The organism is Micromonospora sp. PRAS1 (assembly GCF_059553435.1).
The window spans coordinates 1-57671 of the sequence record NZ_JCANNB010000018.1; the positions used below are offsets into that span (position 1 = coordinate 1).

Below are 57671 nucleotides of genomic sequence, written 5' to 3' on the forward strand. Positions count from 1 at the left end.
CAGTTGCCGGGGCGCACTCTCCGCGCTGGCACAACCGCTGGGACGGCCGCTCAGGTCATCCGAAAAGCGGACAGATCTTCCTTCTCATCTCACCCGGGAGTACACGGACCGTGGCCGACCGTCTGATCATCCGTGGCGCACGCGAGCACAACCTGCGTGACGTCAGCCTCGACCTGCCCCGGGACGCCCTGATCGTGTTCACCGGGCTCTCCGGGTCGGGCAAGTCGAGCCTGGCCTTCGACACGATCTTCGCCGAGGGGCAGCGCCGCTACGTCGAGTCGCTCTCCTCGTACGCCCGGCAGTTCCTCGGCCAGATGGACAAGCCGGACGTGGACTTCATCGAGGGGCTGAGCCCGGCGGTGTCGATCGACCAGAAGTCGACCTCGCGCAACCCGCGTTCCACCGTGGGCACCATCACCGAGGTCTACGACTACCTGCGGCTGCTCTTCGCCCGGGTGGGTGAGCCGCACTGCCCGGTCTGCGGCGAGCGGATCTCCAAGCAGAGCCCGCAGCAGATCGTCGACCGGGTCCTGGCGATGTCCGAGGGGACCCGGTTCATGGTGCTCGCCCCGGTGGTCCGGGGCCGCAAGGGCGAGTACGTCGACCTCTTCGCCGAACTTCAGGCCAAGGGGTACGCGCGGGCCCGGGTCGACGGCGTGGTGCACCAGCTCACCGACCCGCCGAAGCTGAAGAAGCAGGAGAAGCACACGATCGAGGTGGTGATCGACCGGCTGAGCGTCAAGCCGAGCGCCAAGCAGCGGCTCACCGACTCGGTCGAGGCGGCGCTCGGCCTCTCCGGCGGCCTGGTCCTGCTCGACTTCGTCGACCTGCCCGAGGACGACCCGGGTCGCGAGCGCCGCTACTCCGAGCACCTGGCCTGTCCCAACGACCACCCGCTGGCGATCGAGGACCTGGAACCCCGGGTCTTCTCCTTCAACGCGCCCTACGGCGCCTGCCCGGAGTGCACCGGCCTGGGCACCAAGAAGGAGGTCGACCCGGAACTGGTGATCCCCGACCCGGAGCGCACCCTGCGCGAGGGCGCCATCCAGCCCTGGTCGACCGGGCACAACCTGGAATACTTCCTGCGCCTGCTGGAGGCGCTCGGCGAGGCGGAGCACTTCGACATCGACACGCCGTGGCGGGCGCTGCCGTCGCGGGCGCAGAAGACGATCCTGCACGGCTCCGACGACCAGGTGCACGTGCGCTACCGCAACAAGTACGGCCGGGAGCGCTCGTACTACACCGGCTTCGAGGGCGTGGTGCAGTGGATCGAGCGCCGGCACTCCGACACCGAGAGCGAGTGGTCCCGGGAGAAGTACGAGGGCTACATGCGCGACGTGCCCTGCGCGGCCTGCGGTGGCGCCCGGCTCAAGCCCGAGGTGCTCGCGGTCACCCTGGCCGGGCACAGCATCGCCGAGGTCTGCAACCTGTCGGTCGGGGAGTGCGCCGATCTGCTGGCCGGCATCGAGCTGACCGACCGGCAGAAGCTGATCGCCGAGCGGGTGCTCAAGGAGATCAATGCCCGGCTGCGGTTCCTGCTCGACGTCGGCCTGGACTACCTCTCCCTGGACCGGCCGGCCGGTACCCTCTCCGGCGGCGAGGCGCAGCGCATCCGGCTGGCCACCCAGATCGGCTCCGGCCTGGTCGGCGTGCTCTACGTGCTGGATGAGCCCTCCATCGGCCTGCACCAGCGCGACAACCACCGGCTGATCGAGACGTTGGTCCGGCTGCGTGGGCTGGGCAACACGCTGATCGTGGTGGAGCACGACGAGGACACCATCCGCACCGCCGACTGGATCGTCGACATCGGCCCCGGCGCCGGCGAGCACGGTGGCCGGATCGTGCACAGCGGTTCGGTGCCGGCGCTGCTGTCGAACCCGGAGTCGCTGACCGGGGCGTACCTGGCCGGGCGCCGGGAGATCCCGACGCCGCAGGGCCGCCGGCCGCAGACCCCGGGGCGGGAGCTGGTGGTGCACGGGGCGCGCGAGCACAACCTGCGCAACCTGACCGTGAGCTTCCCGCTGGGCCAGTTGATCGCCGTCACCGGGGTCAGCGGCTCGGGCAAGTCGACACTGGTCAACGACATCCTGTACGCGGTGCTGGCCAACCAGATCAACGGTGCGCGGCTGGTGCCCGGCCGGCACACCCGGGTATCCGGGCTGGAGAACGTCGACAAGGTGGTCGGCGTCGACCAGTCGCCGATCGGCCGTACGCCGCGTTCCAACCCGGCCACCTACACCGGCGTCTGGGACCACGTCCGCAAGCTGTTCGCCGAGACCACCGAGGCCAAGGTCCGGGGGTACGGCCCGGGCCGGTTCTCGTTCAACGTCAAGGGTGGTCGCTGTGAGGCGTGTTCCGGCGACGGCACCATCAAGATCGAGATGAACTTCCTACCCGACGTGTACGTCCCGTGCGAGGTCTGCAAGGGTGCCCGTTACAACCGGGAGACCCTGGAGGTGCACTACAAGGGCAAGACCGTCGCCGACGTGCTGGACATGCCGATCGACGAGGCGGCCGAGTTCTTCTCCGCCATCCCCGCCGTCCACCGGCACCTCAGGACGCTTGTCGACGTGGGCCTCGGCTACGTACGCCTGGGTCAGCCGGCGCCGACCCTCTCCGGCGGTGAGGCGCAGCGAGTCAAGCTCGCCTCCGAGTTGCAGAAGCGCTCCACCGGGCGGACCGTCTACGTGCTCGACGAGCCCACCACCGGCCTGCACTTCGAGGACATCCGCAAGCTGCTGCTGGTGCTGGAGGGGCTGGTCGACAAGGGCAACACGGTGATCACGATCGAGCACAACCTCGACGTGATCAAGAGCGCCGACTGGCTGATCGACATGGGGCCCGAGGGCGGCCACCGGGGCGGCACGGTGCTCGCCGCCGGCACGCCCGAGGAGGTCGCCGAGGTCAGCGAGAGCCACACCGGGCAGTTCCTGCGTACCGTGCTCAAGCTCGACGGCGCGGCGAAGGGTGCGGCGGCGGCCACCGCCCGGGCGACCAAGGCGAACGGCATCAAGGCCAACGGCGGCAAGGCGAACGGCACCAGGGCAACCGGCAGCAAGGCGCGCGGTGGCCGCAAGGCCGCCGCCGCCCGTTGAGGGCAGGTCGCCGCAGCGCCTGCGGTGGTCGATCGGGTGAACCGCCGGGCAGAGTGGTCCGTGTTGAGAAAAGGTAACCACGGAGCAGGCACGGTGGTAGCCGAGAAAGGGTGTGCGGATGACTGACGACCAGTTGGTGACCGGAGGAGCGGGCCGGAGCCGCCGCGTGCTGCTGGCTGGCGCGGGTGCCGCCGGTGCGGCGGCGGTGCTGGCCGCCTGCGGCGGCGGGGAGGACGACGGCGCGGCCCCGACCAGCCCGGGTCCGGCCGTGACGGGCACCGGCGACGCCGGCGGTGGCGACCGGCAGGGCAGCCAGTCCCTGGCCCGGACCGCCGACATCCCGGTCGGTGGGGGTGCCGTGCTCGCCGCCCAGGGGATCGTGATCACCCAGCCCTCGGCGGGGGAGTTCCGGGGCTTCGACCCGAAGTGTCCGCACCAGGGATGCAACGTGTCGAACGTCGACGGCGGCACCATCAACTGCGTCTGCCACAACAGCAGGTTCTCGATCGCGGACGGTTCGGTGCAGTCGGGGCCGTCCCCCGCGCCGCTCGCGGCGAAGGACGTCAAGGTCGAAGGCGACCAGATCTCGCTCGCCTGACCAGGAGAGACGCCTGACGGTGGTGGTCGGGATCAACGGATCCCGGCCACCACCTGTCGACCTCAGTGGGCGTGGACGGACATCTCCCAGAGGGAGAAGCCGTAGGAGGTGGCCCGGGTCAGGCCGGTCATCCGCACGTAGCGGGCCTGCTGGGGAGCGAAGGCGAGCACGTCGGTGCCGCCGTCACCCGCCGTGGTCGACCAGACCTGGCGCCAGGTCGTCCCGTCGGTGGAGACCTCGATCCGGTACGACCGCGCGTACGCCGCCTCCCAGGCCAGGACCACCCGGCCGACCTGCCGGACGCTGCCCAGGTCCACCCGGATCCACTGGTTGTCGGACCAGGAACTGGCCCACCGGGTGCCCAGGTCACCATCGACGGCCCGGGCGGCACCGTTGCCGAGCTGGTTGCTGGAGGCGGCCACCGGCCGCCCGGCGGCCAGGTTCGTCAGGTCGGCGCCGCGCCGGGCCGGGAACGAGACCACCTGCTGGTAGGTGGGGCGGTTCTGCCAGGCGATGGTGGCGTGCTTGATGCCGCCCAGCGGGGACTGGATGATCGCGTCGGCGCACCACTGGTCACCGGCGGCGCAGCTGTCGTCGCCGGGGTAGGTGGTGGCGGCCGGCGTGTTCGCCGCCGTGCGCAGGGTGTCGAGCAGGACCTGCCGGCAGGAGCCGAGGTTGCCGCCGCCACAGAAGGTACGCCCCGGACCGCCGGCGACCGGGTCACCCAGGACCGCCCGCAGGTCCTTGTCGACGTAGCCCCACCAGCCGTACTGGAACGCCGAACCCTTGTGGGTCTGTGCGCCGTTCGCCGAGGAGGGCAGGTTCGACACGTCGCCCTGCTGGAGCCCGGAGGGGGACTCGTTGACCTGAAGGGTGTTGATCAGGGACTGGTAGAGGTCCGGGCCGAGCGGGTCGCGGAACATGCCCCTGACCAGCAGCGGCCACCAGGCGTCGAAGGTGCGGATCGCCTCGGCATGCTGGTACACCTTGCTGCCCTTGGTGGTCTCCACCCGCAGCGCGCCGGCCTGCCGCCAGGCCTTCAACCGGTTGATTTCGGCGGTCAGCGCGCTGTCGGTGACCGGCTGGCTCTCCAGCACCCGGATCAGCTCGCCGAGCACCTCGGCGCCGCGCAGGTCGGTCAGGCCGGCCCGCTGCACCAGTTCGGTGAGCGTGGCCCGGTCGAACTTGCGGCCCGCCGTGATGGCCGCCTTCACCGGCTTGTCCAGCAGGTCACCCCGGTGTACGGCGCCGAAGCTGAAGTTGCCGTCGGCGGCACCGAAGTCCTTGGCCTGCTTGTTGTTCCAGCTGATGTAGTAGTCCTGGTCGATCGACTGGGGGTGGGCGGAGCGTGGGGCGTACCGGGCGGTGCGGGCCTCCGGGTCGAAGTCCTGCCACTCGTAGGCGCGCTCGGCCCGCATCGGCAGGTTCGGGTTGCTGCCGGCGGCGCGTACCGGGTTGAGTCCGGAGTTGAAGTACGCCGACTGGGTGGAGTTGACGTAGAACCAGTTGAAGGCGTACTCGACGTTGTGGGCCGAGGTGAGGAACGCCTCTGCGGTGCCCATCTGGGTCGGGTCGTTGAACATCTGGAAGCCGATCGCCGAGTCGGCCTCCCGCCCGTAGGTGGAGCGCAGCTGGGTGAAGGCGTGCGGCCGGCCGCCGACGGTGCCGCGCCAGGCCACCAGGCCCAGCTTGGTCCGCCAGGCGACCAGCTTGTACGACCCGGCCGGGGTGCTGTCGGCGACGGTAGGTGACCACCTGTTGACGTGCGACAGCTCCTCCATCGCCAGGCACTGGCCGCGGAACAGGTAGTGGTTGCTGGCAAGCGTCGGCGTGCCGCCCCCGGGCGCACAGAGCGGCACCGCGTACGTGTCGGTGATGTCGTGGATGGACGAGGTGGCGCTCCACGCGTAGTCCTGGCCCCGGCCGAGCAGCACGTAGAGGTTGAGCCCGGCGAAGGCGGCGCCCCGGGCGCTGATGCCCGGCCCCTGCAACTCCTGCACCATCAGCAGTTGCGGGGAGAAGTAGCCGGTCTGCGGCCCGAACACCGCGATCGGGTGGCCGGACGCCGAGTGCTCGGCGGAGATCACCGCCGCGTTGGACATGCCCCGGTGCGCGGGGTCGATGGTCAGCCCGGAGAGCGCGGCGGCCAACTCCGAGGCGCGGTTCGAGGTCGAGGTGGCGGTGGCGGAGCCGGTCGGGTCGGTGACGATCGGCTCGACTCGGGCCGAGCCGGCGTCCGGCAGCACCACGCTGAGGGCGTCGGGGGAGGCGTCGCCGTGGGGGAAGCTCTGCCCGTCGTGCAGGGTCAGCACGGTCTCCGGGTCGTTCTGGCCCCGGAAGCCGTTCCACACCCGGTCGCCCTCGACCGGACCGTACTTGGCCCGGGCGGCGATGCGGACCAGCGCGGACTGCATCTCGGTGCCGCCTCCGCCGCCGAAGAGGCCGCCGACCACGCCGGCGATCGCGATCAGGTCGGTCATGGTGAACGGCTTCGGGCCACCGGCGTTGGTGATCGCGTCGAGGTGACCGGTCAGCACGTACTCGCCTGGGCAGTTGCGGTTGGCCATGCAGGTGCGGATGTACGCGTTGACCCCGGCGATGTACTCCTGCACGTCGGCGTAGAGCTGCTCGCCGCGCGCTCCACCCTTGCGCCGCAGCGCCTCGACCTGGGCCGCCAGGTCCGCCTCGGTGTACGGCGAGGTACGCCAGACGCTCTGTTCCAGGGCCCGGTTGCCGGGCGCGCCACCGGCGAAGGAGGTGAGTGTGCCCCGGCCGACGTGGCGCAGCAGGTCCATGGTGAAGAGGCGGTCCTCGGCTCCGGCGTAGCCGGCGCCGTACATGGTGCCGCCCCGGGTGGTGCCGGTGATGTGCGGGATGCCGGCCACCCGGTCCCGCACGATCCGCACGTCGGAGCGCGGGGAGTAGTCGCGTTCGACCTGGTTGGGGGCGACGCCGAAGGAGGCGTCGTGGAAGAAGGTACCGATCTGCTCCTCGCGCAGGCCGGCGTAGCCGTAGACCAGGTTGGCGTACTTGTCGAGCTGGTCGGCGGAGTGCCGGGGCAGCGTGCCGAGTGCCTGGTTGCCCAGGATCTCGACCAGGGTGGCGTTGCCGTTCTGGCCGGGCGGCAGGATCTCCGAGCATTCCCCGAGGCAGTAGTCGTTGCCGGCGAAGGCGCTTGCGACGTCGACGGCGAGGGCGTTCTCGGCCGGTGCGGTGGTGGTCGTGGTGGCGGTGGCGGTGGTCGGTACGGCGACGAGCAGGGCGGCGACGGCGATGGCGCCGGTCGCCCCGGCGAGCAGCCGGCGGGCGGCGGTATGACCAGGCATGGCGATCCTCTGTGGACGGGGGATCAACGGGCGGATCATTACATGAAGAACATTCAGTTACTGGATGGTAAGCTTCCCCGCCCGGTATTGGAAGACATCAATCGGCCTGCCCGTCGACCGCCTCGTCGAGAAGGGACGCTCCCCGATGATCGACATCCGCCTGCTCACCGCCACGGCGCTGCTCGCCGCGGTGCTGCCCGCAGCCAACCCCGCCCCGACCGACCCCGCCACGGTGGCTGCGGGTGCGCCGGCCGCCACCGTTTCGGGCGCGTTCTCGGTGCTCACCTACAACATCGCCGGCCTGCCCGAACCGCTCTCCGGTGGCCGGCCGTCGGTGAACACCCGTCCGATCGGCGAGCGGGTCAACGCGTACGACATCGTGCACGTGCAGGAGGACTTCAACTACCACGCCGACCTGTACGCCACCGACCGGCATCCGCACCGCACCCCGACCAGCGGCGGCGTGCCCTTCGGCGACGGTCTCAACACGATGTCGAACGTGCCGTACTCGGCCTTCACCCGGGTGAAGTGGAACCGCTGCAACGGCACCGACTGCCTGACGCCGAAGGGCTTCAGCTACTCGCGGATCCGGCTGGCCGAAGGGGTCTTCGTCGACTTCTACAACGTGCACGCCAACGCCGGCAGCACCGAGGCCGACCTGGCCGCCCGCCGGGCCAACATCACCCAGCTCTCGAACTACATCGCGACCAACTCCGCCGGCAACGCGGTGGTGGTGATGGGCGATCTCAACGTGCGCTACACCCGGACCGGGGACAACATCCGCGAACTGGTCAGCGCCAACGGGCTCACCGACGCCTGGGTCGAGCAGGAGCGCGGCGGGCAGCCCCCGGCCGCCGGCAGCCCGGCGTTGACCTGCGATCCGGACAATCTGACGAACGCCTGCGAGGTGGTCGACAAGATCCTGTATCGGGGCAGCCGCCTGGTCCGGCTGGACCTGACCCGCTACCACAACGAGTACGCCCGGTTCCTCGACCCGGCCGGCGACCACCTCTCCGACCACTATCCGCACGCCGCCTGGTTCGACTGGAGCCTGGCCACCGGGCTGCGGCAGAGCGACACCTGGGGTGGCCCGCACGGCACCCCCTTCACCGACCTGGCCGCCGTCGGTCCCCGGGTCACCGCAATCGCCCTGCGCGGCGGCGCCCGCCTCGACCGGATCGGCCTGACCCTGGCCGACGGCACCACCCTCGGTCACGGCGGCACCGGCGGCAGCCCGGTCGGCCTCACCCTGCACCCCGGCGAGCGGATCACCGAGGTCACCCTGACCCAGGGCCAGCGCGACGGCCGGACCCGGATCTTCTCCGCCCGCTTCACCACAAGCCTCGGCCGTACGCTGGCCGCCGGCACCCCGACCTCGGCGGCGGTCACCTTCACCGCGCCGCCCGGCGGGGAACTCGCCGGCTTCTTCGGGCGCAGCGGTGTCGAGATCGACCAACTCGGGGTGATCTGGGCTGTCGGGGGCGGCGACTAGTCTCGGAGTGTGGCTGATCCGTCGACCTACCGTCCCGCCGCCGGCACCATCCCCGAGTCACCGGGGGTCTACCGCTTCTATGACGGCACCGGTCGGGTGATCTACGTCGGCAAGGCCCGCAACCTGCGCAGCCGGCTCAACTCGTACTTCGCCGATCTGCTGGGTCTGCACGAGCGGACCCGGCAGATGGTCACCACGGCCGAGGCGGTCGACTGGGTCACCGTGGGCACCGAGGTCGAGGCGCTCCAGCTCGAATACACCTGGATCAAGCAGTACGACCCGCGGTTCAACGTCCGCTACCGCGACGACAAGTCCTACCCCTACCTCGCGGTCACCCTGGACGAGGAATACCCACGGTTGCAGGTGATGCGCGGAGCCAAGCGCAAGGGGGTGCGCTACTTCGGGCCGTACTCACACGCCTGGGCGATCCGCGAGACGCTCGACCTGCTGCTGCGGGTCTTTCCCGCGCGGACCTGCTCGGCCGGGGTGTTCAAGCGGGCCGGCCAGGTCGGCCGGCCCTGCCTGCTCGGCTACATCGGCAAGTGCTCGGCGCCCTGCGTCGGCAGCGTCACCGCGCAGCGGCACCGGGAGATCGTCGACGGTTTCTGCGACTTCATGGCCGGGCGCACCGACACCATGGTGCGCCGGCTGGAACGCGAGATGGCCGAGGCCAGTGCCGAGTTGGAGTTCGAGCGGGCGGCCCGGCTGCGCGACGACGTCGCCGCGCTGCGACGGGCGATGGAGAAGCAGACGGTGGTGCTCGGCGACGGCACCGACGCCGACGTGGTCGCCTTCGCCGACGACCCGCTCGAAGCCGCGGTGCAGGTCTTCCACGTCCGGGGCGGCCGGGTACGCGGCCAGCGCGGCTGGGTGGTGGAGAAGACCGAGGACCTCACCCTGGGCGACCTGGTGCACCACTTCTGTACCCAGGTCTACGGCGGTGAGCAGGGCGAGACCGACGTGCCGCGCGAGCTGCTGGTGCCGGAGTTGCCCGCCGACGCCGACGCCCTGGCCGACTGGCTCTCCGCCCACCGGGGCAGCCGGGTGAGCCTGCGGGTGCCGCAGCGCGGCGACAAGCGCGCCCTGCTGGAGACCGTCGAGCGCAACGCGAAGGACGCGCTGGCCCGGCACAAGCTCAAGCGGGCCGGCGACCTGACCACCCGGAGCAAGGCCCTCGACGAGATCAGCGAGGCGCTCGGCATGCGGACGGCGCCGCTGCGCATCGAGTGCTTCGACGTCTCGCAGATCCAGGGCACCGACGTGGTGGCGAGCATGGTCGTCTTCGAGGACGGGCTGCCCCGCAAGAGCGAGTACCGCCGGTTCATCGTCCGGGGTGCCACCGACGACCTATCCGCGATGTCCGAGGTGCTGCGCCGCCGCTTCGCCCGCTATCTCGACGCCCGCGCCGAGACCGGCGAGATCGGCGAGGAGACCGCCTCGGATCCGGACCGTCCCGGGGTCGACCCGACCACCGGGCGCCCGCGCAGGTTCGCGTACCCACCGCAGTTGGTGGTGGTCGACGGCGGCGCGCCGCAGGTGGCCGCCGCCGCGCAGGCCCTCGCCGAGCTGGGCATCGACGACGTGGCGCTCTGCGGGCTGGCCAAGCGGCTGGAGGAGGTCTGGCTGCCCGACGACGACTTCCCGGTCATCCTGCCGCGCACCTCGGAGGGGCTCTACCTGCTGCAACGGGTACGCGACGAGGCGCACCGCTTCGCCATCACCTTTCACCGCCAGCGCCGCTCCAAGCGGATGACCACCTCGGCCCTGGACAACATCCCCGGTCTGGGCGAGACCCGCCGCAAGGCCCTCCTACGCCATTTCGGCTCCCTCAAGCGCCTGTCGGCGGCGACGGTCGACGAGATCACCGAGGTTCCCGGCATCGGCCCCCGCACCGCCCAGACCATCCTCACCGCCCTCAACCCTCCACCCGCAGACGCCGGTTGATCATGAAGTTGTTGCCACACTGCCCGGCGTGTCGCGGCAACAACTTCATGGTCAATCCGAGAGGACGGTGAGGAGCTGGTCGCCGTACTTGGCGAGTTTGTTCTCGCCTACGCCGTTGATCTGGGCGAGGGCGGCCAGGGTGGTGGGGTTGTCGGTGGCGATCTGGCGCAGCGTGGCGTCGTGGAAGATGACGTACGCCGGGACGCCCTGTTCCTTGGCGGTCGCCGCGCGCCAGGCGCGCAGCCGCTCGAAGGTGCCGGCCGCCTCCGGCGGCAGCTCGGCGACCACCGTGGCCGCGCCCCGGGGCTTTGCGGCGCGCGCCGGGCGGGCCGGCTCGCGGCGCATCATCACGGTACGCCGCTTGCCGAGCACCTCGGCGCTGGCGTCGGTGAGCGCCAGCGTGCCGTAGTCGCCCTCGACCGCGAGCAGCCCCTCGGCGAGCAACTGCCGCACCACGCCGCGCCACTCCGCCTCGCTCAGCTCCTCGCCGATGCCGAAGACGGTGAGCGAATCGTGCCGATGCTGAACGATCTTGTCGGTGCTGCGGCCGAGCAGGATGTCGATGCAGTGCCCGGCACCGAAGCGCTGATTGCGTTCCCGGTCCAGCCGGTACACCGTGGAGAGCAGCTTCTGGGCGGCAACCGTGCCGTCCCACGACTCGGGCGGCTCCAGGCAGGTGTCGCAGTTGCCGCAGCCGCCGCCGGCCGGCTCGCCGAAGTACTCCAGCAACTGCGCGCGGCGGCAGCGGACCGTCTCGCAGAGCGCCAGCATCGCGTCCAGGTGGGCGGCGAGGTTACGCCGATGGGCCAGGTCGCCCTCGGACGTGTCGATCATCTTGCGCTGCTGCACGACGTCCTGGAGCCCGTACGCCAGCCAGGCCGTCGACGGCAGTCCGTCCCGGCCCGCCCGGCCGGTCTCCTGGTAGTAGCCTTCGACCGACTTCGGCAGGTCAAGGTGGGCGACGAAGCGTACGTCCGGCTTGTCGATGCCCATGCCGAACGCGATCGTCGCCACCATCACCACCCCGTCGGCGCGCAGGAAACGCTGCTGGTTGGCGGCGCGGGTCGCCGGATCCAGGCCGGCGTGGTACGGCAACGCGTCGATGCCGTTGGCGACCAGGAAATCGGCGGTCTTCTCCACCGAGGCCCGGGACAGGCAGTAGACGATCCCGGCGTCGCCGGGGTGCTCGTCGCGCAGCAGGGCCAGCAGTTGCTTGCGCGGCTCCCGCTTCGGCACGATCCGGTACTGGATGTTGGGCCGGTCGAAGCTGGCCACGAAGTGCCGGGCCTCGGCCAGTTGGAGCCGGGTGGCGATCTCGGTCCGGGTGGCGCTTGTCGCGGTGGCGGTCAGCGCGATCCGGGGCACGCCCGGCCAGCGCTCGTGCAGCATCGACAGATTCAGGTAGTCCGGGCGGAAGTCGTGCCCCCACTGCGACACGCAGTGCGCCTCGTCGATGGCGAACAGGCTGATCCGGCCCCGGTCCAGCAGGCTGAGCGTGGCCGGGCTGGCCAGTGCCTCCGGCGCGAGGTAGAGCAGGTCGATCTCGCCGGCCACGAACTCCGCCTCGACCAGCCGGCGGGTGTCCAGGTCGAGCGTGGAGTTGAGGAAGCCGGCTTTCACACCGACCGCGGTCAGCGCGTCCACCTGGTCCTGCATCAGCGCGATAAGTGGCGAGATGACCACCGCGACACCGTCGCGTACCAGCGCCGGGATCTGATAGCACAGCGACTTGCCGCCGCCGGTCGGCATCAGCACCAGCGCGTCGCCGCCGGCCACCACGTGGTCGATCACCTCGCGCTGGAAACCACGGAAGGCGTCGTACCCGAAGATCCTTTGCAGTACGTCGAGCGCCGCCGTCACCTTCTCCCCGGTGGGCGCGTCGCCGCTGGTCACCTCAGCGATGCTCAGGTCGGCGCTGGTCAGGTCGGTGCTGCTGCTCACGTCGGCGGGAGAGGCCATCCGAAGATTCTACGAGCCCCCCAACCCGCGCTCCACGACATGCACCGCGTCGTGTCCAGCCGTCACGAGCAGAGACGTAACGCGTACCGACAGGCACTCGTCGATGAGGAACCTCACGCGGCCATCCGGAGGGGAAGCTCGCGTTCGTCGACTGCTGCTGCGGCGAACCGTAGCGCGGCGACGATGTCCTCGTGGCTCAGCGTCGGGTAGTCCTCAAGGATGTCGTCACTGGTGCCGCGGCCCCGAGTTCGTTGACGCTGCATCGAGCAGATCAGCACTCCAGCAGGCTGGAGTATCAGCCGGGCGGCGACGGACACTGCAGGACTGCGATCGAGTTTCCGGCGAATAGTGTCAGGTGCGGGTGCCCGGAGAAGATTTGCACTGCCTCGTCGTGCGAATCCGCCTCCACGATGGCATAGCCCGTCATGGAGTCGGTGAACTCTTCGACCTCCTGCGCGGTGACCAGCTTTTTCGCGTTCAGTGGGGCGCCGGGGTCGATGAGCGCTTTCTCGTTGGCCTGCGCCCATGACGCCCAGTCCTGGATGAACTCGGTCTGCTGCTATTCGGTGATCTTGGTTTTGCTGACCTCGTCAGCAGCGCCGTTGAAAATCGCAATGAATTTGCCCACAACGGCAGGCTACCGGCGGCCCACCGGTCCCGCCAACGCCGTGATCACGATGGCCCGAATTCTCGTCTGCTAATGGTCAACCAAGGCTCCCTTCGCGAGAAAAATTCGTCGAAGACGAACCGCACGAGGTCTCGGTCACGTTGGAGGGCGAGTGGCGGGAAGCCGCCCTCCGAAGAGGAGCCTGGTCTGACCAACCCCGGGTGGACGTGATCACTTGTCGCCGTCGCCCCAGCTGAGGCCGCCGACGCCAGCGGCGTGGTGGAAGCTGGGGTGGCCGGTGACGTCCACGCAGACTTCTTCGTCCGGGCCCACCCGACCGCAGAACACCGGCTCGACGTGGTTCCATGCGTCAGCCCCATCGAGTACGGCGGACAGCTCCTCCTGGAAGACGTTGGGCCGCCCGCCCCTTCGCGACGACTGATTGTCAGCCATGACGCTCCTCTCGTGGAGTAGTCGAGTGATTAACGGCGACGTGCTGCCGGACGATTACATCGGCTTCGAGGCCGAGGCGGCTTCGATCAGCACCTTCGAGAGTCTCTACATTCCCGGTCTGTTGCAGACGGAGGAGTATGTCCGTGCCATCGTCAGAGCCGGTCGTAGCACCGCCGACCAGGATGAGATTGATCGGCGGGTGGCGGCTCGCCTCGGTCGTAAGGTGCTGCTCTCCAGGGACCGGCCGCCGAAGTTGTGGATCGTCATCGACGAGGCGGCGTCCGTCGGTTGGTCGGCGGACCGAGGGTGATGCGCGCTCAGGTCACTCGTTTGATCGAAGCGTGTGAGTTGCCGAGCGTCGAGGTGCAGATCCTGCCCTTCTCGGCCGGTGCCCACGCGGCAATGGGTGGCCCTTTCGCTCTGCTTGACTACGCCGATGCGTCGCTGGACCCGACGATCGTCTACGTCGACAACGACTCCAGCACCCTTTTGCTTGAGGAAGAGAGGCACGTAGCCCGATATAGACTCATGTTCGACCACCTCATAGCCAAAGCGCTCGATCCCGATGAGTCGGTTGCCTTCCTGAGTCGAGTGGTTGCCGAGTACCCGGATTGACCTGCACTAACAAGGGGCCGACCGATGACCGCTGACGACCTGAAGTGGCGCAGGAGTAGCCGAAGCAGCGCGAGCGGCTCGAACTGTGTTGAGGTGGCTGAGGTGGCTGAGGTGTTGGCGGTGCGGGACTCCAAGGATCCGGTGGGGCCGGTGCTGCGCTTCGAGCGGCGTGCCTGGTCGGCGTTCGTAACCGGATTGCGGGATTGATCCCGGCGTGAATTTCGGGAGCAGGGCAGCGGAAGTTGACCCGGTAAGCCTGCCCTACCATGGCTGCACGGCTCTGCGCTGGCCCTCGTCGGGGTCGGGCCAGGCGATGTCGTCAACTGCCAGCCATGGTTGACCGATTGCGGCCGCCGGGGTCGATCCGGTGAACGCCACGACGTCGCGATGCAGGTGAGACTGGTCGGAGTAGCCGCAATCGGCGGCGACTCGGGCTGCGTGTTCACCCGCGACCATGCGGTGGATGGCGTGGTCGAAGCGGACCAGCTTCGCGGCGCGCTTGGGCGCCGCGCCGATCTGCGACTGGAACCGGTACCAGAATCGCTTACGACTCCAGCCGACCTCGGTCGCCAGTGAGTCGATTCGGGCTTGGCCACGACTGACGAAAATTCGCTGCCAGGCCCAGGCCACTTCCGGATCCACTGATGATCGTGCAGCCTGCCACTTGTCGGCGAGCAAGGCGTCGACCAACGCGAACCGGTCCTTCCACGACGGAGCGTTGCGCAGCTGCTCACGCACCTGCGACGACTGTCGCCCCCACACGTCGTCCAAGGGCACCACGGCACCGTTCAGGGCGCCCGGCGACACGCCCAGAATGGCGCGAGCGATGACCGGGGAGAGGCGTACCTGCACGGCCTCGAGATTCTCGCCGCGAACCCAGAGCGTGTCGGATCCGATTCCGAGCCCGGCGACGAGACTTCCCCGTTGTTGCCGCCCGGCGGCATCGTCCACGATGAGCGAGCCGGAGCCGAACTCCAGGGCCAGCGTCACGGCGGGGTGGGGGATCACCCGCTGGCTGACTGCGGTCACGCCGCGATCACGAAACCCGGCCATTCTGACACCGGGCACTCGGCTGGGCCGCGCCGGGCGGGTGACCTCCCAGGGGGTCGCACCGCCAGGTCCGTGAACGGTGGAACGCATCCTTGGATGCTATGTGGGCCGGTCGAAACATTTGTTCAAGCCAGCGGTGCCATAGGGCAACGACAGTGGGTTCATGACGACATCGCCAGCCTTCGGCAACCAGCTCGACAAGGCTGACCCGCGCTCGTCCGACCAGCAGTCGCGTGGCAGTCGCGCCCGCCGGCGGCGCCGCATCATCGCCTCGACATCCCTGCTCACGGTCGTCGGGTTGCTCCTGGCGAACGCCGCGATGGTGCACTGGCAGACGGCTCCTGCCATCGGAGACTCGATCCTGCATCTCGACGGCGGCGACATCAACGTCAGTCAGGAGGGGCCCCGCGATGCCCCGGCACTGGTGCTGATCCACGGGCTCGGTGCCTCGACCGAGTGGTGGAGTCCGATAGCCCCGGCGCTGGCGACGTCCTATCGTGTCGTCCGCATCGACCTGCTCGGACACGGCCGGTCCGCCAAACCGGCCGGCGGCGGCTATGCGATCCCACAGCAGGGGCGCCGCGTCGGGGAGGCACTGGACCAACTCGGCATCGAACGCGCAATGGTGATCGGCCACTCCACCGGCGGCTACGTCGCCACCGCGCTCGCCGAGCACCGCAGCGACCTGGTGACCGCGCTCGCGCTCATCGACACCGGACCTCGCCTGGACGCCTTCATCTCGGACGGGCCGGTAGGCAAGCTCGTCTTCGTCCCGGTGCTGGGTCATCTCCTGTGGCGACTCCGGACCGATGGGATTCTGCGCCGGGGCTTGAGCACCGCGTTCGCGCCCGGCTTCCACATCCCGCAGCAGCTCGTCGACGACACGCGCAGCATGACCTACCACGCGCTCACGGCAACATCACGGGCGTCCGACGACTATCTGACCGAGCGACCACTTCCGGATCGGCTCACGAACCTCGGCAAACCACTGCTGGTTATCTTCGGCGAGCTCGACCAGAGGTGGCGACCCTCATCAGCGGCAAGCTACCGCTCCGTGGCAGGTGCGAAAGTCGAGTTGGTGCCGGGTGTCGGCCACTCACCCATGATCGAAGATCCTGCGCACACAACCGAACTTCTTCTCAGCTTCATCAGCTCCGGGCCGGGCGGCCAGTGAAGCGCGATCGGCGGCCACATGCGGCTCCCACCGGGTTACCAGCACGCCGATGAGCCGATCAATTCGCGCCTGCCACAAAATCTGCGATCCCTTGCAGAAGATCCGCCATCTCCCGATAGCCGCCCGCATGCCATTCCGCCATTACTAGATTTATAGTCTCGTCGGGCGATTGCGCCTCGATCCAGGATATCGGGCCATACTTTCGTGGATAGACCCACTTGCTCTTGTATTCGAACTTGAATTCGCTCATCCGGGCGTAGGGCAGCGTGATCGACTCGATATCCTCGCCGGCGTGGTATCGGGTTCCGTTGTGCAAGTGTCCCTGATAGTAGAGTGCAGTGTCGGTGAACAGGTAGAATTTGTGTGGCTTCGTGCCGATCAACCACCTGCTCATACTTCCTAAAGAGCAGTCGATCAGGCCCAGAATCTCCTCTCCGGGGGCCAATGGGGGCGTATAGAAGCGACCTGCCGCGGCTTTCGCAGCCGGACCTATATGGCTTCTTCGACGATTCCCGAAGTGCTGGCGAAGTAGTTCATCAACATGCTTTCTGATGTGGGATGACTTCGGTGGCGCGGCGGCCCGCGGCGGGTCGGATGGGGTCCAGGCACCCAGGTCTGGCCGTTGTCCGAGTGGAACGTCATGCACCTCGGGTTGATTCAGTAGTAGTCGCAGCAGCTTTTTCGCGCCTTCGACGGTGAAGTCGTCAACGTAGTACACGGTGGTGGTCGAAGGCGCCAGGAAGTCCGGCACACCTTCGATCGTCTGGCCTGGCAAGACGACGGGAACGAACTTCTGCAGGTCCTGCTGGCTGGCGTGGAAGGCGTCGCGGATCAGTCGAGCCTCCCACTGTAAGCCCTTGCCGATGTCTGGTGCGGTTCGGCCTTCCGCCCGCTCTCTGTAGAGATCGGAGGCGACGCACAGCACGACATCGGCTTCACGAATTTGTTCACTCATCCACAACGCCCAGTCTTGACGCTGCGCAGCGGCGAGCTGATCAAGCCGTGCGTCGATGTCATTCCGTCGGAGGAATGCCCAGAACTCGCGCACCACATCGCTGTGCCCGTCGTGTTGGGCGTAGGAGATGAACACTCGCGGAGCCACTCGTCACTCCGATCTCGTCCGCTGATCAACGTCATGTGTCATTACACACGACTGTTCAAGGGGCGGGTAGAGGCACGGCAGCAGAACTGTCCTCTCTCCTCAGACGGTGGCGAGGAAGGCGGCGAGCTCCTGCATGTCGATCAGGTCGACGTCGGCGGGGTGGATCACGATGGTCAGTTGGCGAGTCACGGGCCTGACGCGGGAGCGGGCGATGAACGACAACACGACCAGACGGATCAGACTACCTCGGTCGAGCGAGTCCACTTTGGCAAGTTGGCTGCCGATAACGGCGATGGAGACCGGTTCTCGGTGGGCATTGGTGTGTACGGCGTCCCAGAGTCGGGCGAGGCTGTGCCAGATGTCGTCGGCGCTGGCCTGGGCCACTAGATGATCATCCATCGTCGCGTAGGCGAGGCAGAAGGCTAATCGGCCAGCGGCAGGCAGGACAGCGACCGTGCCCAAGGGGAAGCGGCGGGTCTTGCCCATGATCTTGTCTGGCGCCGGTGTTGAGGTGACGTTCGCCAATGCCGTGGACAGGGCGGTATCGAGGACACCGGTATCTGGGTAGTGCCGGCGCTGGAACTGCGCCTGCAGGCTGCCGGGGTGAATGATTCTATGGTCGGCTATGTCCGTGTCGAAGGTGTCGGTGAAGCCGATCACCACATGGCTGTCCTGGTCCAACAGATCCCCGACCGCGACCCTGACGGTGACATCGGGTCGACCCAGTTGTCGGTTCAATGTCTGGCGCGGCCATGCTCGGTACAGCCCAACCCCGACCGGCAATAACCCGAGCAGGGCGACCATCACCACCGGGTGATACACCGCGTGCGGGGTCAGAATGTCGTAGACCTGCAGCGACCCGCCGACGACGCCGAAGGTCGCCAGCGAGTCCCGCACTCCGATCACCACACCACGCCGCGACGCCGCCGCACGCAGCCTACGCCGAAATCGCATCAGAGTTGACCTGCCGTGACGGGCCACGATCTCTCCCATTCGTCGTGCCCAGTGGCCGCCAGCGGCGATCGGCGGCCAAAAAGGGCCCGTCCTCGAGATGCCGGTCAGAAGGTGGGCCCGCAGCCCATGGCAGCAAATCAACGCCCTGAGAGGTTGCGCAAGTAGGTGATTGCCATGGTCACCGCGCACCCTGGCAGCAACTTCGGGGAAGATGCTGCCCCGGGTCGCTTCGCGGCAGCGGCAGAAAGCTGAAGCGTCGACGATCAAGGCTGGTGCCGGCCCCGGCGTCGACGACGATCATGCGGGTTCGGGTGGGCTGCTGCTGGCGTCGTATGCGTTCTTGGCTGCGACCACGGCCGGCTGGATGTGCTCGGGGTCGACGCCGTGCACGTTGAGCGGCGGATGTAGGCGCCGGACGAGCTCGGCTTCGGTTGTCGTCGGCTCCGCGTCTTGCGCCCAGGTCAGGCGCAGGTGCGTGGACATCCACGCGGTCAGTCGCGCCTCGTCCTCACCGACCAGGACCACCCGATCGGTCCAGGTCGTCCGGTATCCCTCGGATTCCAGCAGCCCGGCCAAGGTACGGCGCAACGTGGAGCTGCCGGAGCGCCTCAGATGGTTGCGCAGGATGCGGCCTCGCAGGCTGGTTGCCCGGCCCAGATACAGCAGTCGGAGCGCCGGGACGCTGTCGTTCGGCGGCCCGGGAAGGTCGGGAAGGACCGACGGATCAGCCCACCAGGCGTAGACGCCGCTGCCTCGGCTGAGCCGCTTGACGGCGACATCAAGCTCGACCGGCGGGCCGGAGAGCATCCTCAGGGCCTCTTCGACCCGGGCTTCGTCGGTGGGATCGTCGTCGGGTCGTGCTCCGAAAATGGTCATCGGGGCCATCGTAGGCGCCCCCCGGCGGACCGTGGCCGGGGCAGGCAAGGAGCGTGCCGGCGTCAAGGGACTGCCGCTCAGTGGCATGAGGCAGCGGGTGCTCCGCACTCGGCGAGCACCGGTCCATGGCGATTGCAGGTGCTCAAGGAAATTGAGTACGGGTACTCATCTACGTGTTGCCGGTGGTGGCAAGATGACCGGTATGCGAAGGACATTGATTGTGGTGATCGTCGCGTTCCTGGCAGTGGCATCGGCGAGCGGACCGGCGGCGGCGCAGAATCGGCCACGGACCATTCCTGACCGGGTCATGCTGCAGCCGGCAGATCTCGGTGGTGCCGTAACGGGACCCGTGGAGGCCGGACTGGCGTGGCCGTTGCTGCCCCAGCCGTGTGCGGACATGCCGGTGCCGCAGCCGGCTGTGAACCGCACCCAGGCCGCTGATCTCAGCACCCGCTTTCGGGTCTACGAGAACGTCGCCCGGTACCGCGGCGGCGGCGCACGGGCGTACGTCACCGAACTGAAGGCGCAACTGGCCCGATGCGGAGTCGGCGGCGGTGAGGAAGGCTTCACCCCGGTCGCCGAGGATCATCTGGGACCCGACACGGTGTTGTTCCTGGGCACCTACGACGAGGGTGACCGCTACGTCGGTTACGTCGCCGCCGCGGTCGGCCACTATGTGGTGGTCGTGATGATGTCGGATTCGTACCTGGGTGCGGCCGACCTGACCACGTTGAACGGGGTGGCCAGCGCCGCGATGAGCCGGGCAGCGGCCTGACGTGTCGGGCGCGCACCACCTCACGATGTCGCACCCGGCCGACCCCGATCGCCGACGAACGCTCTTCGGCACGACCGAAGCGGCGAATATGTTTGGCGCTTTGCCGGCGAATCGGGAAAGGTCCATCGGCGAGGGAGGTGACTCGCGTGAGAATTCGCCTGCGGCACTTACGAGTCGACGCGCAAACCTTCGTGTGGCGCGCGGAGATCAATCACGTGCAGGGCAGCGGCGATTGCCACCGGTGCATCCGTGTTCGCGCCTGGGGTGCCGGCAAGACCAGCCAGGCGCTCCAGGCGGATCTGCTCTCCGTCACCTGGCCGGCATCATGGGGAGCATGCGCGAGTGACGGTGCCTATCCCACATCAGCCGACGTACGGGCGATCATCAGCTACGCCCTGGAGGTCGGGTGGCAGCCAGAGGTGCGGGGCGGATCGTTCGTGTTGTCCGAGCGCGAGCATGCGGACCGGTTCTCCCTGCCCGGCTTCCTGCTCACCGATCGGCTCCGTACGCCGACGGACGGCGCGGACCCCACTGCCCGAGTGATCAAGAGGTATGAGGATCAGCAGCGAGCCGGCACGGCGTCCGTCAGCGACCAGGGATGGTGATGCGGGCCAGGGTGCCGTTCTCGAGTGCCGCCCACAGGGCGCCGTCGGGTCCGAGGGTGATGCCGTGCGGCTCGGAGCCCGGGGTGGGCAGGTCGTGGACTTCGATTTTCCCGTCCGTGGTGATTGAGCCGACCCGGTTGCCTGCCCACTCGGTGAACCATAGGGCTCCGTTGTCGTCGCCGGTGATGGCGTGGGGCCGGCCGGCGCGGTCCGGTAACGGAAATTCGTGGATCGTGCCGTCGGGGGTGATCCGCCCGATCTGACCGGCGGCGATCTCGACGAACCAGATGGCGCCGTCGGGTCCGGCGGTGATCCCCACGGGGGCGGCGGCTTCCGTCGGCAGCGGGTGCGTGGTGATGACGCCGTCCGTGTCGATCCGGCCGATCGCGTTCGCCTGGTTCATCGTGAACCACATGCCGCCGTCGGTGCCGGCGGTGATGGCCGACGGGTAGGCGCCGGTGACCGGGAGCGGGAAGTCGCTGGTCTCGCCGTCGGTGGTGATCCGGCCGATGCGATCGGCGTTCATCTCGGTGAACCACAGGGCGCCGTCGGGCCCGGCGGCGATGCCGTACGGTCCGCCATCGCGGCTGGGCGCGGGGAATCGAGTGATCGCGCCGTCGGTGGTGATTCTGCCGATGTGGTGGGCCAGAGATTCGGTGAACCACAGCGCGCCGTCGGGTCCGGTGACGATGATCGTGGGCTGCCCGGCAGGATCGAGTTGGTACGTGCTGGGCGCCTCGCCCGGGACCATGCGTCCGATCTGGCCGCTGTGGGCGAGCGTGAACCACAGGGCGTCGTCGGGTCCGGTGGTGACGGCGTACAGACCGCGGCCGGCGTCGGTCACTGCGTGTTCCTGAATGAACGCGGATGTCACGGGTTCGCTCCAGTCCGTTCTCGATCGCGATGCGTTCGATGGGTCCTCGCTAGTTAAAGCTACGGATGTAGCGATAGCATCCTGGCATGGCGTCGTCGCGACCGACAAGCGATCTTTCCGACGAGTCCGGGACCGGCCGGGTGCGCCGGCCCGGCGGACGCAGCGCAGCGGTCCGGCGCCGCGTGCTCGACGCGGCGCTCGCCCAGTTGGTGCAGCACGGCTACGACTCCCTGAGCATCGACGTGGTGGCCGAGCGCTCGGGCGTACACCGCACCACGGTGTACCGGCGCTGGCGGGATGTCGGTGGCCTGCTCGCCGACGTCCTGAACGAGGCGAGCGTTGACGCGTGGCGCCCGCCCGACACGGGTTCGCTTGAGGGGGACCTGGTCGCGGTCAACCACGAGGTTCATGCCGCCCTGACCGCCGACCCGGTGACCGTCGCGCTGATCGCCGCGTCGTTCCGGTCCGAGCAGGCCGCCGAGGCCCTGCGCGCCTTCTGGGCCGGCCGGTACGACCGCTGTGCCGACATCGTGCGACGGGCCGTCGAACGCGGTGAGATACCGGCGGGCACCGATGCGCGCCGGCTGCTCATCGCCGCCACCGCCCCGCTGTATCACGAGCTGGTACTCATGCGGGCGGCGGCCGACGCGAGCCTTCCCGAATTTGTCGCCCGCAGCACGGCCACCGCCGCCCGCGCAGGCGCCTTCACCGACCGCCGCGCTGTGGCACAACTGGACCACTGATCTGGAGCACCGGACCACGTCGGCGACCGGCGGGGGAGCGTCCGGCAGCTTCCGGGCGGTCAGGAGGACGGCCGGAGGGCTACCGGTTTGGCCCAGCGGGGGGTGCCGGAGAAGTCGACGTGGCAGAAGGCGACCAGCAGGTCGGCCGGGTCGGTGAGCGGGGCGGCGCCGGGGCCCATCCGGAAGAGCGCCACCAGGCTGCCGCCGGCCGCCGCCGAGGTGCCCACCGCACCGAGGTTGCCCGGGGTACGCAGCGAGTCGCTCGACTCCGGGCGGGTGACGGCGCCGGCCAGCCAGTCGTACCGGTCGGCCAGCTTCTCGTACGAGCTGGCCCAGTTGACCCCGACGCTGCCGGCGGTGTCCCGGCCACCGACCGGGGGCACCACCCGGGGCGGAGTCAGCCGCTTGTCCAGCAGGATCACCTGGTAGGTGCCCGGCTGGCTCGGCCCGGACCAGTTCAGCCGCAGCAGCACCGACTGGTTGTCGGGGTCACCGGTGATGGCGGAGCCGTGTCGCCAGCCGTACGCGGCGGTCAGGTCGGCGACCTGGTCCGGCTCCGGCAGCATCGCCTCGACGGTGACCGTGACCGCGTCGGGGCTGCCGTCGCGTTCGCGTTCGCGCTGCCGCGCGTGGTCGACGGTGGCGAGCACGGCGACGGTGATCGAGACGAGGGCCACCACCCAGCGCAGCCGCGCCCCGTGTCTGCCCATTGCCGGAGAATACCGCCGGAGCACGTCCGCAAGCCGTCAGCCAGCCGACACCACCGGCGAGCTAGAGTCGCTGATTGACCATGCCCGGTCGGTTTCGACCGCGGCGCCACGGCTTGGGGGTTACTGGGTGGGCGAGGCGCATACGACCGGTCACCACGCCGGTGTTTCCGGTGCGGCGGCCGAGACGGACACCACGCTGGTCGTGGTCACCGGCCTGTCGGGCGGAGGCCGTAGCACCGTGGCCCGGGCCCTGGAGAACGTCGGCTTCTACGTGGTGGACAACCTGCCGCAGGCGCTGCTGCTGGACATGGCCGAGCTGGCGGTGAAGGCCGGCGGGGCGGCCCGTCGTACCGCGATGGTGCTGGACGTGCGCTCCCGGGCCTTCTCCACCGACCTGGCGGAGGCGATCCGGGAGTTGAAGGAGCGCGGCTACGCGCCCCGGGTGGTCTTCGTCGACGCCGACGACGAGGTGCTGATCCGCCGCTTCGAGAGCGTCCGGCGCTCCCACCCGTTGCAGGGCGACGGGCGGCTCGCCGACGGCATCGCGGTCGAGCGCGGCCTGCTGGAGGAGGCCCGCGACCAGGCGGACGTGATCATCGACACCAGCCACCTCAACGTCAACCAGCTGCGTCGGCGCATCGAGGAGCTGTTCGGCGCGGAGGACACCCGCCGGCTGCGGCTGACCGTGATCTCCTTCGGCTTCAAGTACGGCCTGCCGCCCGACGCCGACTTCGTGCTCGACGCCCGGTTCCTGCCCAACCCGTACTGGGTGCCGGAGTTGCGCGAGCACACCGGGCGGGAGGAGGCGGTCAGCGCGTACGTGCTGGGGCAGGAGGGCGCGGACGCCTTCCTGGAGTCGTACGCGGACCTGGTCAACGCCACCACCACCGGCTTCGAGCGGGAGGGCAAGCGGTACCTGACGGTGGCGGTCGGCTGCACCGGCGGCAAGCACCGCAGCGTGGCGATCGCCGAGGAACTGGCCGCCCGGCTGCGGCGTACCGGCCTGGCCGCCAACGCCCAGCACCGCGACCTGGGGCGGGAATGACGATCCGGGTGGTGGCCTTCGGCGGCGGCCACGGCCTCTCCGCCAAGCTGCGGGCGTTGCGGCGCTGCGCCCCCGAGCTGGACCTGGACATCACCGCCGTGGTGACGGTCGGTGACGACGGCGGCTCCAGTGGCCGGCTGCGCGCCGAGCGCGGCGGACTGCCCCCCGGTGACCTGCGCCAGGCGTTGGTCGCGCTTGCCGGCGATCATCCCGCCACCCGGCGCAGCGCCGGGCTGTTCCAGCACCGCTTCGCCGAGGTGGCCACCGGCGACGGCGCGCGGGCCGACGCGTTGGCCGGGCACGCGGTCGGCAACCTGGTGCTCTGCGGGCTGATGGAGCTGCTCGGCGACCCGGTGGCCGCCCTCGAACACGCCGGAGCGATGCTCGGCGCGGTCGGCCGGGTGCTGCCGATGTCGCGTCAGCCGGTCGGCATCGAGGCCCGGGTACGCGGGGCCGAGCCGGGCCGCCCCGACGAGGTATGCACCGTACGCGGTCAGCACCAGGTGGCGGTCACCACCGGCCGGGTCGAGTCGCTGCGGCTGACCCCGCAGGCACCTGCGGCGTGCGCGGAGGCGGTCACCGCGATCGGCGCCGCCGACTGGCTGATCTTCGGACCGGGCAGCTGGTACACAAGCGTGCTGCCGCACCTGCTGGTGCCGCAGCTGGCCGCGGCGATCCTGGCCAGCCCGGCCCGCCGGCTGGTCACCCTCAACCTGGCCGCCGAGAAGGAGACCCTCGGTCTCTCCGTCGCCGACCACCTGGCGGCGCTGCGCTGGTACCTGCCGGAGCTGGCGGTCGACTTCGTGCTCGCCGACGCCAAGGCGGTAGGTGACCCCGAACCCGTGGGCCGTGCGGCAGAATCGCTGGGAGCCCGACTGGTCCTCGCTCCCGTAGCGGTCGACGACGGCACTCCCCGTCATGATCCGGCCGCCCTGGGCGCCGCCCTGGTGCCCGTCCTGGGTGCCGATCGTTAGACACGTACGTAATCTCCGGCGACACGCCGGAACCGGTCCGTGAGGGGACGCACAATGGCGATGACGGCTGCGGTCAAGGACGAGCTGAGTCGGGTCGACGTGCCCAAGCCCTGCTGTCGGCGGGCGGAGATGGCGGCGCTGCTGCGGTTCGCCGGTGGGCTGCACATCGTCTCCGGCCGGGTGGTGGTCGAGGCGGAGCTGGACACCGGCGCGGTGGCCCGGCGGCTGCGCCGGGAGATCGCCGAGGTGTACGGCTACCCGAGCGAGATCCACGTGCTCGCCTCCGGCGGCCTGCGCAAGGGCAGCCACTTCATCGTCCGGGTGGTCAAGGACGGTGAGGCCCTCGCCCGGCAGACCGGGCTGCTGGACGTGCGGGGTCGGCCGGTACGCGGCCTGCCGCCGCACGTGGTGGCGGCAAACGTCTGCTGCGCGGTCTCCGCCTGGCGGGGCGCGTTCATGGCGCACGGCTCGCTCACCGAGCCGGGCCGCTCCAGCGCCCTGGAGATCACCTGCCCCGGCCCGGAGTCGGCGCTCGCGCTTGTCGGCGCGGCCCGCCGGATCGGCATCACCGCAAAGAACCGCGAGGTGCGCGGGGTGGACCGGGTGGTGGTCAAGGACGGCGACGCCATCGCCGCCCTGCTCACCCGGATCGGCGCGCACGCAAGCGTGCTGGCCTGGGAGGAACGCCGGGTACGCCGGGAGGTGCGGGCCACGGCCAACCGGCTGGCGAACTTCGACGACGCGAACCTGCGCCGCTCGGCGCGGGCCGCGGTGGCCGCCGCCGCCCGGGTCACCCGGGCACTGGAGATCCTCGCCGACGACGCGCCGCAGCACCTGACCTCGGCCGGCCGGCTGCGCCTGGAGCACCGGCAGGCGTCCCTGGAGGAGTTGGGCGCGCTGGCCGACCCGCCGCTGACCAAGGACGCCATCGCCGGGCGGATCCGCCGGCTGCTGGCGCTTGCCGACAAGCGGGCGCGGGACCTGGGCATCCCGGATACCGAAGCGGCAGTCACGCCCGACATGCTCGTGGTCTGATAGGACGGTGGGTCGTCCGGGTGCGGTGAGGAACCACCCGACGCAGCGCGGGTGCGTACGCTCGGATAGGGTCGCTGCGTACGGCAAGGGGGCCGGCAGCGGCACTTCCCGCCGTACCCACCGCCTCACGGCGGTCTGGTCCCACGGACCGCGGCGGGGTGGCCGAGAAACCGTAAACGGCCGGCTCCAACGGTCGGCGCACAACACTCCGCCGCCGAGGATCTCCACGCCGGCGGACCAGAACGCGAGGAGATGGGACCTGTGACCATCCGGGTTGGCATCAACGGCTTCGGCCGAATCGGCCGTAACTTCTTCCGGGCAGTGCTGGCGTCCGGCGCTGACGTCGAGGTCGTGGCGGTCAACGACCTCACCGACAACGGCACGCTCGCCCACCTTGTCAAGTACGACAGCATCCTGGGCCGCCTCGGCCAGGAGGTCAAGGCCACCGCTGACGAGATCACCGTGGGCGGCAAGAGCATCAAGGCGTTCGCCGAGAAGGACCCGGCGGCGCTGCCCTGGGGCGACGTCGGCGCCGACGTGGTCATCGAGTCGACCGGTTTCTTCACCGACGGCAGCAAGGCCAAGGCGCACCTCGACGGCGGGGCCAAGAAGGTCATCATCTCGGCGCCAGCCAAGAACGAGGACGTCACCGTCGTGATGGGCGTCAACGAGGGCAGCTACGACCCGGCCAAGCACAACATCATCTCGAACGCCTCCTGCACCACCAACTGCCTGGCGCCGATGGCGAAGGTGCTGCACGACACGTTCGGCATCCAGCAGGGTCTGATGACCACCATCCACGCGTACACCCAGGACCAGAACCTCCAGGACGCGCCGCACAAGGACCTGCGTCGGGCCCGCGCCGCCGCGCTGAACATCGTGCCGACCTCGACCGGTGCCGCGAAGGCCATCGGCCTGGTGCTGCCGGACCTCAAGGGCAAGCTCGACGGGTACGCGCTGCGGGTGCCGATCCCCACCGGCTCGGCCACCGACCTCACCGTCACCGTCGGCCGGGAGACCACGGTGGACGAGGTCAACGCGGCGCTGAAGGCCGCTGCGGACGGCCCGCTGCGCGGCATCCTCACCTACAACGAGGACCCGATCGTCTCCGCCGACATCGTCACCGACCCGGCGTCGTGCATCTTCGACGCGCCGCTGACCAAGGTGATCGGCAACCAGGTCAAGGTCGTCGGCTGGTACGACAACGAGTGGGGCTACTCGAACCGCCTGGTGGACCTGGTCAAGCTGGTGGGTCAGTCGCTGTGAGTGCGAGGAGTGAGCTTGCGAGCCCCGCAGTCACGAACGGAGGGCTAGCTCTGTGAGCATCCGTACCCTCGACGACCTGCTCGCCGAGGGGGTGTCGGGTCGGCGCGTGCTGGTGCGCGCCGACCTGAACGTCCCGCTCGACAAGCAGACCGGTGCGATCACGGATGACGGCCGGATCCGGGCGGTGCTGCCGACGCTTGGTGCGCTGACCGAGGCCGGCGCCAAGGTGGTCGTCTGCTCGCACCTGGGCCGGCCGAAGGGCGCGCCGGATCCGCAGTTCAGCCTGGCCCCGGTCGCCGGTCGGCTCGGTGAGCTGCTCGGCGCGCCGGTGCACTTCGCCACCGACACCGTCGGGGAGTCGGCCCGGTCGACCGTGGCGGGGCTCGCCGACGGCGAGGTCGCGCTGCTGGAGAACCTCCGCTTCAACAAGGGGGAGACCAGCAAGGACGACGCCGAGCGGGGCGCCTTCGCCGACCAGCTCGCGGCGTTCGGCGACGCCTACGTCGACGACGCGTTCGGCGCCGTGCACCGCAAGCACGCAAGCGTCTACGACGTGCCGGCGCGGCTGCCGCACGTCGCCGGCCGGCTGGTGCTGCGCGAGGTCGAGGTGCTCTCCACGCTCACCGGCAACCCCGAGCGGCCGTACGTGGTGGTGCTCGGCGGTTCCAAGGTCTCCGACAAGCTGGCCGTGATCGAGGCGCTGCTGCCGACCGTCGACCGGCTGCTCATCGGCGGCGGCATGTGCTTCACCTTCCTCAAGGCGCAGGGCCACGAGGTGGGCACGTCGCTGCTGGAGAAGGACATGGTCGAGACCTGCCGCAACCTGCTGGAGCGGTCCGAAGGCAAGATCATGCTCCCGGTCGACGTGGTGGCCGCGGACGCCTTCGCCCCGGACGCCGCGCACGACGTGGTGCCCGCCGACGGCATCCCCAGCCACCGGGTCGGGCTCGACATCGGGCCGGAGACGGTGGCCGGCTTCGCCGCCGCGCTGAAGACCGGCACCCGGACCATCTTCTGGAACGGCCCGATGGGCGTGTTCGAGATGGCCGCGTTCGCCAACGGCACCCGGGGCGTCGCCGAGGCGATCGCCGGGTCCGAGGCGTTCAGCGTCGTCGGTGGCGGCGACTCGGCCGCTGCGGTGCGGGCGCTGGGGCTGGACGAGAAGTCGTTCGGCCACATCTCCACCGGCGGCGGCGCCTCCCTGGAATACCTGGAGGGCAAGACCCTCCCCGGCATCGCGGCCCTGGAGAACTGATGGCGAGCGCTCCCCGCCGGCCCCTGATGGCCGGCAACTGGAAGATGAACCTCAACCACCTCGAGGCGAACCTGCTGGTGCAGAAGCTGGCGGCCAGCCTCACCGAAAAGCAGCTGACCGCGGTGGAGACGGTGGTCCTGCCGCCCTTCACCGACCTGCGTACGGTGCAGACCGTGGTCGAGGGCGACAAGCTGCTGATCGGCTACGGGGCGCAGGACCTCTCGGCGCACGCGTCCGGCGCGTACACCGGGGAGATCTCCGGGGCGATGCTGGCGAAGCTGGGCTGCACCTACGTGGTGGTCGGGCACTCCGAGCGGCGGGAGTACCACCGCGAGGACGACGCCCTGGTGGGCGCCAAGGTGCAGGCCGCGCTCGCCAACGGGCTCACCCCGATCCTCTGCGTGGGGGAGGGGCTGGACGTCCGGGAGCAGGGCGGGCACGTCGCGCACTGCAACAACCAGCTCGACGGGGCGCTCAAGGGGCTCAGCGCCGAGCAGGTCACCAAGGTCGTCGTCGCGTACGAGCCGGTCTGGGCGATCGGCACCGGCAAGACGGCCACCCCGGACGACGCCCAGGAGGTCTGCGGCGCGGTGCGGACCCGGCTGGCCGAGACCTTCGACCAGAGCACGGCCGACCAGGTCCGGATCCTCTACGGCGGCTCGGTGAAGTCGTCAAACGTGGCCGCGATCATGAGCCAGCCGGACGTGGACGGTGCCCTGGTTGGCGGCGCCAGCCTGGACGCCGAGGAGTTCGCGAAGATCTGCCGGTTCCCGGAGCACATCTCGGCCTGATCGCTCGCTATCCTTGACTCCGCCCGTCCGCCGGTCGGTGCCGCCGTGCCCGAACTGCCCGGGCGAGGATCGTAACGAGAGGACTGACCCCCGCCATGCCGATCTGGTTCGCCTACACGTTGATCGTGTTGCTGGTCACCACGAGCGTCCTGCTCACCCTGCTGATCCTGCTGCACCGCGGCAAGGGCGGTGGGATGTCCAGCATGTTCGGCGGTGGCGTGAGTTCCAGCCTGGCTGGCTCGTCGGTCGCCGAGAAGAACCTGGACCGCTACACCGTTCTGGTGGGCATTGTCTGGTTCGCCTGTATTATCGGGCTCGGCCTCTGGCTCCGCCTCGAAGTAGGCACGGGAGTCTGAGCAGGCCCTCTGGTCGTACAATCTGCGCGCGGTTCGTCACTCGACGGGCCGCGCGCAGTTCGTTCCACCGCTGCACCGCGTCGCCCGCCGTCCATCCCCTCGACGGCGGCCCCCTCCCCACGACAGGAGTCAGCGCCGTGTCGAACGGTCATGTCATCCGGGGTGCCCGGGTCGGGTCCGCGCCCCCACGCCACCCCGAACGTCACCAGCCGGTCCCGTGCCGGTCGGTCACCTACTGGTGCCGCAACGGGCACCGCACGGACATCCGCATCCTCGCCGACGTGGCGGCCCCGCCGGTCTGGGACTGCCCCCGCTGCGGCCAGCCCGCAGGGCCGGACGCGCAGGATCCACCGGGCCGGACCCGGGCCGAGCCCTACAAGAGCCATCTCGCGTACGTGAAGGAGCGGCGTACCGACGCGGAGGGGGAGGCGATCCTCGCCGAGGCCCTCGCCGCCCTGCGTCACCGTCGCGGCACCCGCTGAGCCGGCACCTGCTGAGCCGGCACCTGCTGAGCCGGCACCTGCTGAGCCGGCACCTGCTGAGCCGGCCGCCGGGGCACGCCGGAGGCGGCGGGCGCCCACGATGGGGGAGCCCGCCGCCCGCGGTCAGCGCAGGCTGAGCAGGTCGGCGGAGTGCCGCAGCGCCTCCGCCGCCTGCTCGGGGGCGATGCCGTCCACGACGCAGGCGAGCAGGAGCACCCGACGGGTGTCCGGCCGGACCGCCTGGTGCACGCCGTCGCGGTGGGCGAAGAGCGACAGCACCCGGGCGTCGTCGGCCAGGATCAACCGATCCGGCGCCAACTCCAGCTCCTCCTGGGCACCGATCGGTTGCAGGCGCTCCCCACCCTGACTCAGGGCCAGCCGGACCGGGCCGGCGAGCCGCTCCGCGTCGAAGACCCCGAGCGCGACCATCGTCGCCACCGCTGTCACGTTCACCGCGTCCACCGTGGGGTTGATCTTCGGCCAGCTGCCGAGTGGTTTCGTCCGCAGACCGCGTTCGATGAGTGCCTGGATCGACGGCGGCTGCCGGTCCGGGTCCACGCCGATCTGCCGGGAGAAGCGTCGATAGGCGTCGACCGCGGGATGGGCGCGGATCTCGGCCTTGCCCACCCCGTGCCACGTGCCGTGCTGGTGCGCCCACTGTTCCTGCACCACCGCTGCGATGGCTGCACCGCCGCCCACCTCGGCCTCGGCACAGAGCACTCGGACGTCGGGAAAGGCCGCCGAGACCGGCGGGGTGACGTCGACCTCGACCACGGACAGGGGTGCTTGAGCGGTCATCGCAAAGCCTCCAGCAGTTGGAGCGAATCGCCGACCTGCAAGCCTAGGTCCTCGGCGGTCACGATGCGTTCGGTGTCGATGAGGATGTTGTAGTGGTTGGGCCAGTGGCACTCGTCGAACCCGGCGACCGTGCCGATCCGCTGGCCGTTGCAGACCACCACGTCGCCGCGCTGCACCACGGTCGCCACGGCGAACTCGGCGAACCCGAGGAAGCCGACGGCGTCCACCCGGTCACCGGGCCGGGTCGGCTGGTCCGTGGTGGTCACCAGTTCGTGGATCTCGCCCTGCCGGACGCACCGCGACAGCCACGGTGACATGGTCATGCCGCGCTCGTCGCGGCGGTGGAACAACAGCTTCACGAACCGGGCCACGGTCGGCTGTTTCGACGGCATCCGCAGCCGCGCTTCCTTGCGCCGGGCGACCGCGTACGCCTGCTCGACGAGTGCCACGATGTCCGGGCCGGCATCGGTGTACGCGGTACCGAGCGACACCGCGTGCCTGAAGTCGGCCATGATCGCGGCGTACTCGTGGTCGAGCGAGGTCTTGAACCCCGGGAATCCGGCAAGCATGTCGGCCGAGCGGACCGAACCGTCCTTTCCGTACACGGTGATGTCCTTGACCTCTCCCGAGGGCAGGGCCCAGTCCAGCTCGATGGTGACCCGCACCCCGTCCGCGGCGCGTAACTCGAGTTCGGCGCAGAACTCCACGCCGCGCCGGACGTCCCCGATCGTGGCGTCGAGCAGTTCCAGATCGCCGACGATCGTCCGCACCGCGTCCAGCGCGTTCGGGCCGTTGTCGATGACGCAACCGCCGCCACCCAGATCCTGGTCGAGATACCAAGCCTCCGAACCGGTGTGCTCCTCGATCCGCTCCGAGTAGCGGCACACCAGACGCTCGATGGTCGCCGGGTCGCCGACGCTGTCGCGCAACGCGGCCACGTTGCGGTTGTACCGCCTGTGGAAGGCGGTGAACAGCGTCCGGCCGGACGTGCGCGCCAACGCCACCAGCTTGCGGGCATCCGCCAGGTGCACCGTCATCGGCTTCTCGCAGCACACGTGCACACCGGCCCGCAGCGCGTCGGCGGCCACCTCGGCGTGCACCGCGTTGGGCAGGGTGAGCACGACCGCGTCGACCAGGCCCGAGGCGAGGAGTTCCCGATGGTCGGTGAAGGTCGCGACGCCGCGGGCCGGATCGGTGTGGTCCGCGAGCTTCGTCGGGTTTCGGTCGGCGACGGCGGTCAGGGTGAGCTGTTCGTCGTCCTCGATCGCCCGGAGGAAGTACGGGGCGATCACGCCGAGCCCGACGACGCCGACCCTCATTGCCGTGCCGTCCCGGCGAGCGCGGTAAGCGCAGCCGGGACCGCCACGTCGAGTTCGGCACCGAGCCGCACCAACTGGCCGGCGACGTGGTCCGGCAGCCGGATCCCCTCGGCGTGCGACAACTCGGCCCGCGCGGCTTCGGGGGCACCCGGGTACGTCACCCGCTGTCCGGGAGCGGCGGGCGACGCCGACACCGTGTCCAGCAGTGCCCGGGTCTCGGCCGGGAAATTCTCCGCGACGCCGAAGGCGGCGGGATCGATCACGATGGCCACCTGGCCGACGTTCACGTCCTCGGCCGGTTCGCTCTCGGTCAGAGCCTGCGGCCGGGGGCCGTACGCCGCACCGGCCAGCGGCCCGCACAACAGGTCGACGAGCAACGCGAGGCCGTAGCCCTTGGCGCCACCGGTCTGCGCCGAGCCGCCCAGCCAGGCCACGTCGGCGTGCCCGGCGAAGTAGGCGTCGGGGTCGGTCGTGGTCGACCCGTCGGGGGTGACCAGCCAGCCCTCGGGCACCGGCTGTCCCTCGCGCTGGGCCGCCCGGATCCTGCCGGTGGCCACGGCGGTGGCGCTCATGTCCAGGACGAAGGGTGCACCGTGCGACACCGGCACCGCCGCGCTGAGCGGGTTGGTGCCGAGCAGCCGCTTGACGCCGCCCAACGGTGGGACGACACCCTGTGCGCCGCAGTTGGACATGACGATCCCGACCAGGCCCTCGGCGGCGACCCGGCTGGTGTAGTAGCCGGCGCTGCCGAAGTGGCTGCTGTTGCGTACCGCCACCATGCCGATGCCGATTTCGCGTGCCTTGACCGCGGCCAGGTCGACGGCGGCCACCATGGTGACGGCGCCCAGGCCGTGGTCGCCGTCGATGACGGCAGTCGTCGGGGTCTCGACCACGACCTTGGGTTGCGCGTTCGGCCGGATGCTGCCGGCGCGCAACCGAGGGGCGTAGATCCCGGCCAGCGCGTTGGTGCCGTGGGTGGTGAAACCGTGGATGTCGGCGTAGCAGATCACTTCGGTAGCCGTCGTCGCCGCCGGCTCGTCGAGCCCGCACCGCAGCAACACCTGCCGGACGAAGGCGGCGAGCTGGGCGTGCTCGACCGTCACGCTGTTGGCCATGTCTCTCCCGTTACTGTGTCGGCACGTGGGCGCCGAAACGCACCACGAGGTCGCGGATCTGTCTCGCGTAGGTCGCCAGGTCGTCGACGCGTACCCGCTCGGCTGCGGTGTGCGCCCCGTTCTCGTCGAGCCGGCCCGGTCCGCACACCGCGACGTACCGGCCGGGGCCGCCGGCCCAGATGGCGTCACAGGTGAAGGCGCTGCCGTCGGCCAGGCCGTCGTGCCGGGGAAATCCCGCCGCGGCGAGCAGCTCCTCCATCGCCGGGTCGCGGTTGTCGAGCACCGGCAGGCCACGCTTGAGCCAGTCCAACCGCACCACCCGGTCCCAGTCGTCGACCAGTCGGGCGGTGAACGGGTTGCCGAGGTGCGCCTTGGCGAAGGCGTCGCGGGCCTCGTGCACCGCCCGCTGCACCTCGTGGGTGAGCGTCTCGGCACTGGCCTGGTCCCGATAGGCGATGTTGAGCAGCAGCTCGCCCTCGCCGTACACCCGGTTGTGGGCGGTTCCGGTGTGCAGGCCGGCGACGCAGAGCTTGGCGCCGAGGGCGGCGGCCCGGGGACCGACGGTGCGCACCAGGTGGTCGGCGAGGAAACCCAGCGCCACTGTGGCGTTGTGCCCGTCGCCGGGATGGTCGTCGGTGCTGCCCTCGCCGGCCACCCGGAGCCGGGGGGTCATGGCCGCCGTGCAGGCATCCAGCACCCGGCCGCCGGTGGGCTCGGCGAAGAGCATCAGCCTGCCGGTGTAGCCCTGCCGGACCAGCCATCGGGTGCCGAACACACCCATCGCGCCGCCCTCCTCACCCGGCACGCTTGTCAGCACCACCTCGATGCGTCGGGCCAGCCAGGGGTGCTCCGCGAAGGCGGCGGCGACGCCCACCGCGGCGGCCACCCCGGGCCCCTTGTCGTCGACGGCGCCCCGGCCGTGCAGGGTGTCGCCGTCGAGGCGCGGCTCGATGTGCGGGCCGACGGTGTCGACGTGGAAGTTGATGACCAGGCGTCGCTCCGGTGGCGCCGGGTCTCCCATGGCCACCACCAGGGAGGGTTGGGCGTCGAGGAAGGACTGCGGGTCGGCGTCCAGCGCCCGCCGTACCTGCATCGGGAGGTCGCCGGAGGTCAGCTCAGTCACCGGCGGGCTGTCGTAGCGGCGCAGCTGGAAGCCCCGCTGGCGCGTACCGGCGAGGAACACCTCCTGCGCCGCCCGGGTGGCGGCGGGCCGCCCGCCCTCCAACGGCGACACCGAGTCCACCGCCATGAACTCCAGCAACCAGTCCAGGTCGGCCCCGGTCCAGCAGGGCGTCACGGCCGCGCCGCCGCTTCGACGATCGGGCGGAGCCGCGTCGCGTAGCTCCGGTAGCTCTGCGCCAACCGCTCCGGGTCACCCGAGACCCGAAGGTGCGGGATGTGCGCCACGTGCGGCTCCAGGCTGTACCAACCCCGGTAATCGGCCGCCTCCAGCGTGCGGATGCAGGCGGCCAGGTCCAGTTCACCGGCGTCGGGCAGGGTGAACCGGGCCTGCCCGTCCGGGTCGCGCCGGCCGTTCTTGACGTGTACGTGCTCGACCCAGGGCAGCACCTGCCCGAGGAACTCCTCGGCCCGGTAGCCGTACGCCAGGCCGTTGCCCACGTCGAAGATCAGCCTGAGGTGCGGGCTGTCGACGTGTTCGAGCATCCGCAGCGTGTTGGCGGCGGAGGCGCCCGCCCACCCCTGGCAGTTCTCGTGCAGCAGCACGACGTCGAGCCGGCGCGCCTCGTCGGCCAGCAGCCGCATGCGCCGCAGCGACTCGGCGGCCCACGCCTCGCCCGGCCGGCCGTCGTTGGGATACGACATCACCCGCAGCCACCGGCAGTTCAGCGCGTGCGCGACGGCTGCGGTGCGGTTCAGCACCGACAGTTCGGCGTCGAGATCGGTGGCGACGGTTGTGGACCAGTTGCCGATCGGCGTGTCCAGCACCGGTACCCGCAGGCCGGAGGCCGCGACCTGCCGGCGCAGGTCGTCGACCTCGTCGGTGGTGAGTTCGTGCAGACCGCGACCGTCGAGGGTGCGCAACTCCACGCCGGACATGCCCAGGTCGCGGTGTATGTCGAGCTGCCCGGCGAGGTCCGGTGCCGCCTCGTCACCGATCCCGCAGACCCGGCTGGCCCAGGCGCCCACCGCCGTCACACGCCCTGCCGGTAGAAGCGGGCGATCTCCTCGACGACCCGCTCCACGGTGCCGTCGGGCAGCTCCGGATGCAGCGGGAGCGCCAGGCACTCGCGGGACAGGCGCTCGGCGACCGGAAAGTCGCCCGGCCCGTGGCCGAGCTGGCGGAACGCGGGTTGCAGGTGCAGCGGCCGGGGATAGTAGACCTTCGTCTCGATGCCCCGCCCGGCCAGGTGGGCGCGGAGGCCGTCCCGATGAGGTGCGCGTACCACGTAGGTGTAGACCGCCTGCTCGGCGAGGTCCCCGGGCGGCGTCAGCACGGCCGGGGCGGCCTCGCGCAGCAACTCGCCGTACTGTCGGGCCAGCCGGCGGCGGTCGGCGAGGAACTGGTCGAGGTGGGGCAGCCGGCGGAGCAGGAACCGCGCGGTCACCTCGTCCATCCGGCTGTTGAAGCCGACCAGGTGGTGCAGGAAGCGGACGTTCAGGTCCTGACCGTGGTTGCGCAGCATCCGGCAGGTGGTGGCCAGGTCCGGATCGTCCGTGACGATCATGCCGGCGTCTCCGATGCCGCCCACCGGTTTGCCGGGAAAGAACGAGTACACCCCGGCGTCGCCGTAGCGGCCGGCGGGCCGGCCCGCGACCCGGCCACCGAGCGCCACGGCGCTGTCCTCGATCAGGCGCATCGAATGGCGGTCGGCCAGCGCCCGCAGCGCCGGCATGTCGGGACTGCTCGCGAAGAGGTACGCCGGCAGGATCGCGCGGGTCGAGGGGGTCCGGACCGCCTCGACGCCCGCCACGGTAAGCATCGCCGTGTCGTAGTCGACGTCGGCGAAGACCGGACGGGCACCGCGCAGGGCCACCGTGCTGGCCGAGGAGATGAACGAGAACGCGGGTGTCACCACGTCGTCGCCGGGCCCGATCTCCATGGCCGTGAGGATCACGGTCAACGCGCCGGTGCCGCTGGCGACGGCGATCGCCTCGGCGGCGCCGGTGCGCTGCGCCACCGCCGCTTCCAGGGCCGCGACCTGGGACTTGAGGATGAACTCATCCGACTCGGCGACGGCCCGGACCGCTGCCAGGACGTCCTCCTCCCACCCGGCGTACCGGGTGGCGTAGTCGAAGTAGGGGACTGCCATGGTCACGGTCGCTCCCGGTAGAACTCGTGGATCAGATCGCAGACCCGGTCGACCTGCTCGTCGGTCAGGTCGGGAAACATCGGCAGGCCGACCGCCCGCTGGCTGGCCGCCTTCGCGACCGGCACGGGCTGATCCACCCCGGCCCGGGTGGCCAGGCAGGGCTGCTCGGTGAGCGGCCGGGGGTAGTAGACCTCGGTGCCCACCCCGTGCGAGGTCAGGTACGCGACCAGCTCGTCACGCCGTTCGCACTCGATCAGGTAGACGTAGTAGACGAGGTTGCTCTGCCGGCGGGCGGGGGCGAGCCACGGCGTACGGACCCGCGGCGCGAGGTCGGCCAGCCGCTTGTCGTACCGGGCCGCCAGCTCGGCCCGGCGGGCGATCTCCGCGTCCAGCGTCTCCAGTCGCCACAGCAGGAAGGCGGACTGCACCTCGTCGCAGCGGCTGTTGTAGCCGAGTTCGAGGTACTCGTAGGATCCGTCGCTCGGCTGGCCGTGGCAGCGCAACCGGCGCGCCGTCCGGGCGAGTTCCTCGTCGTTGGTGAGCAGCATGCCCGCGTCGCCCAGGGCGCCGAGCGTCTTGGTGGGGAAGAACGAGAGCACGCCGGCCCGGCCCCAGCGGCCGGCGTGCCGGCCGTCGATGTGCATTCCGATGCCCTCGGCGCTGTCCTCAAGCAGTTGCAGGCCGTGCTCCCTGGCCACCTCGCCCAGCGCCACCATGTCCGCCATCTGGCTGAACAGGTGCACCGGCATGATGGCCCGGGTCCGGTCCGTGACGGCGGCGCGGACCCGCTCGGGGTCCAGCGCGTAGGAGCCGGGCAGGATGTCGACAAGCACCGGCCTGGCGCCGACGTGCAGCACGGAGGAGGCGCTGGCGAAGAAGGTGTACGCGGGCACGATCACCTCGTCGCCGGGTCCGATGCCGGCCGCCCGCAGCATGATGATCAGTGCGTCCGTGCCGTTGTTCACCGCCACCGCGTGCTGTGCGCCGGTACGCGCCGAGATCGCCCGTTCCAGTTCGCCGCCGACCGGCCCGAAGGTGAAGCGTCCCGAGCCGGTGACCGTACGCAGCCGGGCGGCGAGCCCGGCCCAGTCCCGCCGGACCGATGCCGCGCCGCTGTAGAACGGCACTCCGGTCGCGGTCGCCGTCGCCGGAGCACTCATCGGCAGGCCTCCTTCAACTCACTGATCAGGGCCGTGGCCGCCGTGATCCGCTGCTGCGGGGTGTCGGCCGCGGCGATCCGCTGGAGCAGCGCGCTGCCGACGATGACGCCGTCGACCTTGCCCCTGAGGGCGGCGACGTGCTCCGGTCGCGAGATGCCGAAACCGACCGCGACGGGCGTGGTCGCCACGGCCCGGACCCGGGCGAGGTAGGCGTCGAGCCCGTCGGCGAGCCGGTCCCGGACGCCTGTCACCCCGTTGTCGGCGAGGCAGTACAGGAATCCGCGGCAGTGTTCGGCCGTGCGGCGTAGCCGCTCGGGACTGCTGCCTGGGGCGGCGAAGAAGACCTGACCCAACTGCTGCCGTTCCGCCTCCACCAGCCAGTCGCTGCTCTCGGTGGCGGGCAGGTCCGGGACGATGAAGCCGTCGGCACCGGCCGATGCGGCGTCGGCGAAGAGCTTCGGCAGCCCGTACCGGAGGAAGGGGTTGCAGTAACCCATCAGCATGATCGGCACGTCGTTGCCGGTGGCCCGCACCTTTGCGACGAGGTCGAGCGTCGTGGCCACCGTCGCGCCGGCGCGCAGCGCCTGCTGGGTGGTGGCCTGGATGACCGGACCGTCGCCGAGCGGGTCGGAGAAGGGCGCACCGAACTCGATGATGTCCGCGCCGGCCGCGCAGACCGCCTCGACCAGATCGACGGTCTCGTCGAGGCTCGGGTAGCCGGCGGTCAGGTAGGCCACAAGCGTGGTCTCCTGCTGGCTGTCCGCGAACGCGCGTTCGAGTCGCCTCATCGGTCCGCCTTCCGTCCACGTAGCGCGGCCAGCGCGCTGACCAGGTCCTTGTCGCCGCGTCCGGAGAGGTTCACCAGGATGTTGCTGCCCGGCGGCAACTCCTCGGTCAGTTCGAGCCCGCCCGCCACCGCGTGTGCGGACTCCAGGGCGGGGATGATCCCCTCCGCGCGGCTGAGCAGCGCGAAAGCGGCGAGTGCCTGATCGTCGCTGGCGGTCCGGTACTCGACCCGGCCGGTGTCCTTGAAGTAGCTGTGCTCCGGCCCGACGCCGGGATAGTCCAGGCCCGGCGCCACGCTGTGGGTCAGCAGGATCTGTCCGTCGTCGTCCTGGAGGAGGTAGGTGCGGGTACCTTGCAGGACGCCGGGCTCGCCGTAGAGCAGCGGCGCGGCGTGCCGGCCGTGCGGGCCCAACCCCTCGCCGGCCGCCTGTACGCCGACCAGGCGTACCGGGTCGTCGAGGAAGGCGCTGAACATCCCGACCGAGTTGCTGCCGCCGCCGACGCAGGCCACGACGGCGTCAGGCAGTGCGCCGGTGGCGTCCTGGAACTGCTGCCGCGCCTCCCGACCGATTACGGACTGGAAGCCGCGCACGATGGTGGGGAAGGGGTGCGGCCCGACCACCGAGCCGAGCAGGTAGTGGGTGGAGTCAGGGTGGGCGATCCAGTCGCGGATCGCCTCGTTTATGGCGTCCTTGAGGGTGGCCGTGCCGTTGTCGACCAGCCGCACCTCGGCCCCGAGCAGCTCCATCCGCTGTACGTTCGGTGCCTGCCGTTCGGCGTCCACACGTCCCATGTAGATGGTCGCGTCGAGTTGGAGATGGGCGCAGGCCGCCGCGACGGCGACACCGTGTTGTCCCGCGCCGGTCTCGGCGATGATGCGTCGCTTGCCGATGCGCCGGGCCAGCAGCGCCTGCCCGACCGCATTGTTGATCTTGTGGGCGCCGGTGTGGGTCAGGTCCTCCCGCTTGAGCCAGAGCGTGCAGCCGTTGGCCTCGACCGCCAACCGGCGCAGCCTGGTCAGCGGGGTGGGCCGGCCGACGAACCCGGTCAACAGCGCGTCGAGTTCGCCGAGGAACTCGTCACTGGCCTGCGCCTTCTGGTACGCCGCCTCCAGCTCCTCCAGCGGAGCCACCAACGTCTCCGCCACGAACTGGCCACCGTACCCGCCGAACCATCCGCTCATCACACGGCCTGCGCAATCGGCACACCGCACAGCGAACGGAGCTTATCCGCCGGGTCGCCGCTGGTCAGCAGGCTCTCGCCGATCAGAGCGGCGGAGAAACCCTGCGCCGCGATGCGGGCGATGTCGGCTGTCGTGTTCAGCCCGCTCTCGCTCACCGTCAGCACCGAGGGCGGGATCAGCCGGTGCAGCCGCATCGAGTTGTCCAGGTCGACCTCGAAGGTGCGCAGGTCGCGGTTGTTGACGCCGATGATCCGGGCACCGGCCCGGACGGCCCGCTCCACCTCCTCCTCGGTGAACGTCTCGACAAGCGCGTCGAGTCCGAGTTCACCGGCGGCCGCGAGGAGCTCCGCGAGCAGGGCGTCGTCGACCGCACGGACGATTACCAGTACGGCGTCCGCACCGCAGTCGTACGCGAGCTGCACCTGGCGTACGTCGACCAGGAAGTCCTTGAACAGCACCGGAACGGTGACTGCGGCGTCGTCGGCGACCTCGGCGACCAGGTCGGGCGAGCCGCCGAAGTAGGGGGTGTCGGCCAGGACCGAGACCGCGGCAGCTCCCGCGGCGGCGTACGTGCGCGCCATTGGCACCGCCTCGGTGCGCGGCAGCAGGTCACCCTTTGACGGCGACTTCGGTTTGACCTCGGCGATGATGCCCACCTCGCTGCCGCTCAGGGCGGCGGCGAAAGCGCCCGGACGGGTCGGCGCGACGCGCCCACCGGTCCGCGACACCGGCGGGCGCGCAGCTGACCAGGCCGACCGCTTCGCCGCGACTATCTCGTCGAGATGCATGCGGAACTCCTTGGTGGATAGTGGTGACCGCGCCGGCGCGGATCGCGGGATCCCGGCGTCACAGGATTTCGATGTTGTCGGCCGGCGGCAGCACGTTGCGGGTGTCAAGCACCAGCGCTGCGGAGCTCCAGTGCGGGTCCGCCGCGATCCGGTTGTGTGGGGTCACCAGCACGACGCAGTCCTGCGCCGCGAGTTCCGTGGGCGTCCAGGACGCCACGGGCACCGGCTGGCCGTCGACGGTCATCGACGGCACCAGCGGGTCGTAGTAGCTGACCTCCGTGCCGGCGCGGCGCAGTCCCCGGATGACGTCCAGGGCCGGTGCGTTGCGCAGGTCGGCGACGCCCTCCTTGTAGCTCACGCCGACGATCAGGACCCGGGCCTGCCGGGTGCTCCGGCCCCGGGCCCGGAGCAGTTCCGCGACCCGGTCGACGACCTGGCCGGGACGCTCGGTGATCCGCCGGTGGGCGGCCTGGACCAGGCTGATGTCGGTACCCGCCAGTTGCGCCAGTGGCTGGAGGAAGAGCGGGTCGACCGGGATGCACTCACCGCCGACGCCGGGACCCGGATAGTGCGCCAGGAAGCCGTACGGCTTGGTCGCCGCCGCGTCGATCACCTCCCGGACCGGGATCCGCAGTTGTCGGCAGAGGTCGGAGAGTTCGAGCGTCAGCGCGATGTTGACCAGCCGGAAGGTGTTCTCGAAGATCTTCGCCAGTTCGGCGACCTCCGGGCTGGAGACCGGGTGGACCTGCTCGCAGACCTGCTCGAACAACACCCTCGCCCGGCGGGTGCACTCGGCGGTGAAGCCACCGACCAGCTTGGGGGTGTTTGTCATCCGCCAGCCGTCGGCGTTCGCCGGATTGATCCGCTCCGGAGCCATCGCCAGGTAGAGGTCGGCACCGATGCGTACGCCGTCCTCGCTGGCGAGCCGACGAGCCGCGGCGGACGTGGTGCCCGGCGGGATGGTGGACTGCAACACCAGCAGCGTCCCCGGTCGCAGGTGCGGTACCACCGCGGCGAGGGCGCCGTCGACGTGGGAGAGGTCGGCGACGCCGGCCCTGGTCGGCGTCGGGACACAGACCACCACGGCGTCCGCCACGGCCATCGCCTCCGGCGAGGTGCCTACCGAGAGCCGTAGTTGCAGTTCCTCCAACTCCAGGTCGGAGACGTCCGGCAGGTAGGACTCGCCGCGGGTGATCGCACCGACCTTTTCGGCGTCCGTGTCGAGGCCGACAACTGAGAAGCCCGCCGCGGCGAAGCCGGTGGCCAGCGGCAAGCCGGTGTAACCGAGCCCGACGATGCCGACGACCGCCTTCCGGCTCGCGATGAGTTGGTCGAAGTCGGGCACCGCGACAACGGCGCCGACCTGCGGGTCCGGCGCCCTGGTTTCGGTGGGTGAGCTGACCATGCTAACCATTCGCACAGCTCCAAGCGGTGGGCGTGAATGCTCGGCCACTGAAGGCCGGCCAGATTCAATCAGCCGCCCGGTCGCCCGGCCCAGACCACTGAACCGGGGCGTTGGCAGACCAGGGCTGGCGTACGCCTTGAATCGTCTGGGGTGAGCTGGGTGTCGTCCTCGTATTGGTCAGTCTTCGCTCGGCCGGAGTGGCTTTCCTGCCTACCGTCTGGGCAGCGATTTTCGCCGATGGCGATAAGGGGATCCCCTTTTTTGCCGGTGGGCGTATCACAAAACCGCCCACTAAAGCACCCAAAATGGGCATCCGTCACCGGCACCAAGACCCCTGGTTGGCTACTTCACGTGCGCCTGTCGGCTACTGCCAGTCACGGATGGGGTCTGGCGGTTTCGACGGAAAAGTGCGCTACGGCACGGCTCGGGGTCCACAAAGTCGGACCATTTCCGCGAGACCGGCACCCCTCCTGTTCGGTTAGGGGTCGACTTAGGACCAAGGCTAGAATCCACCCTGCGTGCCGTTGCGGATGGGGCAGCGTTCATCGGATCCGGTCATTGGCGACCGAGCTGGGGCTTTCTGCACGTGGCCGCTGATGAGCAAACGCCATGGGCGACGCTGTCGCGCGGAGGGAGCAATTCCGGAATGCCGTGGCATCTGACAATTAGCGTTCGCAGGAACGTCGATGAGCCGCTTGGTCGGCAGATCCAGAGCGCCATCAAGGAGAAGATACGAAATGGCGTCCTGCTGCCCGGCGTGCCCCTACCGTCAAGCCGCCTGCTGGCGCGCGACATCGGGGTGTCGCGCAGCGTGGTGGTGGAGGCGTACGAGCAGATGACCGCCGAGGGATATCTGGAATCCGTCCAGGGCTCGGGTACCCGCGTCGCCACCCGTCCGATAGCCGCCGGGGACGCGCCGTCCAGCCTCCACCGGCCGCCCTCGCCGACCGTACGCTGGGACCTGCGGGTCGGCGCGACGGACGTCACGAACTTCCCGTTGCAGGAATGGCTGTCGTGCTACCAGCGGGCGACGCAGAGCCTGGGTCTCGACGGCCTCAGCTACCCGCCGATCTCCGGCATCGCCGCACTGCGCACCGAACTGGCTAGCTATCTCGGCAGAGTACGGGGCGTACGGGTGGAACCCGCCCACACCATGGTCACGTTGGGCTTCGCCCACGGCCTCGGCCTGATCTGCCGGACCCTGCCGGCGCTGGGCATCGAACGGCTCGGCGTAGAAGATCCGGGCAGCAGGAAGCAGTTCCAGTTCATCCGGGACGGCGGTATCTGCCCGGTGCCCCTGCCGCTGGACGCCGAGGGCGTCGACCTCAACGCCCTGTCGCGCAGTGGTGTCCGCGCCGTCCTGGTCACCGCGGCGCACCAGTTTCCCACCGGCGGCACGATGTCGCTCGAACGCCGGCAGGCGCTGCTGCGCTGGGCCAGCGACGTCAACGGGATCATCATCGAGGACGACTACGACACCGAGTTCTGGTTCGACCAGCGGGAGCGACCCCCGGCGATCCAGGGCAGCGACCCCCAGCGGGTCGTCTACGGCGGCAGCCTGAGCAAGGTGCTCGCACCCGGCCTGCGGATCGGCTGGCTCGCCCTGCCGGACTGGCTCTTCGACACGGTGGAACGCATCCGGGCCATCTCGGACCAGGGCTCGGACAGCATCACCCAACTGGCGGTCTCGGAGTTCCTGCGCGCGGGACTGCTCGACCGGCACCTACGCCGACTGCGTCCCCGGTACCGGTCCCGGCTGGAGACCGTGGTCCAGGCGGTACGGCGACACCTGCCGGGAGCGAACGTCACCGGTTCCTCCGCCGGTCGCCACGTCTATGTGGAACTGCCCCACCACGTCGACGAGGCGGCTGTCGTCGAAGGCGCCCTCCGCCGCTCGGTCCTGCTCCGCGGCGGCGGGCACTTCCGGCTCGCCGACACCCCCGGTACCGCCACCCGCCCCGCGCTGGTCATCGGCTACTCGGCGGTGCGGCCCAGCGACATCAACGAGGCGCTCGCCCGGGTCGGTTCGGCCTACGCCCAGTCCGGGGGCCGGCGACGGGCTACCCGGACCGGGTCGAGCCTGACCCGTTCGATCGGGCAGCCGCTACGAATTCCGCGATCAGCCGCGGCTCCTTGATGCCCCGGCGTACCTCCACGCCGCTGGAGACGTCGACCCCCCAGGGCGAGAGCGCCGAGATCGCGGCCGCGACGTTGCCCGGGTCGAGGCCACCGGCCAGCAGCCAACGGCCGGTCATCGGCTTCGCCTGTAGCGCGGACCAGTTCCACCCCTGCCCCGAACCCGGCTGCGGAGAGTCGATGATGAGCAGGTCCTCGCCGTACGAGCCCGGCCGCAGGTCGGTACCGCTCGCCAGCGAGGTCGCCCGGATCAGGGTGACGTCGAGGTCGCGCAGTGCCTCGTAGTGACCTGGCGGTTCGTCGCCGTGTAGTTGCACCGCACGCAGACCGGCCGTGGTCACGCAGTCGCGGATGACCTCGACCGGCTCGCCCCGGAACACCCCGACGGTCAGCACCGCTGGCGGCACCTCGGCCGCCAGCCGGCCGGCTTCGACCGGGGTGACCCGACGAACGCTCTCGGTCAGCATGAATCCCACCGCGTCCACGCCGGCCCGCACGGCGGCGGCGACATCTGTCGAGGTCCGCAGGCCGCAGACTTTGATGAACAAGCAGCTACTCCTTCGTGATCGGCCCGGTGGGCGTCGGTGTCTCGGGACCCGCCGGCGTGATCGGCCCGGTGGGCGTCGGTGTCTCGGGACCCGCCGGTGCCTCGGCGATCCGCCCGGCCGGGGTGAACGCGAAGACCACCGCCCCGACGAGCAGGCCGATGCCGGCGATCAACAGGGCCCCTCGGGCGGTCAGGATATTCGCCAGCACACCGGCGAGCAGGCCGCCCACCGGGATGACCGCCCACGCGACGAACCGGTAGGTGCCGCTGACCCGCCCGAGCAGGCGGTTGGGGATGATCGCCTGGCGCAGCGCCACCGAGTGGATGTTGAAAATCGTGATGCCCACCCCGCTGATCACGTAGCCCGCGCCGAGCAGGAGCAGCTGCACCAGCGGTGGGCCGTCGGCCAGCGGCAACGCCAGCAGGCCGAGCGCCGAGGTCGCCACGCCCACGACCATGGCCGGGCCGATGCCGAGGCGTCGCGCCAGCCACCCGGCGATAAGCGCGCCGCCGAAGGCGCCGACGCTCGCCGAGGCGATGATGAACCCGAGCAGGGCCGGCGTCAGCTCCAGGTCCTTGAGACCGTACAGGGGGAACAGGACGAGGACGACGTCGTGGAACAGGTTGAACCAGGCGGCCTGGAGAAGAACCGCGCGGAGAATGCGATGGCCGAGGGTCGCCTTCAACCCCTCGCCGATCTCACCCCACACGCCGCTCAGCCCTCGGGCACCGACCGTACGACGCGGCTCCCGGGTCTTGATGGCGAGCAGGGAGGCGGCTGAGACCAGATACGTCAGGCAGTCGACGATGATGGCGCCGGGCGCGGTGAACAGCTGGATGAGCACACCGCTGAAGCCCTTGCCGCCGGTCTCGGCGATCGAGCGGGTGGACTGGAGCTTCGAGTTGGCCTCGATCAGCTGGCTCCGGCTCACCAGGACCGGCACGTACGCCTGGTACGCGACATCGAACTGTGCGGTCAGCACACCGACGAGGAAAGCCACCAGGTAGAGCGCCGACATGGACAACTGGTCGGTCAGCGCGAGCAGCGGCACCACCGCCAGGATCAACGCCCGACCGATGTTCGCACCGATGAGCAGGCCCCGCCGCCGGTAGCGGTCGGCGAGCACCCCGGCGAACAACGTGACCAGGGTGAAGGGCAGGTACTCGGCGACGTTGAGCAGGCCCAGGCTGGTGGGCCCGGCGTCCAGGAGCAGGATCGCGGTCAGCGGCAGCGCCAACTCGGTCACCCGGGACCCGAGCATCGCGATGGTCTGCGCTCCCCAGAGCCGGAGGAAGTCGGGGTGGCGCCAGAGCGACGCCGCCACCTCCGGGGGCCGATCGGCCGGCGGGGGATCGGTAAGCAGCGAATCGGTGCCCTGGTCCCGGCTCACCCGCGCGTTCCGGTGGCGTCGCCCGCTGCCTCCGCCGGAGACCAGGACAGCTCGTACAGCTCGGTGGCCCGGGAAATCGCCTGCTTGACCCGGTCGGCGGTGGGGGCGCGGAACCGGAACGCGCCGGCCGTGTGCCGGGCGCCGCCCGTGCCGTTGAGGATCGCGCCCGGCGGCGGCAGCGTCTCGTCGTACAGGTCGGGCACCCGGTCCCGCAGGGAGCTCACGCCGTGGACGACCGCCGGCCGTACCGGTGGCTCCGGCATCATCAGGTAACCGGCCACGGTGCCGAGGTCCATCGGGGGCAGCTCCAGCTTCGCCCCGATCTGCAACCTGACCGAGGCCTCGATCAGGTCGACCCCGTACACGTCGCGCCAGACGAACCGCACCTGGCCACCGCCGGCCCGCGCACCGATCTCAAGGAAGACCAGGTCGGCGTGCTCGTCGTCGCCGGCTGGCGCGGTGGTGCGGAAGAACTCCAGGTGAAAGACGTCGTCCGTCAGACCCAACGCGGCAAGCACCCGCTCGGTGTACGAGACCACCCGCCGCTCGAACCCGGCGTCGTCGTTGGCGACCGAGCCGAACGGCGTGCCCCGGGCGAAGTCGAGGCATCCGGCCAGGCACTGCCAGCTCCGCACGACAAGCAGCCGCCCGCCCTGGACCACCCCGTCCACCTGGTAGAGGCCGCCCTCGACGAACTCTTCGCCTTCGTAGTCGACAAGCGACTCATCGGCGAGCACCCCGGCCAACTCGGCCTCCGTGTGGCAGACGAAGATGCCCTGGCTGTCGGCACCGGCCCGGGGCTTGAGCACGATCGGCAGACCGACCCGCCGGACGAGGTCGCGCACCTGCTCGGCCGAGTTCGCCGGACCGTACGCCGGCACCCGCAGCCCCGCCTGTTCGATGTGCCGCTTCATGACGAGCTTGTCGCGGACCTTCCGCACCTCCGCGGAGTTCTTGCCCGGCACGTCGAGTGTCGCCCGCAACTCCGCCGCCGTCTCCAGGTCGAACTCGGAGAGCGCGATGATGTGGTCGAATCGCCCGTACCGGTTGGCCAACTCCTTGGCCTGAGCGGTGACGGCCGCGGTGTCGCCGAGATCCGGCACCGTGACGACCGCCTCGGCGAGCTGCTCGTCCAGCGGCTCCCGTCCGGCCGGCGTGGTCAGGTACGCCACCCGGTTGCTCCGATGGTCGACGTACCTGTGGTACTCGCCGAACTCGTTACTCCACCGGTTGAGGATGAGAATGTGACTGGCCACGGTCAACTCCTGAGCAGTACGGGTGGGAAGATCATGTAAAGCTGACCGCCGCGTCCACCGCGTCGAGCAGGGCGGTCGTCTCCTGATATGTCGCGCCGGTCGCCACGACGTAACCGAGCCGGCCCGATGAACTGCCTGGGTCCGGCACCTGCGCGCCGGGCCGGTGCAGCGGGGCGATCTCCCTGATCCGAGGGTCGTCGGCCACCCGGCCGCCCACCGTCATCGAGGTGAAGCGGCGGATCCGGGGTCGCTGGAAGTAGCGGATGCCCGCCGTCTGTCGACGGGCGCCCGACGCCAGCGGACCGATCGGCTCACCCAGATAGCAGCGCAGCGTGATCGCGTACAGGTCGATCTCCTGCGCCAGCGACAGCAGGTATGGGATGCGATCGCCCGGCAACCTCGCCGCGACCTCCATCAACAGCGGTCCCCGGTCGGCCAGTCGCACCTCGGCGTGGAACGGACCGAGCCCGACACCGAGCGCGGCGATCACCCGCCGGACGTACGCGCTCACCTCGGCTTCCTGAGCTGCCGACAGCGCCGCCGGGAGGATGTGCCCGACCTCCACGAAGCAGGGTTCCGGCCCGAGCACCTTCTCCGTGACGCACAGCACCTGCGCCACGCCGTTCTCGACGTAACCCTCGACGCTGAACTCGGGCCCCCGCACGTACTCCTCGACCAGGGCGACGGGCAGCGTCCGTCGGTCGAGATAGGTGGCGGCCGGGTCACGGATGCGGTCGATCGCCGCCACGGCCTCGTCCAGCGTGTCCACCCGGCGGACGAGCAGACTGCCGGACTGGTTGACCGGCTTCACCACACAGGGCAGCCCCACCTTCGTGACCGCGGCCTCGACCTCGCCCGGCTCGGTGACCAGTACGGCGGCGGGCTGATCCACGGCCGCGTCGGTGACCGCCTGCCGCATCAGGTGTTTGTAGTGCAGCTTCATCGCCGAGTCGGGGTCGATTCCGGGCAGGCCGAGCTGGGCCGCCGCCCGGGCGGCGACGGGGACGTAGTGCTCGAATCCGGGTAGGACGGCGCGCAGCGGCGCGGCGTCGTGCAGTTCCTGGAGGACGTCCAGCACGGATTCGTCGTCGTTCGTGTCGACGATCCTGACCTCGCTCGCTGCGGCCAGCCGCGCGCGGGGGACGCTCCGCTCGCCACGGTCAGCGGTGAGCACCACCGGATCGTGGCCGAGTGCCCGGGCGCGGTCGATGAGCAGGCAGCCGGACGATCGAGGCTCGATGATTGTCAGCCTTGCCATGATGCGATCTCCGTTAGCTGAGGAAGCGTCTCCTGAGGCGGAATGGTCACGGCGCTACGGCGGGCCTGGTCCAGCAGCTCGATGCTGCGTACGTGCATGTCGAGGTCGCCGCGGGGCGGGCGGCGCAGACCGAGCCGTGAGTCGTACGCGGCCGTCAGGAACTGCGACAGCGGTAGGTCATGCACGATCTGGCGATCGCCACGGCCCCGGATGCGCACCTGCCCGTAGTCGTCGTCGGAGCTGAGCGGATAGTCGGCCACGATCTGCCCACCGGTACCGGTGACGATCAGCCGTCGGCGTCGGATCGGCGCGGTGAGGTCGGAGAGCAGGGTGCTGATCACCCCCGAGCCATGCGTCAGCGTGACCGCGGCACCCCCCATCACGTGCCCGTACCGGTCACAGGAGGACATCGGCCAGCGGACGGCGGACTCGACCGTGGCGTCCGCCCCGGCCAGGTGCAGCGCGAGCAGCATCTGGTGCGGGAACTCGACGTCGAAGGCGGTGGTGTGGGCGTCGTCCGCCGCCAGGTTCCGGCGGAACCGGGGCTTGCTCTGCTCCATGTGCAGCGTCGTCATCCGGCCGATCTCACCGGCGGCGACGGCCTGCTCCACCACGCTTGTCGTGCTGCTCTCCAGCCAGACACCCACCGGCATGACGGCGATGTCGGCCGAGAGTTCGGCGATCCGGCGCGCCTCGGCCAGACTGGTGGCGATCGGCTTTTCGAGGATCACCTGCCGGGCGCCGAGCGCGACGAGCTGCTCCACCCCGGACAGGTGCGCGGCCGGGGGAGTGGTCAGGTGGAAGACCGCCTGCCGCAGCGGTACGGCCATCGCGTGCAGGACGTCCGCCGCCTCGGCGAGCGTCGCCACCCACCGGATCCCCGGCTGCGTCGGCACCGGCCGTGGATCGACCACGAGCACCGTGTCGCCCGGGTCGAGAAGCGGGCGCAACGCGCGATGGTGCAGGTCGCGGCCGGCCCGTCCGTAGCCGACGATCACCGGCTGAAGAGCGCCTTGCATGGTTGTCTCCCTAGGCCACACCGTCCGGGCGCGCGCAACGGGTCGGATTCCGTACGCCGGCGCGCGTCGGCCCTATGCCGAGTGCGTCTCGACGGCCGGTTCGAGCGTCTGCGCGTCGCCGACCAGGTCCACGGTGAGCGTGCGACGGGCCAGCTCCATGGCCGAGGTCAGCTCCGTGAGGTCGGGAGCCTGGAAGAGCACGTGCCCCATTCGCTGCGCCGACGACGAGTAGGGCGCGATCGTCTCGCCGGCCTGCAACTTCAGCTTCACATCGGCCACCCAGGGCTGGGCACGCAAGGCGTCCAGGCCGTTGACGCGGGCGACGCGACCGGGCGGGAACTGCGGGAACCAGCTGGCGCCGTGGGCGCCCGGCGTCGCCGCCGAAGGCAGGGGGACCGGCAGGTCCAGGGCCATGGCGATAAGTGCGGCGTACGGGTCGAAGCCGTGGGTGAGCGCGATGACGTCCATGATGTAGTCACCCGGCGTACGCACCGCGACCTCGACGATCGCCGGACCGTCGGCGGTCATCCGGAACTCCAGATGCACGATCCCGGTCTGCATCCGCATCGCCGCCACGACACCATGGCCGAGGGTGCCGATCGTGAACATGTCCGCGCCGGAGAGCCGTACGCCGCCGACGTGCGCCAGTTCGACGAAGTCCGGTGGGCCGGTCGTCTCCTTCGCGGTGACGTTCGCGAAAATCACCTCGCCGTCGCGGACCAACGCCTCCCAGCTGTACTCCGCGCCGAGGAGGAACTCCTCCAGCAGCACCGCTTCGTGTGGCAACCGGGTTTGGAGTAGGTCGACGAGCGTGGGTTCGTCCACCACCTGCACCACGCCGGCGCTCCCGCTGCTGTGCAGCGGCTTGGCGATGACCGGGTAGCGGCTCCGAGCCCAGCTCACGCCCGCTTCGACAGTCGGCACGATCAGGTACTTCGGTTGGCTCAGCCCCGCCGTCGCGAAGCAGCCGCGTTGCAGTGCCTTGTTCCGTGAGATGACGGCGGCGTGCAGCGACGGGCCCGGTACGTCGAGCGCATCCTGCACCAGGGCTGCGGCGATGACCTGCGGTTCGGCGAAGCCCAGCACCCCGTCGGGTTCGCACGAGTAGGCGGCGGCGTTGGCCGCTGCCGCCCAGTCCTCCTCGGCGGTGCCCTCGGTGAGGATGAAGCGGTCCGCCTGTGCGGCGAGACGGTCGTGATGCAGCGCCGACTCGACAACGGTGACCCGTACCCCGAGGCGGCGGGCGGCCGTGAGGTAGGGGGTGCCCATGTAGCCGGCGCCGATCAGCAACAGTTCCTTCACCGTAGCCCCTCCCGAGCCTGCTGCGCCGCGTCTGATCCGATGGATGGACCGGCAAGCGTGGAGGAGCGAGGCTCTCCGTCAGCCGGTGAGCCCAGTCTTCGGCCAGGACGGGGTGAGAGCCAGACCAGCTAGGTGACAGTCGCTGGTACCAGTTCGCCGAATGCCTCGTTGACCAGCCACCTTGAGCTGATGGCCGGATCCGAGGTTCAGCGCAGGCTGCGCAGGCGGGTGGGAACGGAGGCTGCGGCGGCGCGGTCGAGCAGCCAGAGGGTGCGGCCGGTGCCCTGCACCCCGGCCGCCGGGATCTGCACCGGCCCGGCGCCGGCCAGGGCCATGCCGACGGCGTGGGCCTTGTCGGCGCCGCCGGCCACCAGCCACACCTCCTCGGCGGTGTTGATCGTCGGCAGGGTCAGGGTGATCCGGACCGGCGGCGGCTTCGGGCTGCCCCGGACGGCGCTGACCGGGCGGCTCTCGTAGTGCACCGGGTGTTCCGGGAAGACCGAGGCGACGTGCCCGTCCTCGCCGACGCCGAGCATCAGCACGTCGAAGTGGGGGAGTACGGCCGTGCCGGGCCGGGCCGCCCGGGCCAGTTCGGCCGCGTACCGGGCGGCGGCCTCCTCCGGGTCGGCGCCGGCGTCGGCGGGCGGCATCGGATGGACCCGGGCCGGGTCGAGCGGCAGCTTGTCCAGCAGTGCCGCCCGGGCCTGGGTCTCGTTGCGGTCCGGGTCGCCGGCGGGCAGGAAGCGTTCGTCACCCCACCACACGTCCACCCGGGACCAGTCCACCGCGTCGGCGGCCGGCAGCGCGGTCACCGCCCGGTAGACCGCCGCGGCGATCCGGCCGCCGGTGAGCACCACCGACGCCTCACCCCGCGCGGCCTGCGCGTCGAGCAGCCGCACCACCAACCGGGCCGCGACGGCCTGGGCCAACAGCTCGGCGTCGGCGTGTACGGCGACACTCGTCTCACTCATGGGTGGTCCTTCCGCGACCGCTCGGCGGTCGTGTCGTGCCGTCGTTCGGGGTCAGGATCCGGTGTTGGTCGTGGCGTGCGCGGCGACGCCGGCCTCGGCCCGCTGCGCGGTGGCCGGGTCCTTCCAGACGTGCACCCGCCGGCCGTCGCGCCGGTCCAGGTTGTTCAGCCCGGCGAAGGCACCAAGCGCCTCCGCGTAGACCTGGTCGGAACCGAGCCGGCGCAGCTCCTCGGCCAGTTCGTCGCCGAGCGGCCGGCGAACCAGCGGCAGGGTCCGATCCTCCTGACCGGTACGCCGGAAGACCGCCACGCTGTCGTCCCGGGTCAGGGTCAGCTCGTCGCCGTTGTCGCAGCGCAACTGCACCTCGCGCATGCGCGGGAACTCCTTGGTCCGCTCCCAACGCGGCTTGATGCCCAGCCGGCTGCGCAGCCACCCGCGCATCAGCGCGGCGGTCGGGTCGGTCGGCGGCGCCAGCACCGCGGCCTCGGTGAGCTGCGCCTCGGTGGTGTCGAACGCCCCGGCGACCAGGGTGCGCCACGGGGTGATCCGGGTCCAGGCGAGGTCGGTGTCCCCCGGGGCGTAGTCGCGGGCCCGCTGCCGCAGCGCCTCGATCGGGTCGGCGGCCTGGGCGCTGTCGGTGATCCGCCGGTCGGCGACCACGCCGAGGAAGTCGGTGGCGATCTCGTGCGGCGGCTCGCCGTGCCACCAGGTGACCACCGGCACGTCCGGCACCAGCAGCGGCATCACCACCGACTCGGCGTGCAGGGCCAACCGCCCGTACATCCGCATCACGACCGCCTCGCAGGGGCCGAGCCGCCCGCCGACGACGATCTCCGCGTCCAGCCGGCTGCGGTCCCGCTCCACGTCGGAGCGGACGACCACCAGCAGCCGGCACGGGTGTGCGGCGGCGGCGATGGTGGCTGCGGCCTCCGCGTCGCGGACCCGCTTCTCGTCCACCACCACGATCAGGGTCAGCGCCATGCCGCTGGCCACCCCACCGGCGCTGCGCCGCTCGGCGGCGAGCGCCTTGACCACCTCGTTGCCGGTGGTGTCCCACAATCCGATCAACGGAGCCTCCTGGTCTGCTCGTGCTGCCCGGTCACGCCCGCCGCCAGGCCCGGCCCTCGCGGGCCAGCATCTCGTCGGCGGCCCGGGGCCCCCACTCGCCGGCGCGGTAGGGCTCCGGCTTGCTGCCCTCCCAGGCGTGTTCCAGCGGATCAACCACGGCCCAGCTCTGTTCGACCTCGGCGGCGTCCGGGAAGAGCGTCCGGTCGCCGATCAGGACGTCCAGCACCAACCGCTCGTACGCCTCGGGGCTGGACTCGGTGAACGCCTCGCCGTACTGGAAGTCCATCGCGATGTCGCGGACCTCCATGGTGGTGCCCGGCACCTTGGAGCCGAACTTGAGCACCACACCCTCGTCCGGCTGCACCCGGATGACCAGCTGGTTGTTGCCGAGCATCTCCATGTCGGCCGAGGTGAACGGCAGGTGCGGTGCCTTCTTGAAGATCACCGCGACCTCGGTGACCCGCCGGGGCAGCCGCTTGCCGGCCCGAATGTAGAACGGCACCTCGGCCCAGCGGCGGTTCTGGATGCCGAGCCGGACCGCCACGTACGTCTCGGTGGTCGAGGTCGACGGGACGCCGTCCTCCTCCAGGTAGCCCTTGGCCCGCTGGCCACCGACCCAGCCGGGCAGGTACTGCCCGCGTACGGTGCCCTCCGCGACGTCCTGCGGCAGGGTGATGGCCTTGAGCACCTTGAGCTTCTCGGCCCGGATCTCGTCGGCGTCGAAGCTTGTCGGCTCCTCCATCGCCACCAGGGCGAGCAGTTGCAGCAGGTGGTTCTGCAACACGTCGCGGGCGGTGCCGACCGAGTCGTAGAAGCCGGCCCGGCTGCCGATCCCGACGTCCTCGGCCATGGTGATCTGCACCGAGTCGACGTACTGAGAGTTCCACAGCGGCTCGAAGAGGCTGTTGGCGAAGCGCAGGGCGAGGATGTTCTGGACGGTTTCCTTGCCCAGGTAGTGGTCGATGCGGAACACGTCCTGCCGGGTGAACACGTCGTCGACCAGGTCGTTTAGCGCCTTGGCCGAGGGCAGGTCGTGCCCGAACGGCTTCTCCACCACCACCCGGCGCCAGCCGCCGCACTTCTCGTTGTCGGCCATGCCGGTGCGGGCGAGTTGCTTGAGCACCACCGGGAAGGCGGCCGGCGGGATGGAGAAGTAGAAGGCCGCGTTGCCGTGGATGCCGTGGCTGTCGCGCAGGTTGTCCAGGCACTGGGCGAGCCGGTCGAAGGCCGCGTCGTCATCGAACGAGCCACCGACGAACTTGATGTTGTGCTCGAGGCGGGACCAGACCTCCTCCCGCCACGGGGTCCGGCAGTGCGCCTTGGCCGCCTCCCGGGCCAGCGACGCGAAGTCGCCGTCCCGCCAGTCGCGCCGGGCGAAGCCGGCCACCACGAAACCGGGCGGCAGCAGCCCCCGGTTGGCCAGGTCGTACACCGCCGGCAGCAGCTTCTTCTGGGCCAGGTCACCGGTCACTCCGAAGATCACCAGAGCACAGGGCTCCGGGATCCGCGGCAGTCGCCGGTCCTGCGGGTCGCGCAGCGGGTTCACGCCGCCTCCTCGCTCCGCTCGTCCACGTCGTCCATCCTCATGCCCGCAGGGACCCGACCGCGTCGAGCAGCTGGGCCAGGCCCGCCGTCCGGTCGGTCAGGTGCAGGTGCAGTAGCGGGCGTTCGCGACCGGCCAGAGCCCGGCGGTCGCTGGCGGCCTGCGCCGCCTGTAGCTCCCCGAAGGAGTACGGCCTTCCGGGCACCGGCAGATCAACGTCGACCGTACCGGTCACGTGAAGAAAACTACCCACCCGTGGGCCATGGATGTGGTACTGCCCGATGGCCTGCGGGTGGCGTGGCGCCCAACCGAAGGTGACCGGCCGCCGGGTGACCTCGGCCAGCAGCGGACGCAGCCGGGCTGCGGCGGCGTCGGCCTGCCCGTCCAGGTACGCGACCACGGCCAGGTAGCCGTCCGCGTCCAGCCCCTGCAACAGATGGCGCAGGGCGCCGGTCAGCTCGGCCGGAGCGCCCGGCGGGGCGTACACCTCGATCGCGCCCTCGACGGCCGACGGCGCCGGCACCAGCGGCTCGGCCAGCATCGCCGGAACGTGTTCGTCGGACAGGACCGCCGGGACGTGCCCGCCGGAGCCGGCGTCCGGCGGGTCGAACGGGTCGACCCCGAGCACGGTGGCGGCGACCGCGGTGGCGTACTGCCAGGCCAGGAAGTGGGCGCCGAGCGGGCCGTTGACCGCGAGGTCGGCTGCCGTGCCGGCAGCGGGCACGTCGCCGACGGTGAGCGCACCGCCGTAGCTGATGGTGAGCATGTCGCTGCCGGTCACCCCGGGAGCCGTCGGCGACTCCACCACCACCGGCAGGATGCCCAGGCCGTCCCGGCCGGTGCCGGCGAGCAACTGCGCCACCCACTCGCCGAGACCCTCGACGCCGCTGCCGTCGGCGACAAGCGCGACCTTGTCCCGCCCGGTCGTCGCGGCGGCGGCCAGCGCGGCACCGAGCGCCAGCGCCGGGTTCTGCTCCGGCCGGCCCAGCGACGCCGCGAACTCCTCGGCCTGGTCGAGCAGGTCGGCCACGGCGACGCCGGCCAGCGCGCACGGCACCAGCCCGTACGCGGTAAGCGCGCGGTAGCGGTCGGTTGCCCACGGGTCGGCCGGTACGGTGATCGCGCCCAGTTCGGCGGCGACCGCCTCCAACGGCGAACCCGGCTCGGTGACCACCACGAAGTGCCGGCCCGCCTCGGCCTCGGTCAGCCCCGCATCCAGGAACGCCTGCCAGTAGGCGCGCCGGAAACTGTCGATCTGCACCGGTGCGCCGGTGCCGCCGGCCAGCACCACCACGGTGCGGGAAAGCCGGTCGGCGAGCGCGGCGCGGACCCGACCGGGATCGGTCGTGTCGAGCACGGTCAACGGCCGGCCGGTGGTACGCGCGACGGCCTCGGCCGCGAGCGACGCACCGGCCGTGCCGGCGAGCACCACGTGGTCCAGGTCGGCCAGCTCGGCGGTGAGCTCGGCGAGTTGGGGGAGCAGGTCGCGACCGTGGCGGTGGGCGGCCAGCCAGCCGAGTCCGGCCGCCGCCGACGGACCCCACCACCTCGGGTCCCCGGCGGCCAACCGGCCCGGTGTGCCGGCCTCGACCAGCGCCTGCCGGGTGGAGGCCGGCGCGGCGGCGTCGACCGCCGCCGCGCCGTACACCGCGAGACCACCGGCGGCCTCGGCGGGCGCGTCCAGCAGCTCACCCACGCCGCCGCCCCGAGGAGGCGGCGGCGTGGGCGGGGCCGGGGCGCACCGTCACGCATTGCCTCCGGCCCGCGCGGCGGCGTCGGCGTTGCTGCGGGCGGCGTCGCTCGGACTGTCGGTGCCCTGCCCGGCGGCGGCCAGCGACTTGCGGACCCCGTCGAGCAGCTCGTTCCAGCTCGCCTCGAACTTCTCCACGCCCTCACGCTCCAGCGTGTCGATCACGTCGGCCAGGTCCACACCGACCGACTCAAGGTCGGCGAAGACCTGCCGGGCGTCGTCGTACGCGCCGGTGACGGTGTCCGGGTGCGTCTCGCCGTGCTCGGCGTACGCGTGGATCACCGACTCCGGCATGGTGTTTACGGTGCCGGGGGCAATCAGCTCCTCGACGTAGATGACATCCCGGTAGTCCGGGTTCTTCGTCGAGGTGGACGCCCAGAGCGGCCGCTGCGGGTGCGCCCCGGCGTCGGCAAGCGCCCGCCACCGCGCCGAGGAGAAAACCTCGCTGTAGCGCTCGAACGCCAGCCGCGCGTTGGCCACCGCGGCCTTGCCGCGCAGCGCCCTGGCCTGCTCCGAGCCGATCTTCTCCAGCCGCTTGTCGACCTCGGTGTCGACCCGGGAGACGAAGAACGAGGCCACCGAGCCGATTGTGGACAGGTCGTGGCCGTTCGCCCTGGCCTGCTCCAGCCCGGCGAGGAACGCCTCCATCACCTGCGAGTAGCGGTCCAGGCCGAAGATCAGGGTGACGTTGACGCTGATCCCCTCGGCCAGCGCGGCGGTGATCGCCGGCAGCCCGGCCTCGGTCGCCGGGATCTTGATGAACAGGTTCGGTCGGTCGACCAGCCACCAGAGCGCCTTGGCCTCGGCGACGGTGCGCGACGCCTCGTGGGCCAGCCGCGGGTCCACCTCGATGGAGACCCGACCGTCGACGCCGGCACTGGCGTCGTACGCCGGGCGCATCACGTCACAGGCCCACCGCACGTCGTACGTGGTGAGCATGCGTACGGCCTCTTCGACCTCGATGCCCCGGGTGGCCAGGTCCCGCAGCTGCCAGTCGTACTCGTCGGCGTCACTCAACGCCTTCGCGAAGATCGTCGGGTTGGTGGTAACCCCGACCACGTGCTGCTCCCGGCGCAGCTGGTCCAGCCCGCCGGAGCTGAGTCGTACCCGGGACAGATCGTCGAGCCAGACCGCCACCTTCGCAGCGGTCAGCTCGCCCAGCCGGTCAGTCATGTACGCCGCTCCCCTCAGTTGCCGGTCGTGAAACCGGTGATGTCCCCGACCCGGGTCAGCGCCGCGTGCGCGGCGGCGACGATCCGGTCGGGGGTGAAGCCGAACTGCTCGAAGAGCACGGTGTGCGGGGCACTCGCGCCGTAGTGCTCGATGCTGACACTCTCGCCGCAGTCACCGACGATCGCGCGCCAGGACATCGCGATGCCCGCCTCCACGCTCACCCGGGCCTTTACCCCACGCGGCAGCACCGACTCCCGGTACGCCTCGTCCTGCTC

The 57671-nt window shown here is 70.5% G+C and carries 53 protein-coding genes and 1 pseudogene (1 of these 54 running past the window's edge); 20 read left to right on the plus strand and 34 right to left on the minus strand.

Going from position 1 to position 57671, the window contains the following annotated elements; genetic code table 11:
- Window positions 1–110 precede the first annotated feature (110 nt).
- Window positions 111–3095, plus strand: coding sequence for an excinuclease ABC subunit UvrA (gene uvrA / locus AC507J_RS18205; protein ID WP_496290359.1), 2985 nt, complete (start codon window positions 111–113; stop codon window positions 3093–3095).
- A gap of 118 nt (window positions 3096–3213) precedes the next feature.
- Complete coding sequence (locus AC507J_RS18210) at window positions 3214–3693, plus strand: Rieske (2Fe-2S) protein (RefSeq protein WP_496290360.1); 480 nt, start codon at window positions 3214–3216, stop codon at window positions 3691–3693.
- A gap of 62 nt (window positions 3694–3755) precedes the next feature.
- Here the strand turns inward: AC507J_RS18210 and AC507J_RS18215 are convergent, their stop codons facing one another.
- Window positions 3756–7019, minus strand: coding sequence for a penicillin acylase family protein (locus tag AC507J_RS18215; RefSeq protein ID WP_496290361.1), 3264 nt, complete (start codon window positions 7017–7019; stop codon window positions 3756–3758).
- A gap of 145 nt (window positions 7020–7164) precedes the next feature.
- Between AC507J_RS18215 and AC507J_RS18220 the strand changes: the two genes are divergently transcribed.
- Window positions 7165–8511, plus strand: a complete 1347-nt coding sequence (locus tag AC507J_RS18220) for a jacalin-like lectin (protein ID WP_496290362.1) — start codon at window positions 7165–7167, stop codon at window positions 8509–8511.
- A gap of 9 nt (window positions 8512–8520) precedes the next feature.
- Window positions 8521–10455 (plus strand): excinuclease ABC subunit UvrC, encoded by a 1935-nt coding sequence (gene uvrC, locus AC507J_RS18225; protein ID WP_496290363.1) that lies wholly within the window; start codon window positions 8521–8523, stop codon window positions 10453–10455.
- 51 nt (window positions 10456–10506) lie between these two features.
- Here the strand turns inward: uvrC and recQ are convergent, their stop codons facing one another.
- Genes recQ through AC507J_RS18240 form a run of 3 tightly spaced genes read right to left on the minus strand, consistent with a single transcriptional unit; the run spans window position 10507 to window position 12677 of the window.
- On the minus strand, window positions 10507–12414 hold the full coding sequence (gene recQ, locus AC507J_RS18230) for a DNA helicase RecQ (RefSeq protein ID WP_496290364.1): 1908 nt from the start codon (window positions 12412–12414) through the stop codon (window positions 10507–10509).
- A gap of 9 nt (window positions 12415–12423) precedes the next feature.
- Window positions 12424–12531: a DUF5615 family PIN-like protein gene (locus AC507J_RS18235; RefSeq protein WP_496290365.1), complete on the minus strand. Its 108-nt coding sequence runs from the start codon at window positions 12529–12531 to the stop codon at window positions 12424–12426.
- A complete protein-coding gene (locus AC507J_RS18240) occupies window positions 12528–12677 on the minus strand; it encodes a DUF433 domain-containing protein (protein ID WP_496290366.1) in 150 nt (49 codons plus the stop codon). The genes AC507J_RS18235 and AC507J_RS18240 overlap by 4 nt, the downstream gene beginning before the upstream one ends.
- 171 nt (window positions 12678–12848) lie before the next feature.
- Here AC507J_RS18240 and AC507J_RS18245 point away from each other — a divergent pair, with 171 nt between their 5' ends.
- Window positions 12849–13115, plus strand: coding sequence for a hypothetical protein (locus AC507J_RS18245; RefSeq protein ID WP_496290367.1), 267 nt, complete (start codon window positions 12849–12851; stop codon window positions 13113–13115).
- A 137-nt stretch (window positions 13116–13252) separates the two neighbouring features.
- Here AC507J_RS18245 and AC507J_RS18250 read toward each other — a convergent pair whose 3' ends face one another.
- On the minus strand, window positions 13253–13474 hold the full coding sequence (locus AC507J_RS18250) for a hypothetical protein (protein ID WP_496290368.1): 222 nt from the start codon (window positions 13472–13474) through the stop codon (window positions 13253–13255).
- Window positions 13475–13508: 34 nt separating this feature from the next.
- Here AC507J_RS18250 and AC507J_RS18255 point away from each other — a divergent pair.
- Window positions 13509–14089, plus strand: a pseudogene (locus tag AC507J_RS18255) (DUF5753 domain-containing protein); the annotation flags it as partial.
- 24 nt (window positions 14090–14113) lie between these two features.
- Entirely contained in the window at window positions 14114–14296 is a 183-nt protein-coding gene (locus tag AC507J_RS18260) for a DUF397 domain-containing protein (RefSeq protein WP_496290369.1), read from the plus strand.
- A 54-nt stretch (window positions 14297–14350) separates the two neighbouring features.
- Here the strand turns inward: AC507J_RS18260 and AC507J_RS18265 are convergent, their stop codons facing one another.
- Window positions 14351–15142, minus strand: coding sequence for an AraC family transcriptional regulator (locus AC507J_RS18265; RefSeq protein WP_496290370.1), 792 nt, complete (start codon window positions 15140–15142; stop codon window positions 14351–14353).
- A gap of 160 nt (window positions 15143–15302) precedes the next feature.
- On the opposite strand from AC507J_RS18265, the gene AC507J_RS18270 reads away from it, so the two are divergent.
- On the plus strand, window positions 15303–16313 hold the full coding sequence (locus AC507J_RS18270) for an alpha/beta fold hydrolase (RefSeq protein ID WP_496290371.1): 1011 nt from the start codon (window positions 15303–15305) through the stop codon (window positions 16311–16313).
- Between the two features lie 58 nt (window positions 16314–16371).
- Here the strand turns inward: AC507J_RS18270 and AC507J_RS18275 are convergent, their stop codons facing one another.
- The 3 genes from AC507J_RS18275 to AC507J_RS18285 all read right to left on the minus strand — a co-directional run bounded on the left by AC507J_RS18275 (window position 16372) and on the right by AC507J_RS18285 (window position 19245).
- The gene (locus tag AC507J_RS18275; RefSeq protein WP_496290372.1) at window positions 16372–17403 is read right to left on the minus strand and encodes a TIR domain-containing protein; all 1032 of its coding nucleotides are present in this window, start codon (window positions 17401–17403) and stop codon (window positions 16372–16374) included.
- Window positions 17404–17514: 111 nt separating this feature from the next.
- Window positions 17515–18312 carry a macro domain-containing protein gene (locus tag AC507J_RS18280; protein WP_496290373.1) on the minus strand — a complete coding sequence of 266 codons (798 nt, stop codon included), beginning with the start codon at window positions 18310–18312 and terminating at the stop codon, window positions 17515–17517.
- Window positions 18313–18666: 354 nt separating this feature from the next.
- Entirely contained in the window at window positions 18667–19245 is a 579-nt protein-coding gene (locus tag AC507J_RS18285) for a GIY-YIG nuclease family protein (protein WP_496290374.1), read from the minus strand.
- A gap of 403 nt (window positions 19246–19648) precedes the next feature.
- On the opposite strand from AC507J_RS18285, the gene AC507J_RS18290 reads away from it, so the two are divergent.
- Together AC507J_RS18290 and AC507J_RS18295 are read left to right on the plus strand one after the other, a co-directional pair.
- A complete protein-coding gene (locus AC507J_RS18290; RefSeq protein ID WP_496290375.1) occupies window positions 19649–20020 on the plus strand; it encodes a hypothetical protein in 372 nt (123 codons plus the stop codon).
- A gap of 146 nt (window positions 20021–20166) precedes the next feature.
- Window positions 20167–20625, plus strand: a complete 459-nt coding sequence (locus AC507J_RS18295; RefSeq protein WP_496290376.1) for an integrase — start codon at window positions 20167–20169, stop codon at window positions 20623–20625.
- On the opposite strand, the gene AC507J_RS18300 is transcribed toward AC507J_RS18295, so the two are convergent.
- Window positions 20606–21607 (minus strand): Vgb family protein, encoded by a 1002-nt coding sequence (locus AC507J_RS18300; RefSeq protein WP_496290377.1) that lies wholly within the window; start codon window positions 21605–21607, stop codon window positions 20606–20608. The two genes, AC507J_RS18295 and AC507J_RS18300, sit on opposite strands and share 20 nt — an antisense overlap.
- A gap of 74 nt (window positions 21608–21681) precedes the next feature.
- Between AC507J_RS18300 and AC507J_RS18305 the strand changes: the two genes are divergently transcribed.
- Window positions 21682–22242, plus strand: coding sequence for a TetR/AcrR family transcriptional regulator (locus tag AC507J_RS18305; protein WP_496290465.1), 561 nt, complete (start codon window positions 21682–21684; stop codon window positions 22240–22242).
- 59 nt (window positions 22243–22301) lie between these two features.
- On the opposite strand, the gene AC507J_RS18310 is transcribed toward AC507J_RS18305, so the two are convergent.
- A complete protein-coding gene (locus AC507J_RS18310; protein WP_496290378.1) occupies window positions 22302–22952 on the minus strand; it encodes a hypothetical protein in 651 nt (216 codons plus the stop codon).
- A gap of 127 nt (window positions 22953–23079) precedes the next feature.
- Here AC507J_RS18310 and rapZ point away from each other — a divergent pair, with 127 nt between their 5' ends.
- From rapZ to AC507J_RS18350, 8 genes are all read left to right on the plus strand, one after another.
- Window positions 23080–23997, plus strand: coding sequence for an RNase adapter RapZ (rapZ, locus tag AC507J_RS18315; RefSeq protein ID WP_496290379.1), 918 nt, complete (start codon window positions 23080–23082; stop codon window positions 23995–23997).
- Window positions 23994–24971 (plus strand): gluconeogenesis factor YvcK family protein, encoded by a 978-nt coding sequence (locus AC507J_RS18320; protein ID WP_496290380.1) that lies wholly within the window; start codon window positions 23994–23996, stop codon window positions 24969–24971. The genes rapZ and AC507J_RS18320 overlap by 4 nt, the downstream gene beginning before the upstream one ends.
- 54 nt (window positions 24972–25025) lie before the next feature.
- Complete coding sequence (whiA, locus tag AC507J_RS18325; protein ID WP_341716791.1) at window positions 25026–26006, plus strand: DNA-binding protein WhiA; 981 nt, start codon at window positions 25026–25028, stop codon at window positions 26004–26006.
- Window positions 26007–26267: 261 nt separating this feature from the next.
- Window positions 26268–27272, plus strand: a complete 1005-nt coding sequence (gap, locus tag AC507J_RS18330) for a type I glyceraldehyde-3-phosphate dehydrogenase (protein ID WP_496290381.1) — start codon at window positions 26268–26270, stop codon at window positions 27270–27272.
- 52 nt (window positions 27273–27324) lie between these two features.
- Window positions 27325–28527: a phosphoglycerate kinase gene (locus AC507J_RS18335; protein WP_496290382.1), complete on the plus strand. Its 1203-nt coding sequence runs from the start codon at window positions 27325–27327 to the stop codon at window positions 28525–28527.
- Entirely contained in the window at window positions 28527–29318 is a 792-nt protein-coding gene (gene tpiA / locus AC507J_RS18340; RefSeq protein WP_496290383.1) for a triose-phosphate isomerase, read from the plus strand. Before AC507J_RS18335 ends, tpiA begins: the two co-directional genes overlap by 1 nt.
- Before the next feature lie 95 nt (window positions 29319–29413).
- Window positions 29414–29674: a preprotein translocase subunit SecG gene (gene secG / locus AC507J_RS18345; protein WP_341716787.1), complete on the plus strand. Its 261-nt coding sequence runs from the start codon at window positions 29414–29416 to the stop codon at window positions 29672–29674.
- 137 nt (window positions 29675–29811) lie between these two features.
- A complete protein-coding gene (locus AC507J_RS18350; protein WP_496290384.1) occupies window positions 29812–30156 on the plus strand; it encodes an RNA polymerase-binding protein RbpA in 345 nt (114 codons plus the stop codon).
- A gap of 123 nt (window positions 30157–30279) precedes the next feature.
- On the opposite strand, the gene AC507J_RS18355 is transcribed toward AC507J_RS18350, so the two are convergent.
- From AC507J_RS18355 to AC507J_RS18405, 11 genes are read right to left on the minus strand one after another with little or no spacing between them, the layout of a single operon-like run.
- Window positions 30280–30954, minus strand: a complete 675-nt coding sequence (locus AC507J_RS18355) for a B3/B4 domain-containing protein (protein ID WP_496290385.1) — start codon at window positions 30952–30954, stop codon at window positions 30280–30282.
- On the minus strand, window positions 30951–32273 hold the full coding sequence (locus AC507J_RS18360; protein WP_496290386.1) for a Gfo/Idh/MocA family protein: 1323 nt from the start codon (window positions 32271–32273) through the stop codon (window positions 30951–30953). Before AC507J_RS18360 ends, AC507J_RS18355 begins: the two co-directional genes overlap by 4 nt.
- Complete coding sequence (locus AC507J_RS18365; protein WP_496290387.1) at window positions 32270–33388, minus strand: Ldh family oxidoreductase; 1119 nt, start codon at window positions 33386–33388, stop codon at window positions 32270–32272. The genes AC507J_RS18360 and AC507J_RS18365 overlap by 4 nt, the downstream gene beginning before the upstream one ends.
- A gap of 10 nt (window positions 33389–33398) precedes the next feature.
- Window positions 33399–34685, minus strand: a complete 1287-nt coding sequence (locus AC507J_RS18370; RefSeq protein WP_496290388.1) for a M20/M25/M40 family metallo-hydrolase — start codon at window positions 34683–34685, stop codon at window positions 33399–33401.
- Entirely contained in the window at window positions 34682–35545 is an 864-nt protein-coding gene (locus tag AC507J_RS18375; protein WP_496290389.1) for a sugar phosphate isomerase/epimerase family protein, read from the minus strand. Before AC507J_RS18375 ends, AC507J_RS18370 begins: the two co-directional genes overlap by 4 nt.
- Window positions 35542–36660 carry a DegT/DnrJ/EryC1/StrS family aminotransferase gene (locus tag AC507J_RS18380; RefSeq protein WP_496290466.1) on the minus strand — a complete coding sequence of 373 codons (1119 nt, stop codon included), beginning with the start codon at window positions 36658–36660 and terminating at the stop codon, window positions 35542–35544. Before AC507J_RS18380 ends, AC507J_RS18375 begins: the two co-directional genes overlap by 4 nt.
- A gap of 2 nt (window positions 36661–36662) precedes the next feature.
- Window positions 36663–37820: a DegT/DnrJ/EryC1/StrS family aminotransferase gene (locus tag AC507J_RS18385; protein ID WP_496290390.1), complete on the minus strand. Its 1158-nt coding sequence runs from the start codon at window positions 37818–37820 to the stop codon at window positions 36663–36665.
- Window positions 37817–38608, minus strand: a complete 792-nt coding sequence (gene trpA / locus AC507J_RS18390; protein WP_496290391.1) for a tryptophan synthase subunit alpha — start codon at window positions 38606–38608, stop codon at window positions 37817–37819. Before trpA ends, AC507J_RS18385 begins: the two co-directional genes overlap by 4 nt.
- Window positions 38605–39789: a tryptophan synthase subunit beta gene (gene trpB, locus AC507J_RS18395; protein ID WP_496290392.1), complete on the minus strand. Its 1185-nt coding sequence runs from the start codon at window positions 39787–39789 to the stop codon at window positions 38605–38607. The genes trpA and trpB overlap by 4 nt, the downstream gene beginning before the upstream one ends.
- A complete protein-coding gene (locus AC507J_RS18400) occupies window positions 39789–40577 on the minus strand; it encodes an indole-3-glycerol phosphate synthase TrpC (protein WP_496290393.1) in 789 nt (262 codons plus the stop codon). The genes trpB and AC507J_RS18400 overlap by 1 nt, the downstream gene beginning before the upstream one ends.
- A gap of 58 nt (window positions 40578–40635) precedes the next feature.
- A complete protein-coding gene (locus tag AC507J_RS18405) occupies window positions 40636–41991 on the minus strand; it encodes a nucleotide sugar dehydrogenase (RefSeq protein ID WP_496290394.1) in 1356 nt (451 codons plus the stop codon).
- A 637-nt stretch (window positions 41992–42628) separates the two neighbouring features.
- On the opposite strand from AC507J_RS18405, the gene pdxR reads away from it, so the two are divergent.
- Window positions 42629–44119, plus strand: a complete 1491-nt coding sequence (pdxR, locus tag AC507J_RS18410; RefSeq protein WP_496290395.1) for a MocR-like pyridoxine biosynthesis transcription factor PdxR — start codon at window positions 42629–42631, stop codon at window positions 44117–44119.
- Here the strand turns inward: pdxR and AC507J_RS18415 are convergent.
- The 12 genes from AC507J_RS18415 to tkt all read right to left on the minus strand — a co-directional run.
- Complete coding sequence (locus AC507J_RS18415) at window positions 44043–44666, minus strand: phosphoribosylanthranilate isomerase (protein ID WP_496290396.1); 624 nt, start codon at window positions 44664–44666, stop codon at window positions 44043–44045. The genes pdxR and AC507J_RS18415 overlap by 77 nt on opposite strands.
- 4 nt (window positions 44667–44670) lie before the next feature.
- On the minus strand, window positions 44671–46056 hold the full coding sequence (locus AC507J_RS18420; RefSeq protein WP_496290397.1) for an MFS transporter: 1386 nt from the start codon (window positions 46054–46056) through the stop codon (window positions 44671–44673).
- A complete protein-coding gene (locus AC507J_RS18425) occupies window positions 46053–47312 on the minus strand; it encodes an ATP-grasp domain-containing protein (protein WP_496290398.1) in 1260 nt (419 codons plus the stop codon). The genes AC507J_RS18420 and AC507J_RS18425 overlap by 4 nt, the downstream gene beginning before the upstream one ends.
- A gap of 31 nt (window positions 47313–47343) precedes the next feature.
- Complete coding sequence (locus AC507J_RS18430; protein WP_496290399.1) at window positions 47344–48570, minus strand: ATP-grasp domain-containing protein; 1227 nt, start codon at window positions 48568–48570, stop codon at window positions 47344–47346.
- On the minus strand, window positions 48558–49589 hold the full coding sequence (locus AC507J_RS18435) for a Gfo/Idh/MocA family oxidoreductase (RefSeq protein WP_496290400.1): 1032 nt from the start codon (window positions 49587–49589) through the stop codon (window positions 48558–48560). Before AC507J_RS18435 ends, AC507J_RS18430 begins: the two co-directional genes overlap by 13 nt.
- Before the next feature lie 72 nt (window positions 49590–49661).
- Window positions 49662–50891, minus strand: a complete 1230-nt coding sequence (locus AC507J_RS18440; protein WP_496290401.1) for an ATP-grasp domain-containing protein — start codon at window positions 50889–50891, stop codon at window positions 49662–49664.
- Window positions 50892–51097: 206 nt separating this feature from the next.
- Window positions 51098–51862, minus strand: a complete 765-nt coding sequence (gene pgl, locus AC507J_RS18445) for a 6-phosphogluconolactonase (protein WP_496290402.1) — start codon at window positions 51860–51862, stop codon at window positions 51098–51100.
- Window positions 51863–51913: 51 nt separating this feature from the next.
- Window positions 51914–52930, minus strand: a complete 1017-nt coding sequence (locus AC507J_RS18450; protein ID WP_496290403.1) for a glucose-6-phosphate dehydrogenase assembly protein OpcA — start codon at window positions 52928–52930, stop codon at window positions 51914–51916.
- 31 nt (window positions 52931–52961) lie between these two features.
- The gene (gene zwf / locus AC507J_RS18455; protein ID WP_496290404.1) at window positions 52962–54476 is read right to left on the minus strand and encodes a glucose-6-phosphate dehydrogenase; all 1515 of its coding nucleotides are present in this window, start codon (window positions 54474–54476) and stop codon (window positions 52962–52964) included.
- 37 nt (window positions 54477–54513) lie between these two features.
- Window positions 54514–56169, minus strand: coding sequence for a glucose-6-phosphate isomerase (locus AC507J_RS18460; protein WP_496290405.1), 1656 nt, complete (start codon window positions 56167–56169; stop codon window positions 54514–54516).
- Window positions 56170–56217: 48 nt separating this feature from the next.
- Window positions 56218–57396: a transaldolase gene (gene tal, locus AC507J_RS18465; protein ID WP_496290406.1), complete on the minus strand. Its 1179-nt coding sequence runs from the start codon at window positions 57394–57396 to the stop codon at window positions 56218–56220.
- A 14-nt stretch (window positions 57397–57410) separates the two neighbouring features.
- Window positions 57411–57671, minus strand: partial view of a transketolase gene (tkt, locus tag AC507J_RS18470; RefSeq protein ID WP_496290407.1) — the end only. Its footprint extends 1878 nt past the window's final position; the window shows 261 of its 2139 coding nt (coding positions 1879–2139); its start codon lies beyond the right edge, outside the window; the stop codon is at window positions 57411–57413.

What these genes read in the sequence shown, in the direction of transcription:
- AC507J_RS18210 (WP_496290360.1), top strand. Translation starts at nt 3,214, where the DNA reads ATGACTGACGACCAGTTGGTGACCGGAGGAGCGGGCCGGAGCCGCCGC.
- AC507J_RS18215 (WP_496290361.1), bottom strand. Translation starts at nt 7,019, where the DNA reads ATGCCTGGTCATACCGCCGCCCGCCGGCTGCTCGCCGGGGCGACCGGC.
- AC507J_RS18220 (WP_496290362.1), top strand. Translation starts at nt 7,165, where the DNA reads ATGATCGACATCCGCCTGCTCACCGCCACGGCGCTGCTCGCCGCGGTG.
- recQ (WP_496290364.1), bottom strand. Translation starts at nt 12,414, where the DNA reads ATGGCCTCTCCCGCCGACGTGAGCAGCAGCACCGACCTGACCAGCGCC.
- AC507J_RS18240 (WP_496290366.1), bottom strand. Translation starts at nt 12,677, where the DNA reads ATGCAGCGTCAACGAACTCGGGGCCGCGGCACCAGTGACGACATCCTT.
- AC507J_RS18250 (WP_496290368.1), bottom strand. Translation starts at nt 13,474, where the DNA reads ATGGCTGACAATCAGTCGTCGCGAAGGGGCGGGCGGCCCAACGTCTTC.
- AC507J_RS18260 (WP_496290369.1), top strand. Translation starts at nt 14,114, where the DNA reads ATGACCGCTGACGACCTGAAGTGGCGCAGGAGTAGCCGAAGCAGCGCG.
- AC507J_RS18265 (WP_496290370.1), bottom strand. Translation starts at nt 15,142, where the DNA reads ATGGCCGGGTTTCGTGATCGCGGCGTGACCGCAGTCAGCCAGCGGGTG.
- AC507J_RS18270 (WP_496290371.1), top strand. Translation starts at nt 15,303, where the DNA reads ATGACGACATCGCCAGCCTTCGGCAACCAGCTCGACAAGGCTGACCCG.
- AC507J_RS18285 (WP_496290374.1), bottom strand. Translation starts at nt 19,245, where the DNA reads ATGACCATTTTCGGAGCACGACCCGACGACGATCCCACCGACGAAGCC.
- AC507J_RS18310 (WP_496290378.1), bottom strand. Translation starts at nt 22,952, where the DNA reads ATGGGCAGACACGGGGCGCGGCTGCGCTGGGTGGTGGCCCTCGTCTCG.
- AC507J_RS18320 (WP_496290380.1), top strand. Translation starts at nt 23,994, where the DNA reads ATGACGATCCGGGTGGTGGCCTTCGGCGGCGGCCACGGCCTCTCCGCC.
- whiA (WP_341716791.1), top strand. Translation starts at nt 25,026, where the DNA reads ATGGCGATGACGGCTGCGGTCAAGGACGAGCTGAGTCGGGTCGACGTG.
- tpiA (WP_496290383.1), top strand. Translation starts at nt 28,527, where the DNA reads ATGGCGAGCGCTCCCCGCCGGCCCCTGATGGCCGGCAACTGGAAGATG.
- secG (WP_341716787.1), top strand. Translation starts at nt 29,414, where the DNA reads ATGCCGATCTGGTTCGCCTACACGTTGATCGTGTTGCTGGTCACCACG.
- AC507J_RS18355 (WP_496290385.1), bottom strand. Translation starts at nt 30,954, where the DNA reads ATGACCGCTCAAGCACCCCTGTCCGTGGTCGAGGTCGACGTCACCCCG.
- AC507J_RS18360 (WP_496290386.1), bottom strand. Translation starts at nt 32,273, where the DNA reads ATGAGGGTCGGCGTCGTCGGGCTCGGCGTGATCGCCCCGTACTTCCTC.
- AC507J_RS18365 (WP_496290387.1), bottom strand. Translation starts at nt 33,388, where the DNA reads ATGGCCAACAGCGTGACGGTCGAGCACGCCCAGCTCGCCGCCTTCGTC.
- AC507J_RS18380 (WP_496290466.1), bottom strand. Translation starts at nt 36,660, where the DNA reads ATGGCAGTCCCCTACTTCGACTACGCCACCCGGTACGCCGGGTGGGAG.
- AC507J_RS18385 (WP_496290390.1), bottom strand. Translation starts at nt 37,820, where the DNA reads ATGAGTGCTCCGGCGACGGCGACCGCGACCGGAGTGCCGTTCTACAGC.
- trpA (WP_496290391.1), bottom strand. Translation starts at nt 38,608, where the DNA reads ATGAGGCGACTCGAACGCGCGTTCGCGGACAGCCAGCAGGAGACCACG.
- trpB (WP_496290392.1), bottom strand. Translation starts at nt 39,789, where the DNA reads ATGAGCGGATGGTTCGGCGGGTACGGTGGCCAGTTCGTGGCGGAGACG.
- AC507J_RS18400 (WP_496290393.1), bottom strand. Translation starts at nt 40,577, where the DNA reads ATGCATCTCGACGAGATAGTCGCGGCGAAGCGGTCGGCCTGGTCAGCT.
- AC507J_RS18405 (WP_496290394.1), bottom strand. Translation starts at nt 41,991, where the DNA reads ATGGTTAGCATGGTCAGCTCACCCACCGAAACCAGGGCGCCGGACCCG.
- pdxR (WP_496290395.1), top strand. Translation starts at nt 42,629, where the DNA reads ATGCCGTGGCATCTGACAATTAGCGTTCGCAGGAACGTCGATGAGCCG.
- AC507J_RS18430 (WP_496290399.1), bottom strand. Translation starts at nt 48,570, where the DNA reads ATGGCAAGGCTGACAATCATCGAGCCTCGATCGTCCGGCTGCCTGCTC.
- AC507J_RS18435 (WP_496290400.1), bottom strand. Translation starts at nt 49,589, where the DNA reads ATGCAAGGCGCTCTTCAGCCGGTGATCGTCGGCTACGGACGGGCCGGC.
- pgl (WP_496290402.1), bottom strand. Translation starts at nt 51,862, where the DNA reads ATGAGTGAGACGAGTGTCGCCGTACACGCCGACGCCGAGCTGTTGGCC.
- tal (WP_496290406.1), bottom strand. Translation starts at nt 57,396, where the DNA reads ATGACTGACCGGCTGGGCGAGCTGACCGCTGCGAAGGTGGCGGTCTGG.